The organism is Nocardia sp. NPDC003183 (assembly GCF_053590715.1).
In genome coordinates, this window is the sequence record NZ_JBSFTG010000009.1 from 111,861 (window position 1) to 167,645 (window position 55,785).

58 protein-coding genes (1 of these 58 cut by a window edge) are annotated in these 55,785 nt (G+C 67.3%); 23 read left to right on the top strand and 35 right to left on the bottom strand.

Annotated elements, in window-relative coordinates; translation table 11 throughout:
* Positions 1-115: 115 nt before the first annotated feature.
* Positions 116-544 (bottom strand): hypothetical protein, encoded by a 429-nt coding sequence (locus tag ACWDXS_RS24190; protein WP_449968903.1) that lies wholly within the window; start codon positions 542-544, stop codon positions 116-118.
* A 934-nt stretch (positions 545-1,478) separates the two neighbouring features.
* On the opposite strand from ACWDXS_RS24190, the gene ACWDXS_RS24195 reads away from it, so the two are divergent.
* Positions 1,479-1,718, top strand: coding sequence for a WXG100 family type VII secretion target (locus ACWDXS_RS24195; protein ID WP_449968906.1), 240 nt, complete (start codon positions 1,479-1,481; stop codon positions 1,716-1,718).
* Positions 1,719-1,767: 49 nt separating this feature from the next.
* Here ACWDXS_RS24195 and ACWDXS_RS24200 read toward each other — a convergent pair whose 3' ends face one another.
* The 3 genes from ACWDXS_RS24200 to ACWDXS_RS24210 form a co-directional block, all read right to left on the bottom strand.
* Positions 1,768-2,067, bottom strand: coding sequence for a hypothetical protein (locus ACWDXS_RS24200; RefSeq protein WP_449968909.1), 300 nt, complete (start codon positions 2,065-2,067; stop codon positions 1,768-1,770).
* Between the two features lie 370 nt (positions 2,068-2,437).
* Positions 2,438-3,343, bottom strand: a complete 906-nt coding sequence (locus ACWDXS_RS24205) for an ADP-ribosylglycohydrolase family protein (RefSeq protein WP_449968912.1) — start codon at positions 3,341-3,343, stop codon at positions 2,438-2,440.
* Between the two features lie 442 nt (positions 3,344-3,785).
* Positions 3,786-4,076, bottom strand: coding sequence for a hypothetical protein (locus tag ACWDXS_RS24210; RefSeq protein WP_449968915.1), 291 nt, complete (start codon positions 4,074-4,076; stop codon positions 3,786-3,788).
* A 363-nt stretch (positions 4,077-4,439) separates the two neighbouring features.
* On the opposite strand from ACWDXS_RS24210, the gene ACWDXS_RS24215 reads away from it, so the two are divergent.
* Positions 4,440-4,775, top strand: a complete 336-nt coding sequence (locus ACWDXS_RS24215; RefSeq protein ID WP_449968918.1) for a hypothetical protein — start codon at positions 4,440-4,442, stop codon at positions 4,773-4,775.
* A 117-nt stretch (positions 4,776-4,892) separates the two neighbouring features.
* Positions 4,893-5,291, top strand: coding sequence for a DUF4870 domain-containing protein (locus ACWDXS_RS24220; RefSeq protein WP_378637610.1), 399 nt, complete (start codon positions 4,893-4,895; stop codon positions 5,289-5,291).
* Positions 5,292-5,433: 142 nt separating this feature from the next.
* Here ACWDXS_RS24220 and ACWDXS_RS24225 read toward each other — a convergent pair whose 3' ends face one another.
* Entirely contained in the window at positions 5,434-5,652 is a 219-nt protein-coding gene (locus ACWDXS_RS24225; protein WP_449968922.1) for a hypothetical protein, read from the bottom strand.
* 155 nt (positions 5,653-5,807) lie between these two features.
* The gene (locus tag ACWDXS_RS24230) at positions 5,808-7,070 is read right to left on the bottom strand and encodes a PucR family transcriptional regulator (RefSeq protein WP_449968925.1); all 1,263 of its coding nucleotides are present in this window, start codon (positions 7,068-7,070) and stop codon (positions 5,808-5,810) included.
* Positions 7,071-7,524: 454 nt separating this feature from the next.
* On the opposite strand from ACWDXS_RS24230, the gene ACWDXS_RS24235 reads away from it, so the two are divergent.
* Positions 7,525-8,325, top strand: coding sequence for an adenylate/guanylate cyclase domain-containing protein (locus tag ACWDXS_RS24235; RefSeq protein WP_449968928.1), 801 nt, complete (start codon positions 7,525-7,527; stop codon positions 8,323-8,325).
* Between the two features lie 11 nt (positions 8,326-8,336).
* On the opposite strand, the gene ACWDXS_RS24240 is transcribed toward ACWDXS_RS24235, so the two are convergent.
* A complete protein-coding gene (locus ACWDXS_RS24240; RefSeq protein ID WP_378993922.1) occupies positions 8,337-9,590 on the bottom strand; it encodes a PucR family transcriptional regulator in 1,254 nt (417 codons plus the stop codon).
* A 176-nt stretch (positions 9,591-9,766) separates the two neighbouring features.
* On the opposite strand from ACWDXS_RS24240, the gene ACWDXS_RS24245 reads away from it, so the two are divergent.
* The gene (locus ACWDXS_RS24245; protein WP_449968931.1) at positions 9,767-10,522 is read left to right on the top strand and encodes a class I SAM-dependent methyltransferase; all 756 of its coding nucleotides are present in this window, start codon (positions 9,767-9,769) and stop codon (positions 10,520-10,522) included.
* A gap of 13 nt (positions 10,523-10,535) precedes the next feature.
* Here ACWDXS_RS24245 and dnaG read toward each other — a convergent pair whose 3' ends face one another.
* The 4 genes from dnaG to ACWDXS_RS24265 form a co-directional block, all read right to left on the bottom strand.
* Complete coding sequence (gene dnaG / locus ACWDXS_RS24250) at positions 10,536-12,458, bottom strand: DNA primase (protein WP_378637593.1); 1,923 nt, start codon at positions 12,456-12,458, stop codon at positions 10,536-10,538.
* Between the two features lie 25 nt (positions 12,459-12,483).
* The gene (locus tag ACWDXS_RS24255) at positions 12,484-13,749 is read right to left on the bottom strand and encodes a deoxyguanosinetriphosphate triphosphohydrolase (RefSeq protein WP_449968936.1); all 1,266 of its coding nucleotides are present in this window, start codon (positions 13,747-13,749) and stop codon (positions 12,484-12,486) included.
* A gap of 1 nt (position 13,750) precedes the next feature.
* Complete coding sequence (locus tag ACWDXS_RS24260; RefSeq protein WP_378637756.1) at positions 13,751-14,329, bottom strand: YdcF family protein; 579 nt, start codon at positions 14,327-14,329, stop codon at positions 13,751-13,753.
* 119 nt (positions 14,330-14,448) lie between these two features.
* A complete protein-coding gene (locus tag ACWDXS_RS24265; protein ID WP_378993916.1) occupies positions 14,449-15,381 on the bottom strand; it encodes a LysR family transcriptional regulator in 933 nt (310 codons plus the stop codon).
* A gap of 84 nt (positions 15,382-15,465) precedes the next feature.
* Between ACWDXS_RS24265 and ACWDXS_RS24270 the strand changes: the two genes are divergently transcribed.
* Positions 15,466-15,882 carry a DoxX family protein gene (locus ACWDXS_RS24270; RefSeq protein ID WP_387447801.1) on the top strand — a complete coding sequence of 139 codons (417 nt, stop codon included), beginning with the start codon at positions 15,466-15,468 and terminating at the stop codon, positions 15,880-15,882.
* 12 nt (positions 15,883-15,894) lie between these two features.
* On the opposite strand, the gene ACWDXS_RS24275 is transcribed toward ACWDXS_RS24270, so the two are convergent.
* Positions 15,895-16,572, bottom strand: a complete 678-nt coding sequence (locus ACWDXS_RS24275; protein ID WP_449968940.1) for an MBL fold metallo-hydrolase — start codon at positions 16,570-16,572, stop codon at positions 15,895-15,897.
* 69 nt (positions 16,573-16,641) lie between these two features.
* Here ACWDXS_RS24275 and ACWDXS_RS24280 point away from each other — a divergent pair, with 69 nt between their 5' ends.
* Positions 16,642-18,633 (top strand): TPM domain-containing protein, encoded by a 1,992-nt coding sequence (locus ACWDXS_RS24280; protein ID WP_449968943.1) that lies wholly within the window; start codon positions 16,642-16,644, stop codon positions 18,631-18,633.
* Positions 18,634-18,758: 125 nt separating this feature from the next.
* Positions 18,759-19,577, top strand: coding sequence for a MerR family transcriptional regulator (locus ACWDXS_RS24285; protein WP_449968946.1), 819 nt, complete (start codon positions 18,759-18,761; stop codon positions 19,575-19,577).
* Between the two features lie 135 nt (positions 19,578-19,712).
* On the opposite strand, the gene ACWDXS_RS24290 is transcribed toward ACWDXS_RS24285, so the two are convergent.
* Positions 19,713-21,023: a phthiocerol/phthiodiolone dimycocerosyl transferase family protein gene (locus tag ACWDXS_RS24290; RefSeq protein ID WP_449968949.1), complete on the bottom strand. Its 1,311-nt coding sequence runs from the start codon at positions 21,021-21,023 to the stop codon at positions 19,713-19,715.
* A gap of 129 nt (positions 21,024-21,152) precedes the next feature.
* Complete coding sequence (locus ACWDXS_RS24295) at positions 21,153-22,553, bottom strand: glycine--tRNA ligase (RefSeq protein WP_378637754.1); 1,401 nt, start codon at positions 22,551-22,553, stop codon at positions 21,153-21,155.
* Positions 22,554-22,742: 189 nt separating this feature from the next.
* Here ACWDXS_RS24295 and ACWDXS_RS24300 point away from each other — a divergent pair, with 189 nt between their 5' ends.
* The 10 genes from ACWDXS_RS24300 to ACWDXS_RS24345 all read left to right on the top strand — a co-directional run bounded on the left by ACWDXS_RS24300 (position 22,743) and on the right by ACWDXS_RS24345 (position 30,673).
* Positions 22,743-23,093: an ArsR/SmtB family transcription factor gene (locus tag ACWDXS_RS24300; protein WP_449968952.1), complete on the top strand. Its 351-nt coding sequence runs from the start codon at positions 22,743-22,745 to the stop codon at positions 23,091-23,093.
* Positions 23,077-23,547 (top strand): Fur family transcriptional regulator, encoded by a 471-nt coding sequence (locus ACWDXS_RS24305; RefSeq protein ID WP_449968955.1) that lies wholly within the window; start codon positions 23,077-23,079, stop codon positions 23,545-23,547. Before ACWDXS_RS24300 ends, ACWDXS_RS24305 begins: the two co-directional genes overlap by 17 nt.
* Positions 23,548-23,654: 107 nt before the next feature.
* Positions 23,655-23,948, top strand: coding sequence for a hypothetical protein (locus tag ACWDXS_RS24310; protein WP_378993902.1), 294 nt, complete (start codon positions 23,655-23,657; stop codon positions 23,946-23,948).
* Positions 23,948-25,807, top strand: a complete 1,860-nt coding sequence (locus ACWDXS_RS24315; protein ID WP_449968959.1) for an alpha/beta hydrolase — start codon at positions 23,948-23,950, stop codon at positions 25,805-25,807. Before ACWDXS_RS24310 ends, ACWDXS_RS24315 begins: the two co-directional genes overlap by 1 nt.
* Positions 25,804-26,319: a hypothetical protein gene (locus ACWDXS_RS24320; protein WP_449968962.1), complete on the top strand. Its 516-nt coding sequence runs from the start codon at positions 25,804-25,806 to the stop codon at positions 26,317-26,319. Before ACWDXS_RS24315 ends, ACWDXS_RS24320 begins: the two co-directional genes overlap by 4 nt.
* Positions 26,320-26,321: 2 nt before the next feature.
* Positions 26,322-26,987, top strand: a complete 666-nt coding sequence (locus ACWDXS_RS24325) for a DUF3558 domain-containing protein (protein WP_449968965.1) — start codon at positions 26,322-26,324, stop codon at positions 26,985-26,987.
* A gap of 10 nt (positions 26,988-26,997) precedes the next feature.
* The gene (locus tag ACWDXS_RS24330) at positions 26,998-27,378 is read left to right on the top strand and encodes a hypothetical protein (RefSeq protein WP_449968968.1); all 381 of its coding nucleotides are present in this window, start codon (positions 26,998-27,000) and stop codon (positions 27,376-27,378) included.
* Positions 27,375-28,709: a hypothetical protein gene (locus ACWDXS_RS24335; protein ID WP_449968971.1), complete on the top strand. Its 1,335-nt coding sequence runs from the start codon at positions 27,375-27,377 to the stop codon at positions 28,707-28,709. The genes ACWDXS_RS24330 and ACWDXS_RS24335 overlap by 4 nt, the downstream gene beginning before the upstream one ends.
* Entirely contained in the window at positions 28,696-29,466 is a 771-nt protein-coding gene (locus tag ACWDXS_RS24340; RefSeq protein WP_449968974.1) for an ESX secretion-associated protein EspG, read from the top strand. The genes ACWDXS_RS24335 and ACWDXS_RS24340 overlap by 14 nt, the downstream gene beginning before the upstream one ends.
* Positions 29,467-29,542: 76 nt before the next feature.
* A complete protein-coding gene (locus ACWDXS_RS24345; RefSeq protein WP_449968977.1) occupies positions 29,543-30,673 on the top strand; it encodes a Fic family protein in 1,131 nt (376 codons plus the stop codon).
* 94 nt (positions 30,674-30,767) lie between these two features.
* Here the strand turns inward: ACWDXS_RS24345 and ACWDXS_RS24350 are convergent, their stop codons facing one another.
* Positions 30,768-31,742, bottom strand: coding sequence for a hypothetical protein (locus ACWDXS_RS24350; RefSeq protein ID WP_449968980.1), 975 nt, complete (start codon positions 31,740-31,742; stop codon positions 30,768-30,770).
* 103 nt (positions 31,743-31,845) lie between these two features.
* On the opposite strand from ACWDXS_RS24350, the gene ACWDXS_RS24355 reads away from it, so the two are divergent.
* Positions 31,846-32,454 (top strand): TetR/AcrR family transcriptional regulator, encoded by a 609-nt coding sequence (locus ACWDXS_RS24355; protein WP_387447775.1) that lies wholly within the window; start codon positions 31,846-31,848, stop codon positions 32,452-32,454.
* 109 nt (positions 32,455-32,563) lie between these two features.
* Positions 32,564-33,316, top strand: coding sequence for an LGFP repeat-containing protein (locus tag ACWDXS_RS24360; RefSeq protein WP_387447773.1), 753 nt, complete (start codon positions 32,564-32,566; stop codon positions 33,314-33,316).
* A 1-nt stretch (position 33,317) separates the two neighbouring features.
* Here ACWDXS_RS24360 and ACWDXS_RS24365 read toward each other — a convergent pair whose 3' ends face one another.
* The 9 genes from ACWDXS_RS24365 to ACWDXS_RS24405 form a co-directional block, all read right to left on the bottom strand.
* On the bottom strand, positions 33,318-33,923 hold the full coding sequence (locus tag ACWDXS_RS24365; RefSeq protein WP_378993880.1) for a response regulator: 606 nt from the start codon (positions 33,921-33,923) through the stop codon (positions 33,318-33,320).
* The gene (locus tag ACWDXS_RS24370) at positions 33,920-35,083 is read right to left on the bottom strand and encodes a sensor histidine kinase (RefSeq protein ID WP_449968986.1); all 1,164 of its coding nucleotides are present in this window, start codon (positions 35,081-35,083) and stop codon (positions 33,920-33,922) included. The genes ACWDXS_RS24365 and ACWDXS_RS24370 overlap by 4 nt, the downstream gene beginning before the upstream one ends.
* Before the next feature lie 92 nt (positions 35,084-35,175).
* Entirely contained in the window at positions 35,176-35,961 is a 786-nt protein-coding gene (locus ACWDXS_RS24375; RefSeq protein ID WP_449968989.1) for an ABC transporter permease, read from the bottom strand.
* A 1-nt stretch (position 35,962) separates the two neighbouring features.
* Positions 35,963-36,886 carry an ABC transporter ATP-binding protein gene (locus ACWDXS_RS24380; protein ID WP_387447767.1) on the bottom strand — a complete coding sequence of 308 codons (924 nt, stop codon included), beginning with the start codon at positions 36,884-36,886 and terminating at the stop codon, positions 35,963-35,965.
* Positions 36,887-36,961: 75 nt separating this feature from the next.
* Complete coding sequence (locus ACWDXS_RS24385; protein WP_243655106.1) at positions 36,962-37,315, bottom strand: YbjN domain-containing protein; 354 nt, start codon at positions 37,313-37,315, stop codon at positions 36,962-36,964.
* Between the two features lie 77 nt (positions 37,316-37,392).
* Positions 37,393-38,208, bottom strand: a complete 816-nt coding sequence (locus ACWDXS_RS24390) for an isoprenyl transferase (RefSeq protein WP_378637531.1) — start codon at positions 38,206-38,208, stop codon at positions 37,393-37,395.
* A gap of 53 nt (positions 38,209-38,261) precedes the next feature.
* Positions 38,262-39,044: a DNA repair protein RecO gene (gene recO, locus ACWDXS_RS24395; RefSeq protein ID WP_449968993.1), complete on the bottom strand. Its 783-nt coding sequence runs from the start codon at positions 39,042-39,044 to the stop codon at positions 38,262-38,264.
* Positions 39,045-39,091: 47 nt separating this feature from the next.
* Positions 39,092-39,691, bottom strand: a complete 600-nt coding sequence (locus tag ACWDXS_RS24400; protein WP_378993872.1) for a TetR/AcrR family transcriptional regulator — start codon at positions 39,689-39,691, stop codon at positions 39,092-39,094.
* The gene (locus tag ACWDXS_RS24405) at positions 39,678-40,544 is read right to left on the bottom strand and encodes an alpha/beta fold hydrolase (protein WP_449968996.1); all 867 of its coding nucleotides are present in this window, start codon (positions 40,542-40,544) and stop codon (positions 39,678-39,680) included. Before ACWDXS_RS24405 ends, ACWDXS_RS24400 begins: the two co-directional genes overlap by 14 nt.
* Before the next feature lie 142 nt (positions 40,545-40,686).
* On the opposite strand from ACWDXS_RS24405, the gene ACWDXS_RS24410 reads away from it, so the two are divergent.
* Complete coding sequence (locus ACWDXS_RS24410; RefSeq protein WP_449968999.1) at positions 40,687-42,114, top strand: amidase; 1,428 nt, start codon at positions 40,687-40,689, stop codon at positions 42,112-42,114.
* Positions 42,115-42,120: 6 nt separating this feature from the next.
* On the opposite strand, the gene ACWDXS_RS24415 is transcribed toward ACWDXS_RS24410, so the two are convergent.
* The 9 genes from ACWDXS_RS24415 to hrcA all read right to left on the bottom strand — a co-directional run bounded on the left by ACWDXS_RS24415 (position 42,121) and on the right by hrcA (position 52,592).
* Entirely contained in the window at positions 42,121-44,967 is a 2,847-nt protein-coding gene (locus tag ACWDXS_RS24415) for an ABC transporter substrate-binding protein (RefSeq protein ID WP_449969002.1), read from the bottom strand.
* A gap of 84 nt (positions 44,968-45,051) precedes the next feature.
* On the bottom strand, positions 45,052-45,963 hold the full coding sequence (era, locus tag ACWDXS_RS24420; RefSeq protein WP_358112172.1) for a GTPase Era: 912 nt from the start codon (positions 45,961-45,963) through the stop codon (positions 45,052-45,054).
* Positions 45,956-46,291, bottom strand: coding sequence for a cytidine/deoxycytidylate deaminase family protein (locus ACWDXS_RS24425; protein ID WP_378993864.1), 336 nt, complete (start codon positions 46,289-46,291; stop codon positions 45,956-45,958). The genes era and ACWDXS_RS24425 overlap by 8 nt, the downstream gene beginning before the upstream one ends.
* Positions 46,284-47,654 carry a hemolysin family protein gene (locus ACWDXS_RS24430; protein WP_379313931.1) on the bottom strand — a complete coding sequence of 457 codons (1,371 nt, stop codon included), beginning with the start codon at positions 47,652-47,654 and terminating at the stop codon, positions 46,284-46,286. Before ACWDXS_RS24430 ends, ACWDXS_RS24425 begins: the two co-directional genes overlap by 8 nt.
* The gene (ybeY, locus tag ACWDXS_RS24435; RefSeq protein ID WP_364410399.1) at positions 47,651-48,199 is read right to left on the bottom strand and encodes an rRNA maturation RNase YbeY; all 549 of its coding nucleotides are present in this window, start codon (positions 48,197-48,199) and stop codon (positions 47,651-47,653) included. Before ybeY ends, ACWDXS_RS24430 begins: the two co-directional genes overlap by 4 nt.
* A 63-nt stretch (positions 48,200-48,262) precedes the next feature.
* Positions 48,263-49,327 (bottom strand): PhoH family protein, encoded by a 1,065-nt coding sequence (locus ACWDXS_RS24440; RefSeq protein WP_378637749.1) that lies wholly within the window; start codon positions 49,325-49,327, stop codon positions 48,263-48,265.
* Between the two features lie 200 nt (positions 49,328-49,527).
* Positions 49,528-50,268 (bottom strand): 16S rRNA (uracil(1498)-N(3))-methyltransferase, encoded by a 741-nt coding sequence (locus ACWDXS_RS24445; RefSeq protein WP_379313930.1) that lies wholly within the window; start codon positions 50,266-50,268, stop codon positions 49,528-49,530.
* Positions 50,269-50,272: 4 nt separating this feature from the next.
* Positions 50,273-51,427 carry a molecular chaperone DnaJ gene (gene dnaJ, locus ACWDXS_RS24450; RefSeq protein WP_378993858.1) on the bottom strand — a complete coding sequence of 385 codons (1,155 nt, stop codon included), beginning with the start codon at positions 51,425-51,427 and terminating at the stop codon, positions 50,273-50,275.
* A 130-nt stretch (positions 51,428-51,557) separates the two neighbouring features.
* The gene (gene hrcA, locus ACWDXS_RS24455; RefSeq protein WP_378637503.1) at positions 51,558-52,592 is read right to left on the bottom strand and encodes a heat-inducible transcriptional repressor HrcA; all 1,035 of its coding nucleotides are present in this window, start codon (positions 52,590-52,592) and stop codon (positions 51,558-51,560) included.
* A 356-nt stretch (positions 52,593-52,948) separates the two neighbouring features.
* Here hrcA and ACWDXS_RS24460 point away from each other — a divergent pair, with 356 nt between their 5' ends.
* Positions 52,949-53,362 (top strand): hypothetical protein, encoded by a 414-nt coding sequence (locus ACWDXS_RS24460; RefSeq protein WP_378993856.1) that lies wholly within the window; start codon positions 52,949-52,951, stop codon positions 53,360-53,362.
* Positions 53,359-54,807, top strand: a complete 1,449-nt coding sequence (locus ACWDXS_RS24465) for a hypothetical protein (protein ID WP_449969011.1) — start codon at positions 53,359-53,361, stop codon at positions 54,805-54,807. Before ACWDXS_RS24460 ends, ACWDXS_RS24465 begins: the two co-directional genes overlap by 4 nt.
* A 66-nt stretch (positions 54,808-54,873) precedes the next feature.
* On the opposite strand, the gene ACWDXS_RS24470 is transcribed toward ACWDXS_RS24465, so the two are convergent.
* Together ACWDXS_RS24470 and hemW are read right to left on the bottom strand one after the other, a co-directional pair.
* Entirely contained in the window at positions 54,874-55,116 is a 243-nt protein-coding gene (locus tag ACWDXS_RS24470) for a hypothetical protein (protein ID WP_067456243.1), read from the bottom strand.
* A gap of 277 nt (positions 55,117-55,393) precedes the next feature.
* A protein-coding gene (hemW, locus tag ACWDXS_RS24475) for a radical SAM family heme chaperone HemW (RefSeq protein ID WP_449969160.1) crosses the window boundary here: on the bottom strand, positions 55,394-55,785 show its end. 796 nt of this gene lie beyond the right edge of the window; 392 of the gene's 1,188 nt are visible here — the last part of the coding sequence; its start codon lies off the right edge, out of view — the gene reads right to left on this strand; it ends in the stop codon at positions 55,394-55,396.

Genomic DNA, 55,785 nt, shown 5'->3' on the forward strand with positions numbered 1-55,785 from the left:
GTGTCAAGTAGGCCGTCCATAAGTCTTGGACCGGTTGGGCTGTGATGTCCCGCCAGGAAATCGGTGATCTCACCTCGGTTGGTCGGTCGCGGCTACCGCTGACTTGACCCCGACTTCACGGAGACTTTGGAGCGGCTGAAACGATGAAAGTGTGACGTTTCCGCGCTGTGGTCTTGGTGCGCGGTTGGCGGATCAGACCCTTACCTTTGAGGCGAACGATGGTCCCGGCGAAAGTGATTCGCGGGGGCTGTGATTCAAGGTCGACGTCGGACCAGCGCAGCGCCAGGGTTTCGCCCGAACGTGGACCGGTACCGAGTTCGACGTCGACGACATCGAGGACTCGTTGGTTGCGCTTGGGACCGTACGTATAGGCCGCCGATCCGTCGAGTAAAGCGCCATTGACCCAATCGGTGAGCTGAGCCCGCAATTGGGCAAGAGTCGCCATGCCTGCGGAACAGGGCTTGGAGTGTTTGCGCGGCAGGTCGGCGACCTCACGGACGGGGTTGCGGTCGATCGCATCATGCCTGACGGCCATCCCCAGCATTTCTGACAGGATGACTCGCTGACACCGTGCCTTCTCGCGGTGGCCGTTGAGCCCGATGCGCTTGATATAGGCATCCAGCCGCGAGGTCGAGGCTTCCCAGATACGCAGACCACCTAGCGCTGATTTGATCTTGATGGCGTCGGGGTTGGCGCGTCAGCAACGATCCCGAGTTCGCCACCAAAGATGGCCCGGATCCTCGATCTCTGCCTTCGGCCCTGAGCGGACACCGCGCCGCTCTCGCCTGGTCAGCCGCCGGGAGCGGCGCTCAGGCTGGGAAATCATGAACAACCGACTGGAGCCCTCGCGGGGATCGACTGTGAACGGATCGCTGCAGTTCCTCTCATCGGCCGGGTATCGACGCCGGGTAGTTCGGGGCAGTACTGTCCCAGGACAGCCCCTGGCCTCAACGGCGACTCGTCCACTCTGGCAACTGAGGTGGCCGTGGTAGTTTCGGTCGTCTTCACAACTCCGAAAGTTGATCCGGTCACCGATCCAGCGCAACGGAACATACTGGGGCTCTTCGACTTACGGCCGTAGCACAAGGAGGGGTCCGGATTCCATGACGGCCGATGATGGAGGGCCGGAGCTTTGGGGGTGGTTCCGACGGAGGTTTCCGATGCGGGGAAGTTCGTTCAGACGGTGACAGAGACGTTGGTGACTGGTTTGCACTCGTTGGATACGGATGTGGAACGGGCGTTGGAGTCGTGGCAGGTGGCCGGGCGGATTCGTATCGGGAGGGGTGGGATGAAACAAGGCAGAGGCTATGAAAGTGCTTGCGTCACTAGCGAAGATGGCGGAAATGTGGGGTGTGACAAGCGCTACCTATGTCGCCACTGACACTGACAACGCACAGCAGACCAGTTCATTGGATCTTCCCTGAGCTTCGAAACGCGGTGTATGGGTATGGTCTGTGACCAATCGGGAGGGCGAGCACATGGATGACTATCGGGTTAATCTCGATGAGCTGGAACAGATTACGGCGCGGATGCAGGGGTTTTCGGGCTTCCTCGTTGATACGGTGCAGGGTTTACAGCTGCGAATGACCGCCCTGCATCAGACTTGGTCTGGTGATGCGGCTACCGCGCAGAGTGAAGCGTTCACGCAGTGGATGACGGCTGCGGGTCAGGTCGCCGAGGGGGTAGCGGCGATGCGTGATGCATCCGCGGAGCTCTAAGCGCAAGAGGCGACAGTTCACTCCGGAACAGTTGGCCAGATTCGCGAAGCTAAGCAATGACTCCCGGCAACTTCTCGAGCGGTTCGCGGACCGCCTTCGGCCCGAAACGCTGGCTGATTTCCGATCTTTCAGCGACGTTGGCGAGTGGACCTTGTTGGTCGATAATCTTTGCGCCACTCTTGTAAAGCATAAAATTTTGGTCAGCCCGGCCGAACGTAATTCCTTGGCCGAGCTGCTGGCATTGTTCGGGGACCCAAAAGACAATATGGATATGTTTTATATAGATGACTATCAGCGGGTACTGAGGGAGCTGAACGTATTCCCAAATATTGACGTTGATGGTGAACACCTATGACTCAGTCGGCAAGTTTTTGTGTGACTGATCAGGCATTGCGGTCGGTGCTTCGGTCTTCTCGTTAGGTCGCCCGTTGATGAGGAAGCTCTGTCCGACGGTCCACATCGTGGTGCCTGTACGACGCACGAGGTCACGGTCGATCGACCGGCCGGTCGCAGGCAGCGGACTACGCAGCCGCCCCGGAATCAGCCCGACCGAACCGATTCGCCTCTTTTAGCGCGTTGCTATCGGACTGCTGGCTCGTCCTCGGCAGACCCCCGCCAGCGCGTTGAGGTCGGCCTGCCGTGCAAGCGGACCTGGAGACGACCTATGCGAAGCCTGCGCCACTAGCCTCGGCCAGTCGGCGAGGCTGATGCCGTTGTAATCACGGTCGGCGGCGTGAGCGAGTGATCGTGGTGAGCCAGGAAGGTAACGGTTCGCGGGCCGCGAGCCACGTCTGGGGTACTCCGATTTCGGTAGCGGTGCCGGTGTAGGCCGCGACGATGCCCCCGGTGATCGCGCAGGTGGTGTCGATATCGCCGTCTGCTTCGATGCAGGCAGCGACGGCTGCCGGGTAGTCGTCGAGATATGTTGCGGCGGCCCATAACGCGAATGGCACGGTGTCTTGGGCCTTCACCCTGGATCCGTTGCCCAACTCGTGTGCGGCCTCAGCGACGGTTGTACCGAGCAGGGCGCGAGCGCGACGGACGCCGTGCGTTGTCTCACCGGGTTCGAGATGGCCCAGGACGGAGGTGAGGAATTCCGTTGGCGTGGGCACATTTTGGGTGCCGCGGGCGTTAGCGGCCTGTCCCGCGGCGACCGCTACCGCGACGGTGCCGGTCACTCCTTCGGGGTTCATGTGGGTGACTTGTGCCGACCGGACGGCTTCGGCGACGACCCGTTGCGGATCGTCGGCGTAGTACGCCCCGAGCGGGGCGACCCGCATGGCAGCACCGTTGCCGCAGGAACCCTGGCCCTCGAATGCCGCGCCTGCTACCGCTTTCCAAGGTTTGCCGTCGCGGATTCGCCGAAGCGTCGTGACCGTTGCATGCCCGTAGTCGCGCTCTGGTGAGAACCGGCGCGCGAAACCCGCGGCGAGTCGATCCTGGTCGATCTGCTGGTGCCGGTGGAGTTCGGCGACCACGCTACAGGCCATCTCGGTGTCATCAGTCCAGTCCCACGGTCCCTGCGGAGGATTGCCGGACCGAAGACTGGGGAGCGATCGTCCCATGATGAAGAACTGTGCACCGAGCGCATCGCCGACGGACAGCCCGTCGAGCGAATCGAGCATCAGTCCGACACGGTCAATGGCGGGGGACGAACGCCACTTCCATCTCGTCACGATGTCGAGTGCCTTTCGCGTGCGGTACGGCCCGTACCCCGCCGCTGCAGCAAACCGCACGGTGGTTGGGTGCGCCATGTGTCGTCAGGAGTTGATCGGGTTGCCGATGGGGTCGAGTACCCGACGCCCATCAGGGGCGAGCCAGTAGCCATCGCGGTCGCGGAGGTAGACCAGCGCACCGTTCTCGTCGCGCCATTCACGTCCGTCGGGAGAGATCGTCCAACCCTCCTGGTCGCTGCCGGACAGTCCATCGTCTTTGATGTGGGTGACGTTGCGTGGGCTGTGGGATCCATGGCCCGGAGGCCTACACCAGCGCGCATCTCCTCGAAGGCGGCCAGTTGTCGCGCCGCGCGCTCGTATTCTTCGTCGTGGGGGGTCGTCATGACTACGGCTACCTCTCGACCATCTGGACCACGACGCGGCCCGTCGCGGGGTCATAGAACTTGTTGTGCACCATGAATTGAGTGTTCGACGGGAACAGTACTTCGTCGTCGGTGCCGAACGGCATGCCCGTGTCGGGGTCGGAATAGGTCCGGCGGTTCTTGGACACAATCTGCATGTCGACGTTCCGGTTGTTCGCGAAGACATCGGAGACGCCATAGGGCTTGTTCGACGTCGACATGAACCCGGCGTCGGCCCATGGCTTGTCCGGTTCGAGCTCCGCGAGCTGCTGCGGGGACATATTGACGTGTCGAACGACGGGGCCCTCGTGTTTAGGGAGCTTTTCCAGCGCTTTGTTCAGGGCCCTCTACCAGCGCAAAGCAGGTGAAGGGCTTTTCTGTTGTTCGGGGAAATTTCCCAGATCGACTACTTTCCGACTACAAATGACGAACTACCTCGGGGCAGTGCGGCAGGCAGGCGTTGACGAGGTTCGCACGCTCATCCACCCGCCGCCTCGGTTTCTCGGGACTGACCGGACCCAACAGCGAAACCGTCTCCGCAACGATACACCGCCAGTCACTTTCACAGAGAGGCGGCGGATTTCGCTGGATACAGTCGAGAGCGGTGCCACCCACCGCGAATCCCAGTGAAGGACAGCAAAACAATGCCTGACAGTAACGAACCCGCTGTGCGCTACTTCGCGTTGATCGATGACGAGAGAGGCTGGCCCGAGGGCTGGCGCGCCCGTCGAATCACCGGGCTTGTGCGCCGGACCGACACCCGGCCTCTACCGACCGACGAAGCGCTCGGCAGGGACTTCACCTGGGGTCCTACCGAGTACCTCCAGCGCTATCGGCCGGGAGTGGACGAACCTCACGAGGAGATCTCCGCCGAGTCAGCCGAGCGATTCATCGCGAGTTGGCGTGCCTCGAGGGCGAGCAGCGAGGCCGAACGCACGCGCCCCGCATCGAACCCACCTATCGACGACACCCAAGCCTGATCGGTTCTGCGCGGCAAGCAGGTCGTGGGGTTCCGGTGCTTCGACCGGCTCGCCGACCTCTTGTTTCGTGCTGAAAGTTGGGATCGGTAGGCGGCGAGCGTGGCATGTACTTGCCGCATGACATCTTCTCAGCTTCCCTCGAACCAACCGCAATCCGCCGGCCTGGACAAGAAGACCAGTGCGATCCTGTCCTACGCGCTGGGCTGGCTCACCGGAATCATCTTCCTCTTTGTGGGAAAGAACGATCCCGATGTGAAATTCCATGCTGCGCAATCGATCATCTTCTTCGCCGGGGTCTCGGTGCTCAATATTGTTCTGAGCATCGTAGGCTCGCTCCTCGGCGCCCTGGGGATCATCTTCAGCCTCGCCGGACTCGCCCTCGGGATCTTTGCGGTCGTCGTCTGGATCATGGCCATGGTCCAGGCGAACAACAGCGGCGGTGTCCGTGCGGAGCTTCCCCTGGTCGGAAAGTTCGTTGCCCCGTTCGCCGATCAGCTGGCCGGTTCGGTCAAGTAGCGACGTACCCGAAATCCCCGCACGGCGACCACGCCCAATACTCCGAAGATCAACGGCCCGAGACTGTCTCGGGCCGTTGACGCACGCCCGGACCGTCGCGCCCCGCAGGCTTCCTGACCGATTTTGACGAATGGACTTCGGTTCACGCTGTGAACAGCGCTACTACGGGCAGTGCTGTCAGGACTACCAGAAGTGTCGCCACGATCTTGGCCAGTCGAATCCGGCTCGAGCCGGGTTCGACGACAAACGGCGCGGCGGCTGCGAGGACCGCCGCGGCGGGTAGGGCGAGCACGGTGCCGATGAGGAGTTCGTAGCCATGGGGATCTGTCAGCGGATCGGTTGACAGTCTGGAGTGGAGCACGATGTACACGCACCGTAGCCAGAAAAGTCCTGCTGTACAGGCAACGAGAAAGGCCGACGCGGCGACCGGTACGCGCCATCGGGTGCCGGCCGCCTTGTTCGGTCTCACCACTGCCTCTCCACGACTTCGGTGGCCGACCTGGGGTCCGCCTCCGATCAGCATGCCTGGGCGGTCTGGTCGGGGTCACCGCCGGCGGCTAACTCTTTCTCACCCGCGCCGGTCATGCGGGCTACGAGCGCGGAACGCAGGCGCCAGATACCGTCCGGTTGCGTCGGGTCGAGCCCGGTGATCTCGGCGATCTTGTTCAGTCGGTAGTCGACAGTGTTGGGGTGTACGTGCAGCGCACGCGCGGTGCGCAGACGGGTGGAGTGGGTCGCGAGGTGCGCTGTCAACGTCTCCAGCAGGACTGGATGGTCCTCGAGCGGGTCCAGTAGCGCGGCCAGATGCCTTCCTGCTGTGCCCGGCCGGGACAGCTGATACTCCAGCGACAGGTCGTCGAAGCGCTCGAGCCCGACTCGGCGCAGGCGGCGCATGATGTCGAGCACCGCGTGCGCGCGCTCGACCCCTTCGGAGATGCCGCCTGCCCCTGCCACCACGAACGCGGCGCGAACCTGCGTCTGCGCCGCGCCGGCGATCTGCTCGACGAACCGTTCGGCGGCGCCGGGATCGAAATGGTCTTGCGGAATCAGCAGGGTAGCTGTGTCGGTGCCCATCTGCATCAGCGCGTTGCCATCGCAGTGGTGCAGCACCTCGGCCCTGATTCGCCGAATTGTCCGGTGCGCGAGGATATGACGATCCGGGCGCGGCTCGTCCGCTCCATGGCGTGGCACGAACCCGACCGCGAAGACGAAATAGCTCTCGGCCAACCGGACCCCGCAGGCGCGCGCCAGGGCCGGTGTCGCATTCCCGGCGATCAGCGCGGCGGCCACGGTATCCGCTGCGTCACTACCCGCCACCTGCCTTTCACGCAGGTACGCCTGTGAGATCGCGATGGCGAGCTCGCGGGAGAGGTGGCCGAACATGCGCGCTGTTTCGATCAGTGCCACATGATCCTCGTCGACCCTCGCGCGTGCGGTGAGATGGTCGAACACCGCTTGCGTGCCTACCCACACGGCCTTGTGCATCGTGTCGATCGTGACGCCCTCGCGTGCCCATTCCATGACGTCGGCGCGCACCTCGGCCAGCGGTTCGGCAGTGTCGCCGCCGGTCAACATTCTGGCGGTGAGCTCGAGGCACGCGTTCACCAGTGCGGCGACATCGCGACGTAGGGCCGCCATGGGTACTCGGGCGGGTAGTTCACTGCCGACGATGAACAGACTCATGATCTTGCCCGAAATCGTTGACGCTGCGGGGAGCCGGTCGAGAATCGGCCGACCTACCGTCGTCGCGGTCCGGGCCGACAGGATGCTGTCGGGCATGCGCACATTTCCTACTTTCCGCTGTTTGCGCTTTATCGTGCGGCCTCACCACCCCGCGTTCCAATGGTGCTTCGCACCCCGATAAAACCATCGTTGTGCACTATGCACCACCGGGCATGCGCCGGACGCTTCACCCGTACACCCAAACAGGGTACGGAAGCAGGATTCGCGGCTACAGCCGACACGGTTCCGCCCGGCGAATGCACGGTCTCCGTGCTTGCCAAATGTCGAGTACGGACCTTCTCAGCTGTAGAAATGCTGCCCGTGCCCGCAATGACGGCGAGTGAGCCGGACCCGGTGCGGAGCGCGATGGTCCCAGGATTCACCGTCGGCAGGCATCCGCTACGCCGGTCGAATTCGAGTGAACGCATGTGTACTATTTTGCCGTGAACAGCTCGGGCGCACAGCCGCTACAGGGTTCGACCAGCCACGCTACTCCGCCAGGGTTGCTCCGATGACCACAGTCACGATCACCGTGCTCGCGATCGTCGCCGCCGGTGAAGCCGTCGGCATACTCATCCTGTCGATCTTGCTGGTCCGGAGTCGGCGCAAGCGCCGGGCACCACGTCGGTCGACGGCGGGGCAGCGGTTGGTGGTGAGCGGTCGCGAAGCGGTACGAACCGCCTGGCAGGCCGCTGATCTGGTGCGTGCCAAAGGTTTTCGTGCCGCCGTGCTCACCTCCATCGAAGACCTCGCGGGCTGGGCACGGGTCGAACGTCCCGACCTGGCCAGACTGGCGCCCGACGGCAACGTCGTCATCATGTTCTCCGACATCGAGCAATCGACCGCTCTCAACGAACAGCTGGGCGACCGTGCGTGGGTCAAGCTGCTCGACCGCCACCACCGCCTGGTGGATCGCTGCGTGCACAACCACGGCGGCCATGTGGTCAAGAACCAGGGCGACGGGTACATGATCGCCTTCGCCGCTGCCGACCGGGCGGTCCGATGCGGCCTGGCCATCCAGGCGGCACTGAGCAAGGACGCCGAAGCATCCCGGGGCGAGGCCGATTTCCGGGTCCGGATCGGTATCCACATGGGAAGTTCCGTCCGCCGGGGTGACGATTTGTTCGGACGCAACGTCGCCATGGCCGCGCGGGTCACCGCGCAGGCAGAGGGTGGCGAAGTCCTCCTCAGCGAGCCGGTGCTGGAGGCGATCGGAAGCAGTACCGATCTCACGATCGGAACCGGACGGGAAGCGACCCTCAAGGGCCTGCGGGGCACGCACCGCCTCACTCCGGTCTGCGCGCGGCGGTAATCAGAATTGGCTCAACTGGGCCGGGGGGTGTTCTGCCGCCAGTACAACGCGTCCAATGCGACCGCGACATGTACGCCGTTCTCCGCCAGTGGACGTGGCAGCAACTCGTCCGCGCGGGCGATCCTGCGCAAGATCGTGTTCCGGTGGGTGAACAGGCGCGCCGCAGCGCGCGTGGCATTGCATTGCTCGTTGATGTAGACGAGGACCGATTCGCGTAGTTCGCTGTCGGCGTGTTCCAGATCGCCGAGGGTGTACTTGATGAATCGGTCGGCCTGAGCGCCGTTTTCGGTGATCAGCGAGGTCAGTTGCACCTCGCCGAAGGTGACCAGGCGTCGGGTGCTGTGCGGGCGGGCGAGGATTCGGTGCGCGGCCTGCGCGTCGAGGTGACTGGTCCGGAACCCGGCGAGGTCTCGGCCGGTGGAGCCGATGGCGATCCGCACGCCGGGGATATGGTCCAGCGCTTCGGTCAGTGCCACGGTGTCGGGAGGGGTGGGGCCGGGCACCCACACCCACAGGGTGGCCGCGCTGGCGAGCACGCTCAACGCCGTGGCCGCCCCGGCGGCCTGTGTGAGGGCCCTGGTCACCCGATGCGGTTCGTCGAGTTCGGCACCGGGAATGTCACTCCAGGCGATGGCCGCGGTGTGGGTGGCGTCGAGCCGGTAGCCGAGGCGGGTCGACGCACGCTCGATGTTGGTCGGTTCCCCCTCGAGAATGAGCGAAATGACTTCGCGGCGTTCGGCATACGAGCCGCGGGCGAGTTCGTCGCGCTCCTGACCGATGACCTCGGTGATCGCCTCGATGGTGCCGTCCACGAATGCGGCGATCGAGGCGGCGGTGACCTCCAAGACCTCCTGCAGCTCGAACGGGTCCGGCGTGAGAATGAAGATGATGGTCATCCACCGTCGCCAGACGACATTTTGCCCGACGCGATAGGCCTGCAAAGCGGCCTCGTTCATGCCACGCCGGACCAGGTCGCGAACGGTGGCGATCTGGTCCGCACCGAGGTTGATCGGCACCGGCATTCCCGGATCGGCCACGTTGGCCGAGGCCCAGTGCAGCAGGTTGCCACGGTTGACGCGCCGGACCGCCTCGGCCAGCAGCGGATCCCCCGCGACAGCGCGCAGGCTGGTTGTCAGGAGAGTGGCGTCATAGAGTTCGTCGAGCCATTCCTCCGGCGCGTTCAGCGCGATCTCGGCACCTTGGCGGATTACTTCTCGCGCGCGGTCGGACAGGCGTCGATCGAACAGACCATCACCGGAGTGCACCGTGTCATTATGCAACCTCCGATCCGAATTCATCTGCGCCGAACTGCCCGTCGCCGGCCCGCGTACTTCGTCAACGACACCCGCGACCAGGCCGCGGCGTTCGTCCGCGAACAGCTCAGCCGGTAGCCGCGAAACTGAGAGGTGTCGCCGGGCGGTCGCTGGCATAGTGATTTCGCATGGGACGGACGTTCGAGGATTTGATCGCCGAGGCGGCATCGGCGCCGGTGGAGGGATGGGACTTCTCCTGGCTCGACGGGCGGGCCAGTGAGGCGCGTCCTTCGTGGGGTTATCAGCGGCTGATGAGTGATCGGCTGAAGACCGCTTCCGCTGCTCTGGATATTCAGACCGGTGGTGGCGAAGTTCTGGCCGAGGCGCAGGTGTTCCCGCAGACCATGGTCGCCACCGAGTCGTGGCCGCCGAACGTCGCCAAGGCGACCGCGTTGCTGCATCCTCGCGGCGTCGTTGTCGTCGCCGCGCCCGACGAGCCGCCGTTGCCGTTCGCCGACGCGGCGTTCGATCTGGTCACCAGCCGACATCCGGCGACGATCTGGTGGGCGGAGATCGCGCGCGTTCTGCGTTCGGGGGGAACGTATTTCGCACAGCACGTCGGACCGGCGAGTGTGTTCGAGCTGGTGGAGTATTTCCTCGGTCCGCAACCGGAAGCCCGTCGAGGGCGCCATCCCGACGACGAGGCCGCCGCCGCGCGAGCCGCCGGACTGACGATCACCGACCAGCGGACCGAGCGGCTACGCATCGAGTTCCACGACATCGGTGCCGTCGTGTACTTCCTGCGCAAGGTGATCTGGATGGTGCCCGGGTTCACCGTCGAGGCCTACCTCGACCAGTTGCGTCGGCTCCACGATCGAATCCGGCAGGAGGGGCCGTTCGTGGCGTACTCCAGCCGTACTCTCACCGAAGCCACCAAACCGTGACGCACGGGTGGTGTCAGGCGCCGGCCGCGTAGCCCTCGTTGCCCATCGCCTGAGCCGCGAGGCTCTTGCGGTACTGCTCCAGCGCCACCAGGTCGCCGAACAGCGTCATGTAGGTGTCGGGCTCCTCGCTGGCCGACAGCCGCTGCAGCCTCGACTTGAGCTCGGCGATCTGGCGGCCCACCCAGGCTTCCTGGACTCGCGCGAGGATGCCCGTGATGAAGCGGGGGGTGTCGTTCTGGGTGCGCACCGGGAGCTGCTCATTGGCCAGTTCGGAGACCAGGGCGCGGATCATCAGGTCGTCGGTATGGTCGGCGACGGCGGCGACCCATTCCGCACCGCTGAGCCCGGCAGCCGTGCCGCCGGCCTGGGCGATCATGATGCGCACGGCCACATAGGCGGGGTGGGTGAAGGCGGCGGCGTCGATGGCGTCGAAGGACACGCCCGCGATGCCCGGGTATTGCAGTGCGGCGCTGAGGGTTTGGCGCTGCGCGTACAGCACCGGGTCGTTCGGTGCGGGCCGCACCGAGGAGCTCTCCTCGACGCGAGGCGCGGGGATCGCCGCGGCGCCGGACTTCAGATCGGGCGTGGTGCCGCCCATCCGGTTCTTCTTCGCCTCTTCACCGACCCGGCGCACGACGAGCTGGATGTCGTCCCAGCCCACCCAGCCCGCCAGTTTGGTGGCATACCCCTTGCGGGTGGCGTTGTCCTTGATCTGGGCCACCACGGGCACCGTACGGCGCAGTGCCTCGACACGACCCTCGACATCGTCGAGATTGTGTTCGGCCAGCAGTCCGCGAATCACGAACTCGTACAGCGGGGTCCGCCGCGCCACCAGGTCACGCACGGCGCTGTCGCCGGAGTGCTGACGCAACTCGCACGGATCCTGCCCGTCGGGCGCCACCGCGATGTAGGTCTGTCCCGCCAGCCGCTGATCACCGCTGAACGCCTTCAGCGCCGCGGCCTGCCCGGCCGCGTCACCGTCGAAGGTGTAGATGATCTCGCCGCGCCAGAAGTTGTCGTCCATCAGCAGTCTGCGCAGTACCTGCAGGTGTTCTTCGCCGAACGCGGTGCCGCAGGACGCCACCGCGGTTTTCACCCCGGCCAGATGCATGGCCATGACGTCGGTGTAGCCCTCGACGACCACGGCCTGATGACCCTTGGAGATGTCGCGCTTGGCGTGGTCGAGACCGAACAGCACCTGAGACTTCTTGTACAGCAACGTTTCCGGCGTGTTCACGTACTTGCCGGGCATGGTGTCGTCGTCGAACAGCTTGCGCGCGCCGAAACCGATCACCTCGCCGCCGAGATTGCGGATCGGCCACAGCAGGCGACGATGGAACCGGTCGATCGGACCGCGCTTGCCCTGCTTGGACAATCCGGCAGCTTCCAGTTCCTTGAACTCGAAACCCAAGCGCTGCAGGTGCTTGGTCAGCCCGTCCCAGCCCGCGGGGGCGTAACCGCAGCCGAACTGCGCCCAGGATGCCTTGTCGAAGTTGCGGTCGGTCAGATACTTGCGCGCGGCCTCGGCCTCGGGTTCGTGCAGCAGGCCCATGTAGTACTCGTGCGCGGCGGCATTGGCGGCGACCAGGCGCGAGCGGGTGCCGCGGTCGCGCTGCACCGAGGTGCCGCCACCCTCGTAGTTGATCTGGTAGCCGATGCGATCGGCCATCTGCTCGACGGCCTCGACGAAACCGATGTGTTCCATCTGCTGCAGGAACTTGTAGACATCGCCGCCCTCACCACAGCCGAAGCAGTGGAACAGCCCGTGGTTGGGGCGCACATGGAACGACGGCGACTTCTCGTCGTGGAACGGGCACAGACCTTTGATCGAGTCGGCGCCCGCGCGCTTGAGCGCCACGTACTCACCGACTACATCTTCGATCCGGACACGTTCACGGATCGCCGCGATATCGCGATCTGGGATTCGTCCGGCCACGATGAGCGAGTCTAGTCGGGTCTGCTCAGCGGCAGTCCAGCGAGGCGGCGACGCGTTCGAAGCGGCTCTCGGTGTAGGACGCGATCTGGTCGATCACCACGCGCACGCGGGCGGCCTCGGTGGTGGCGGCGTTGAACCAGGGCAGCATCTGATCGTCGAGGTGGGCGGGCGCGGTGGTGAGCAGGCGATCGGCGACGGCCTGCACGCGGTCGCGCTGGGTCTGCTGACGGGCGAGGTGGCCGGGGTCGGAGCGCACGTACCGCAACGCCACGGTCTTGAGGACGGCCACCTCGGCGGCCACGATCGGGGGCACGATCAGGTCGGCCTCGTAGCGGCTGAGCGGGCCTTCGCCGTAGCGCTCGTGGGTGGCCGAGATCGCGGCGGTGGCGAAGCGGCCGACCAGTTCACTGGTGAGCCGTTTCAGGGCCACCGAGGCGCCGAAGCTGCCGTCGTAGTTCGCGGCGTCGGCCACGATGTCGAGCTCGGAGAGCCGCTGCGCGGCGGCGGCGAGTGCCTCGATCGACTGATCGGGATGCTGGCCGTGGCCCTGCTCGGCCAGCGCCGCCTGTTCGGCCGGGTCGGCGAGGGCGCGCAGGTCGATGCGGCCGACGATCACGCCGTCCTCCACGTCGTGCACCGAGTAGGCGACGTCGTCGGACCAGTCCATGATCTGGCATTCCAGGCTCTGTTTGCGGTCGGGCGCGTCTTTGCGCACCCAGGCCAGGCGCTCGAGGTCGTCGTCGTAGGCGCCGAACTTGGTGCCGGAACCGCTTCTGCCCCACGGGTATTTGAGGGTCGCGTCCAGGGCCGCCCGAGTGAGGTTGAGCCCGAAGCTCTCTGCGTCGGCGTCGGCGTCGGCGTCGAGGACCTTGGGTTCGAGGCGGGTCAGGATGCGCAGGTTCTGCGCGTTGCCTTCGAAACCGCCGTAGCGGTCGGCGAATTCGTCGAGCGCGCGTTCACCGTTGTGACCGTAGGGCGGGTGGCCGATGTCGTGGGCCAGGCCGGCCAGGTCGACGAGGTCGGGGTCGGCGCCGACACCGTCGGCGATGCTGCGCCCGATCTGGGCCACTTCGAGCGAGTGGGTCAGCCGGGTGCGCGGGGTGTCGCCCTCGCGCGGGCCCATGACCTGGGTCTTGTCGGCGAGGCGCCGCAGCGCGGCGGAGTGCAGCACGCGGGCACGATCGCGGGAGAACTCACTGCGATGCCCCTTGCCCGCGGCGCCGGGCCACGCGGTCTTACCGGGCTCGTGGACCATGCGTTCCTGGTCGTGCGGAGTATAGGTCCCTGTCATCTCACTGTCCCGCCTCGTAAGGAAAATCTGCCGAGAAATGAGTGAGCTGGTACCAGAGCAGCGCGCCGGTTTCGCGGGCGATGCCGTGGAATTGCGACTCCCTCGTGTAGACGGCGGGCCCGGTACGGGTGGGTGCGGTCCACGCTTCCAGGCCTGCGTCGCGAGCCATCGTCCTGGTTCGCAGTGAATGCCACGGATCGCTCACGAGTACGGCCGATGACATATCGCGCTCCCCCATCGCCGACGCCACCGCCTCGATGCTGCGCAGTGTGTCGGAACCGGTTTCGACGGCCACGATGTTCTCGCTGGGGACGCCCTTGTCCTCCAGATACCGTTTGCCCGAGGCGGCTTCGGTATACAGGTCGCCCTCCTGTTTGCCGCCGACAGTGATCACGGTGGGCGCCACCCCGGCCTCGTAGAGTCGCCACGCCTGATACAGCCGCGCCTCGAAAACCGACGACGGCGTTCCCGAATACTGGGCCGCGCCGAGCACCACGATCGCGTTCGCGGGGGTGTAGTCGTCGATCCGCGCGACCTGCCAGACCCGGACCGCTGTCCCGGCGACCAGCACCAACCCCATCAGCACCGCGCCGGCGATCAACCGGACGAACCACACCGAGACCGTCGACACCAGCCCGCGCGGATGCCTGACATCCGGGGCGGGCGTGACCGTTCGCGAGAAACCCGATTTCACCTTCGTCAGTCTGCCAGGTCGCTCCGACGCCCCGCGGGGTCAGCGGTCACCACCGGATTCCGTTCCGGTGAACGGCCGACCGCCGAGCCCGCAGACACCCAGGGGATCGTCGCGGCGATGTCGACGAACGAGCGGATCAGCGGGCTGTGTGCCGCGCTGGTCCAGGCCAGCACGAGGCTGCTCGGCGGCTTGTCGGCGAGCGGGACCACCACGAGACCCTCCGGGACCGGGTGGCCGAGCGGCGTGAGGCCGACGGTGCCGTTCCACAGGACGGTTTGCTGACATTCGTGGACGGTGCGCACCACCGGGCCGGTGTCCGGATCGGTCGGGTGCGACCAGTAGCTCCGCCAGATCGGATCGGTGTCGGCGGGCAGCTGGAACCACTGTCGATCGGCCAGTTCGCGCAGGTGCAGACTCGCGCGATCGGCCAGGGGATCGTCGACGCGAAGGACGACACCCACCGGGTCGGTGCGCAAAACCTGTGTGGTGATGCCGGTTTCGTCGAAGGGCGTGCGGGTGAGGGCGATGTCGACGCGTCCGGCGCGCAACCCGGCTGTCGGGTCGGCGAAGTCGCCTTCTCTGATGTGCACCTGGACGTCGGGATGCGCGGCCCGGTACGCCGCGGCCAGTCGGCTCCCTGCCGCTTCGGCGAAGGTGCCGATCGTGACGGCGGACGCCCCGGCGGCGACCGCGACCCTGGTGCGCACCCGATCGGCCTGGGCCAGCAGCGCGAGGGCCTCGTCGTAGAGGGCGGACCCGGCAGGGGTGAGAGTCACACCCGTCGGTGACCGACGCAGGAGTTCGTAGCCGAGGTCGTCTTCGAGCTGTTTGATCGCCCTGCTCAGGGGCGGCTGGGTCATGTACAGCCGGGCGGCGGCGCGACCGAAGTGGAGTTCCTCGGCCACCGCCGTGAAGTATCGCAGCAGACGGAGGTCCATGAGCTGCGACGATACCCGCTCGGTATCGGGTCCGCAGAGATCGGTCTTGGACGCGACCGGTCTCGCGATGATCAGGTGGAAGTCATGAGCGTCATGGTCCTGATCGGACGAATCCTGTTCTCCGCGTTGTTCATCGGCGCGGCTATCGGCCATCTGAGCGCGGCGAAGGACACCGCGCGCTACGCCGCGAGCCGTGGGGTGCCGTCGCCGTTGTTCGCGGTGTACGCCTCGGGCGCCGCCGTGCTCGTCGCGGGAACGAGCGTGCTGCTCGGCGCCTGGGGCGACCTCGGATCGCTTGTCCTGGTGACGTTCCTGGTGCCGACGGCCTTCCTGATGCATGCCTTCTGGAAGGAGACCGACGCCGAGACCAAGCAACACGAGATGGTCCACTTCAACAAGGATCTCGCCCTGGCCGGTGCGGCACTGGTGTTCTTCGCGGTCTTCGCCTACACCGCCGACCTGGGGCTCACCCTCACCGCACCAGCCTTCACGCTGCGCTGACCGGACCGGAGATCACCAACCCCGCGCCCGCCATTCGGGCAGATTCGCGCGGTCGGCGCCGAGGGTGGTGTCGTCGCCGTGACCCGGGTAGACGACGGTGTCGTCGGGGTAGCGGTCGAAGAGTTTGGTGGTGACGTCGGTGAGGAGGGTGTCGAAGTCGGCGGGACTATGAGTTTTCCCCACTCCACCTGGGAAGAGGGAGTCGCCGGTGAAGAGGTGGGTGTGGCCCGCGTTGTCGGTGAGGGCGAGGGCGACCGAGCCGGGGGTGTGGCCGCGCAGGTGGATGACGTGGAGGATGAGGTCGCCCACTTCGATGGTGTCGCCGTCTTCGAGCAGGCGGTCGGGGCGGACCGGGAGGTGGTCGGCGTCGAGGGTGTGGGCGGCGGTGGGGACGTCGAGGGACTTGGTGACCTCGGTCAGTGCCTGCCAGTGATCGGGGTGGCGGTGGGTGGTGACGAGCAGTTCGATCTGGCCGGGTGTCTCGAGCGCGGTCAGTTCGATGATGCGCTCGGCGTCGTTGGCGGCGTCGATCAGCACCGCGGCGCCGGTGGTGGCGCTCTGGATCAGGTAGGTGTTGTTGTCCATCGGACCGACGGACATCTTCACGATGCGGGCGCCGGGGACGTCGCGCTGCTGGGCGTCCCCGCCCGCGGTGACGTGACCTGTGTACTGGCGAGCGACTGTGACCATGCACCCGATCGTAGAAGCCACGCGCCGCGCTGTCGTGCCGGTGTCGGTGTCGACCGTTAGATTCGACACATGCCGCTGTCGAGTTCGGCCCCACGATCGGTTTCCGCACTCTGCGCGGTGTTCGCCGTGTTGAGTCTGCTGTGCGCGCCGAGCGCGGTCGGCGAACCGCCCGCGCGCATGGGTCCGCAGGTGGTCGATACCGCGAATGTGCTCAGTGCGGGCGACGAAGCACGCGTGCTCGACGCGGTCGACGCCCTCTACCGCGATCACCAGGTGAAGCTGTGGGTGAACTATGTGCGCACCTTCGGGTCGATGGCGCCCCGCGACTGGGCTGCCCGCACGTCCGACCTCTCCGGTTTCAGCGATCATGATCTGCTGCTGGCGGTGGCCGTCGACGACCGCGGCTACTGGCTCGACGGCACCCTTCCCGAGAGTGTGAGCGACTCCGAACTGGACTCGCTGCTCGCGGGCTCGGTGGAACCCGATCTGCGCGACCAGAAGTGGGCACAGGCCGCGGTCGACACCGCCGAGGGAATCGGTTCGGCGATGCGGGGCGGCGGGGTGCCGTGGGGTGTGCTGATCCTCATCGGGCTGGCCGTGATCGTGGTGGCCGGCGGTTTGATGTTGTTCTCGCGAAAGCGCCGTGGCGACCGGGATCGTGCCGAGCTGACCACCGCGCGCGAGGTGGATCCGACCGATTCCGCGGCGCTGGCGCGATTGTCGCTGCCGACCTTGCACGCGCTCTCCCGCGAGCGACTGGTCGAGATCGACGATGCCGTGCGGACCAGCGCCGAGGAATTGACCTTGGCCACCAGCGAATTCGGTGACACCGCGGTGACGCCGTTTCGCTCCGCGCTCGATGCCGCCCGCGCCGCCACCGCGAAGGCGTTCACGATTCGTCAGCAACTCGACGACGCGATTCCGGAGACGCCGGACCAGCAGCGCGCCATGCTCATCGAGCTGATCGCCACGGCGGGCACGGCCGATCGCGAACTCGACTCGCAGGTCGCCGATTTCGACGCCATGCGCGATCTGCTCATCGACGCGCCCGCTCGGCTGGACACGCTCACCCGCGACATCGTCGAGCTGACCGCGCGCATGCCGGGCTCCGAAGCCGAACTCACCCGCTTGGGCTCGACCTATCCACCCTCGGTCATCGCACCGATCCACGACAACGTGCGGATGGCGCAGGAGCGAATCACCTTCGCCGAGAACAACATCGACTCCTCTCGAACCGCTCTCACCCAGCCCGTCGGGCAGCAGGGTGGTGCGGTCGCGGCGATCCGCGCGGCCGAAGGCGCGATCGGGCAGGCAAGGACGCTGCTCGATGCCGTAGACCAGGCCGCGACGAATATCCAGCAAGCGCGCGACGGTCTTGCGGCCGCCCTCGACGAACTGCGCGCCGACCTGAGCTCGGCCACGAGCCTCACCGAGTTCGGCGGCGCCGATCTGGCCGCCGCGGTCTCGTCCGCCACCGCGGCCCTGAATGCCCCGAACGCCGACAGCGATCCCCTCGGTACCTTCCACACCGCGGTCACCGCTGATGCCGAACTGGACCGTGCGATCGCGGCGGCCTCGGATCGCAAACTGGCCGTGGAGGATCTGCGACGCCGGCTCGATCGCACCCTCACCGACGCATCCGCCCGCATCGATGCGGCGTCGTCGTTCATCACCACCCGGCGTGGCGGCGTCGATGCGCAGGCCCGCACCCGGCTCTCCGAAGCGCAACGCCACCTCGCTGAGGCACACGGACTCGCGGGCACTGACCCCGAACGCGCACTCGTCAGCGCACAGACCGCCGCCGACCTCGGCGGCCGGGCCATGCAGCAGGCGCAGGCCAGCGTGCAGGCGTGGGAGACGCGTCAGCCGATGTCGGGCGGCGGCGGCTCCCAGACCGGCGCGGTGCTGGGCGGAATCCTGCTCAACGAGCTGCTGCGGGGCGCGATGAGTGGCGGTTCGCGACGCGGAGGCGGCGGCTATGGCGGAGGCGGCGGCTACCGTCCGGGCTCGTACGGCGGCTCGTCGGGATCGCGTCGAGTCAGCCGGGGCGGCAGATTCTGATCCCGGCCAGCGCGAGGGTCGACCGCGCCGGGCGCAGTGCCGGACGCGCCTGATCGCGGCGCGGCGAGGTCGACAGGTTCGCCCTTGACTCTCTCACCGTGTGAGGCCGTACACCGGAAGGCGTCATGTTCAGTATCGGAGATTTCGCCAGGCACGGTCAGGTGTCGGTGCGCATGCTGCGCCACTACGACGCGGTGGGTTTGTTGGCGCCCGCCAGAGTCGACGCGGCCACCGGGTACCGCTTCTATACGGCGGCGCAGCTGGCCCGGCTCAATCGGCTCATCGCATTGAAAGAGCTCGGGTTCACGCTGGAACAGGTGGGCAGAATGCTCGAGCCGGGGCCCGACGCGGCAGAACTGCGCGGCATGCTCACCTTGCGCCGAGCCGAGTTGGAACAGCGGATCGCGGCCGACCGTTCGCGGTTGACCGAAGTCGAAGCGAGACTCCGAATCATCGAAAAGGAGGGCGTCATGCCCGATCAGGATGTGGTGATCAAATCGGTGCCCGCAGTCAGAGTGGCCGAATCGTCCAGCTGGGCTTCGGGATTCGAACCCCAGGCGATCAGCCCGGTGATCGGGCCGCTGTTCAGCGAACTGTCCGACCGGCTGGCCGCGGCCGGGATCACGATCGCCGGTCCCGCGATCGCCTACTACGACGCGCGTGACGACGGGACGGTCGGCGTGCACGCGTGTGTGCCGGTGAATGTGGAACCCGCTGCGGCACCGGACTTCTCGATCGTCGATCTGCCCGCGCTCGAACGCGCCGCGACCACCGTCCATCGCGGGAACGTGAGCGGGATCGGCGCGGCGTGGCAGGCGCTCGGTCGCTGGGTGGAGGACAACGGGCACCGCACCGGCGCGCCCGTCCGCGAAGTCACCCTGGAGTGGACGCCCGATCCCGATGGCTGGGTCACCGAGCTGCAGGAGCCTCTCGCACCGCGCTGAGGCGAGGCCGGCCCGTGCGATCCGCAGGCGAGATCCGTGCACCCAGCCTCCAGCGGTCGTGGCCGGCTGAATTCCCATCGACTGCGCCACTTGCGGCGGGGTGCCGCTCTGCGGAGCCGGGCCGTGCCGTCGGATTCAGGCGGTCGCGGCTTTCTGATCCGCGGATGACCAGGACAATTCCGCGGCGACGGCATCCAGCAGATGGGCGGCGAGCGGGCCGCCACCCAATCGGCCGATGGTCAGTCGACCGAGATAGGTGTAGACGAGGAAGGTGACCGCCGCGGACGCCCCCGTCGACGGGCGGGGGTGTGCGGAGAGGTAGACGATCTCGTAGTCGTCGAGAATCAGCCCGGCGGGGGCGCGGAACGGGGGCACCGTCCCGGTGTTGGTGAGCGCGATGTGCCCTGCGGTGGAGTGGATTCGATCGGGACCGAAGAAGTCGGGGAAGTGCAGAACGGACTGTTCGATCACCCCGTCGGCCAGGTCGTTGTGCAGGCTGGTGCCGATCCGGCGAGCGAGCACGACGAGGTCCGCGGTGTCGGCGGCATCGGTGGCGAACGCGGCCAGGCCGGACAGGTTGGTGCCGGCTTCCGCGGCGACCGCAGGGTCGAGGCGCCTGCGCAGGTCGACCGGATACATACACGAGACGTGGTCCGCGCCCGAGAGATCGCCGTACGCCCGCAACACCGCGGCGGTGACCAACCCGTTGACGCTCACCGCGTGCGCGCGAGCGAGCTCGAGCACCCGTGCGGTCGCGACGGTATCCAGCTGAATCCGCGCGGGCCGGGCCAACGTGGCCGGTGCGGCCTCCGCCCGCTCGATCCCACTCACCGAATCTGTGACGACGAGCGGACGCGCTACCGTCTCGAGTCCCGACCGCCGTCCACGCCGGATCCCCCGCTGCGCCAGCAGCACCTCGAGCGACGCCGGATACTCCCGCGTCGCACCGGCCGCGGTCTCCGACTCGGCGACCACGGTCGCCGTGTCCGCGATCTTCCCGGTCTCCACATAGTCGGTGTAGAAGCCCCACAGCCGCGCGAACAGTTCGACACAATGCCCCGCGTCGGCCACGCTGTGGTGCACGAACAACGTGACCCGAGCCCGATCCTCTTCGGCGAGAACCACATCCAGATAGGCCAATTGGGCCCCGGGATCCATGGACTCGGCCGGAATCCGCACCTCGTCGGGATCGCCGAAACTCACCCACGCGCCGACGGCCTCGATATCCCCCGGACGCAACAGGATTCCGTTCTCGTCGGCATCCTCGACGATCCGGCACACCAGAATCGGGAACCGCCGCTGCAACGCCGCGAAGGCCGCGCCGAGCCCGGCCGCGTCCAGTTCCCCGAGCACCGTGACCGACCGTCCGGTGAAGGTCGCGTGCCGCACGAATCGTTGTTCCGACGGGTCGAGCGCCCGCACCACGTCTTCCGGTTCCCACAGCACAACGAAGATCGTGAGGCAAGCGCCCACCCAACGCAAACCGTCAGCTACGCAGTGTGATCAACCGCCCAGTGCGCGGACGTGAAAGAGCCCGCACCGAGCTAGCGGTGCGGGCTCCGTCGACCTGACGGATCAGGCGCCGATCAGTCGTGCTGCCAGGTAGGACTCGACCTTGTCCAGGGCGATGCGCTCCTGGGCCATCGAGTCGCGCTCGCGGATCGTCACCGCGTGGTCGTCGATGGTGTCGAAGTCGACCGTGATGCAGAACGGGGTACCGATCTCGTCCTGACGACGGTAACGACGGCCGATGGCACCCGCGTCGTCGAAGTCGACGTTCCAGTTGCGGCGCAGCTGGGCGGCGAGGTCCTTGGCCTTCGGGGTCAGGTCGGCGTTGCGCGAGAGCGGCAGCACCGCGGCCTTGACCGGCGCGAGGCGAGGATCCAGACGCAGGCTGATCCGCTCTTCGGTCGTGCCCTTCGCGGTGGGCACCTGGTCGACGGTGTAGGCGTCGACCAGGAAGGCCATCAGCGAACGGGTCAGACCGGCGGCCGGCTCGATGACGTACGGCGTGTAGCGCTCACCGCTGGCCTGATCGCGGTAGCTCAGGTCGACGTTCGAGTGCTCCGAGTGCGTCTTGAGGTCGTAGTCGGTGCGGTTGGCGATGCCCTCGAGCTCGCCCCATTCGCTGCCCTGGAAGCGGAAGCGGTACTCGATGTCGGTGGTGCCCGCCGAGTAGTGCGACAGCTTTTCCTTCGGGTGCTCGAACAGGCGCAGGTTCTCCGGGTCGATGCCGAGGTCGGTGTACCAGGACAGACGGGTGTCGATCCAGTACTTGTGCCACTCCACGTCCTCGCCCGGCTTGACGAAGAACTCCATCTCCATCTGCTCGAACTCACGCGTGCGGAAGATGAAGTTGCCCGGCGTGATCTCGTTGCGGAAGCTCTTGCCGATCTGGGCGATGCCGAACGGCGGCTTCTTGCGCGCGGTCTCCTGGACGTTCTTGAAGTTGACGAAGATGCCCTGCGCCGTCTCGGGACGCAGATAGTGCATGCCCTCTTCGTCGTCGACCGGGCCGAGGAAGGTCTTGAGCAGGCCGGAGAAGTTACGCGGCTCGGTCCACTTGCCGGGCTGGCCGGTGTCGGGATCGTTGATGTCGGCCAGGCCGTTGGCGGGCGGGTGGCCGTGCTTGGCCTCGTAGGCCTCGATGAGATGGTCGGCGCGGTAACGCTTGTGCGTGTGCAGCGACTCGACCAGCGGATCGGAGAAGGTGGCCACGTGGCCCGAGGCCTCCCAGACCTGGCGCGGCAGGATCACCGAGGAGTCGAGACCGACGACATCGTCGCGGCTGGTGACCATGGTCCGCCACCACTGCCGCTTGATGTTGTCCTTCAGTTCGACGCCGAGCGGACCGTAGTCCCACGCCGACTTGGTGCCTCCGTAGATCTCACCGCACGGGTAGACCAGACCCCGGCGCTTGGCGAGGTTGGCAACGGTGTCCACCTTCGACTTGGGTGCCACGCGAGATTTCTCCATCCACTGCGAGTCGGAATTGTTCGGCATGCCGTACCGGTGTTCGATGCGGCCTACCGTACGTAAGTGGGTCCAGCGTATCGGGACGCGTCCAGTGGGTTTGCAGCAGCCGAGGTGTCCGCGCGGCGCGTCATTTGACATGCGCAATTGTGCATATCAAAATGGAATCTGTTTCCATTAAGGAGTTGGTTGATGACCACCGAGGCCGTGCCCGCGCACCCGCACAACCCGTACCACTCCCCCGCCCCCGCCGCCGTGCCGTCGCGCACGGTCCTGGAGGACGCGGGCGAGCTGCTGCGGGCACTGGCCGCGCCGGTACGCATCGCCATCGTGCTCCAGCTGCGTGAGTCGCCGCGCTGCGTGCACGAGCTGGTCGACGCGCTCGGCGTCACCCAGCCGCTGGTCAGCCAGCATCTGCGCATTCTCAAATCGGCGGGCGTGGTGCACGGCGAACGCTCGGGCCGCGAGGTGCTCTACGAACTCGTCGACGACCATCTGGCGCATATCGTGGTCGATGCCGTCGCCCATGCCGAGGAAGGGTAATCCGTTGGCAGACAACACCTCCGCGAAGCAGGTCGGGGTCCGCAGCACCCGCCAGCGCAGTGCCATCTCGGCCCTGCTCGACAATATCGACGAGTTCCGCTCGGCGCAGGAATTGCACGACGAGCTGCGCAAACGCGGCGAGGGCATCGGCCTGACCACCGTCTACCGGACTCTCCAGTCCCTGGCCGACGCGGGCATGGTCGACGTGCTGCGCACCGACACCGGCGAATCCGTCTACCGCCAGTGTTCGAGCGGCCACCATCACCACCTGGTGTGCCGCCAGTGCGGGCGCACCGTCGAGGTCGAGGGCCCGACGGTCGAGGCATGGGCCGAGACCATCGCGAGCGAACACGGCTTCACCGAGGTGAGCCACACACTCGAGATCTTCGGCACCTGCCGCGAGTGCGTGCGCAGCCGAACCGATGCGGCGAGAGACGAACCCGCATCCGTGTGACTCACATCACATGATGGAACCTTCGCTTCGCGAGCCCCGTCCAACCTTCACGAAGGGACCGGCCCGCACGGGCGCGCAGTCCTCTCGGCAGCGAAGGAGGGGGCATCGTGAGCGGGACCCTGGGCGTCGAGCCCGATCAGTTGACGACGATGGCGACGACCTGGCGTCGGGAGGCGGCCGAAGTCGACGCGCTGAGCTGGACGGCCGCGAGCGAGGCGACCGGCGACGGCAATGACGTGCTCGCCGCCGTACGCGGACTGTCCGACCCGGCTTCGCAGGCCATGGACTCGATCGCGACCCGGTACACGACGCTGGCCGACCTCGTCGACAAGTTCTCCGCCGATATCCAGGCAAGAGACGCCGAGACCGCGGGCGAAATCGGAAAGCTCGGTACCCGCTGATGCGGCCGACCATCCCCCAACTCGACACCTGGAATCTCGAGGGCCTGCACCGCGCCGGGGAAGCCGCCCGCGCCAACGCCGACATCCTCTCGACCTCGGTCGACGACTGCTCGCGCGCGATCTCGGCCGCGGGTAGCTGGTACGGACAGACCAAAGACGCGGCCTCGCGGCGCATCGATGAGGAAGTCGATCACGGCTACGAGGTGCGCACCGTGCTGCTCCGTGTGGCCGACGACGCCGAAGACGCCTATCAGGGCCTGAAACACGCCAAAACCTATGTGCTGGAACAGAAGAACCTCGCCGTCGGGCAAGGTTTCGTGGTCGCGCCCGACGGCCGGGTGACCCATTCCGATCCGAAAGAGGAGGGCGCCGCAGGAGTTTTCCAGCTCAACCTGCTCAGTGGGCTGGACGAGCTCGAACGCCTCGACAACCTGTTCGGCGCCAGGCTGCGGGAATCGATGGGCGACCTCGGGGCGATGCGCGACGGGCAGCCCGACATCACCCTCGCCGACGGTTCGATGCGGGATCCGGACGCGGTCGCGATCCAGCTGGCGTCGATGTCGCCGGACGATCGGGCGACCTTCCTGGCCGGGTTGAGTCCCGAAGCGCAACGTCAGCTGGTGATCGCGGCGCCGGAGAAGCTGGGCAATCTGAACGGCGTGCCGTTCGTGATGCGGATCGAGGCCAACGAGATCAATGTCCGCAACGCGCTGACGTCGGAGAAGGCCAAGCCGAATCGAGACGAATCGCGGGTGAAGCAGCTGGAAGCAATGCTCGCGCCCATCCCGAATCCCGAAGGTGCGGGCACGCTCGACACCACCGCCGCCGCGACCGGCGAAACAGCGACACCGCAGCTGGGCATGGTCGACCGCAAGTTCGTCATGTTCAGCACCGAGGGCAACGGGCGGATGATCGAGATGGTCGGCGAGATGAAGTCGGGCGCGCCCGGTGTGGGGGTGTATGTGCCCGGCACCAGTACGAATCTCAACGGCTCCGGGTCGAATCACGTGGCCGCATGGAATCTCGCCGATCAGACGGGCAGCCCGATTTTCCTGTACATGGAGGGCGACTTCCCGCAGAGTCTGACCAGCCTTTCCGACGGGGCGCCGAGCCCGAAATTCGCCGCGGACATGGCGCCTCGGCTTGTCGACTTCGGCCGCGAAATCGACCGGGAAGTCGGTGCGACCGCGCCGGGAACGCCGGTTTCCTATGTGGGACATTCCTACGGCGGTTCGATCGTCGGCTCGGCCGAGCAGTTGGGTCTGCGCGCTGACCGCATCCTGCACGCTTCTTCGGCGGGCACCGGCGTTTTCGACACGGGCTGGAACAACCCGAACCCGAGTGTCCAGCGGTATTCGATGACGGCGCCCGGCGACCTGATCGGGGTGGTGCAGTCCTATCCCGAAGGCGGACTCAGCATTCCGGGCGCATTCACGATTCCCGGAAACCCCCACGCGTCCGCCGAATTGGGCGGTGATCCCGACGAGGTACCCGGCGTAACACGACTCGATACCGGCTTCTACAGCGACACCTCCCGAAACCACCCCACCGAGGTCGTCTTCGGTACCGACGGGCACGGGAAGTACTGGGACGACCCGAGATCGACAGCGTTTCAGAACATCGTCGGCGTTATCGAAGGATCGACCGCGACCGCGTATGTCGAACGAGGAATCGAAACACCGTACGTCGACATCGGTTTGGGAGACAACGGCGACGGCGGCAAGGAGGGGTTCGACGCAGCGAAGGCAGCTGCTGCCGCTCGCCTCGCAGCAGCCCTCGGCAATCCCGACCTCGACCCGTACGCCGACCCCCGCATCACCGACAATGCCGATCCCGGCCGAACGATCGACATCAAATGACGAAAACAACGATCGTGGCCTGCATCCTGATGATCACTGCGGGCGTCACGGGATGCAGTGGTTTCATCCACGAAGGTCCGACCAACCAGCGGATCAAAGACACCACGGGGCTGACCGTCGCCGAGGCAGGCGCGATTGTCGAGCGCAATTTCGAGCTCATCTGGCCGCAGAAGGGCCCCGTCGAGATCGCGAATCTGACCTTGCCGGGCACGGGCTGCCGAACGAACCCGAACTCTCTGATGTCCGAGGGTCCGCCGTGGCGGCCCCGGTACACGATGGAGGAAGTGAACCCGCCCCAGGAGTTCATCGACCGAGCGATGGCGAATCTCGAAGCGATGACCACACGCGGCTTCACCCTCGTACCGAGCCAGCGGCCCGACAACGACCCGGTGAACCGGCTCTACCGCGACTCGACCGGCTACACCGTCGCATCGTTCCGGGATACCTCCGTTGGGCCGAGGAACGAGGTGCGGTTCTCGATGACCGCGTCCTCACCTTGCGCGGCGGAGTAGGCGTGACCTTTCGCGATGCGTATCAGCGTGACTACGATCTTCGGAGCGGGGACGTCATGAACGGGCACCGGTTCTGCGGGAGGGACGAAGACATGGCAGTTCGAGGTGCGGCGGCGAGGGTGTTCGGCGTTGTCGCGGTGGCGGGGTTGGCTGTCGTGGGGTGCGGTGAGGGGGAGCAGGGAACGGCTACTCCGCAGACGAGCGGTGTGAGTGTGGCGGCGAGTCCTACTTCGGTGGATGCCGAGGCGAAGGTGTGGGATCCGTGTTCGTTGCCGGATTCGGCTGTCGGCGGAGCCGGCCTGAACGTCGGCAGCCGGAAGAACGAGGTTGCCGGGGTCGACTTCACAGGATGGAAGACATGCAGCTGGCAGGACTCCGCGAAGCAGTACACGTTCTCGGTCCTGTCGTCGGAGCACGCACTCGCCGAATCCCGAGCACGAACAGACTTCACGGACTTCACCGAGACAACCGTGGGATCGCACAAGGCAATTCAGCTTCGAACGACAGGGTCGACACATGACCTGGGTTGTACTGTCGCCGTGGAGATCCCGAACGGGTCGGTCCTTTTCAGGCTCCTGAACCGCGTCAGCGCGTCTTCGCCGCCTGCGCCATGCCCGGAGGTACACAGACTCACCGACAGCTTCGCGCAGTACCTTCCCGAGAGCTAGTGGGTGACCAATGCTTTTGAGCATCGACCCCGGCGAGTGGAGCCAACTCTTGGTCCAGGCAGAAGCCGGTCAACTCTCACTCGACCCCGAAGTCGGCAAGGATCTGGACAAGGTGTGCGACGACCACTTGGATCGGCTGGAAGAGGTTTACGCCCAGGTCGACCAGGTCCGCAATATCTCCGGCTTCGGATCGTTCAACTCGAGCCAGACGCTGGAGCGGAAATTCTCATTGACCGCGTCCGGAGGTGACCGCCCACTGGACGAAGTCCTCAAGAAGCACATCGAGGCGGTGCAAACGGCCAAAGAGGTTGTGGCCAAAGCGATTGCGAACTTCGTTGCCCAAGACGAAGCGACCGGTGCCGAGATCTCCGCGACAGGAGAACACCTGTGACCTACGAGGACTACAAGAGCAAGGTGATCGCAGCTCAGGAGCAGTGGAATACCGAGCGGGCCAAGATCTACGACCGCCAGCTCGCCGGCAACTACGCCACGATCTTCGGCGGTGACATCCAACCCCCGCACATCACCACCCCTGACAACTACGACAGCATGACGCTAGAGCAGATGCAGGCGGCGGTCGCGGCGATGAAACCACAGCTGGTCGATGACGCGGTCACCGCGTGGGCGAATATCGGTGGCGCGCTGATGGGCACCTTCACCGGGTTCAACCAGCAGTTCGCCCGCACCGTCACCGGCGCGGGCGGCCACGGCGGATGGACGGGCGCGGCAGCTTCCGCCGCCGTCGCGGCCGTGAACAACTATGCGCAGCAATCGATTCCACTCTCTCAGGCCGCGACTGCGATCAGCCTCAAACTGACCGAGATGCGCACCGGGATCGAGCAGACCCAAGCGTTGATGCCCGGCCTCACCGAGCGCACCAACGTCACCGGCAAGTCGTTGCCCGCCGACGGTGTGATGAAGGTCGACGATCACAACCGTGACGAAGCCACCCAGGAGGGCAGGCGGATCTTGCGCTCCGTGTACAGCCAGGTCGCCGGCCAAACCGACAACGGCGTTCCCTTCTTGCCGACCGCGCCGACCATCGCCGACGACGGTGGACCGGGCAGCAACAGCGAGACGAATGCCGTGGACAGTCAAGGTGGTTCGACCGCAGCTGGCAACGAAACCGAAGACCCGGCAGCGGGAACGAACGGTGACAGCGCGACACCCGAGGGTGCCGCTACCGAACCGCCTTCCACCACAACCTCTTCGACAGACGCGGGCTCGACCACACCCCAGAGCGCCACCACCACACCGCAATCCACCACCCCCACCACAACAGCTCCGAACACCACCGCGCCGATCAACGCTGGTGCAACTACGCCAGGCGTCGGCACACCCGGTGTCGGCGCCCCGAGCACCGGCGCCCCCGGTTCCGGCAGACCCACCGGCAGCGGGCCCGGCGGATCTGGCACCCCGCTGGGCAGCGGCACCCCGACCAGCGCCACTCCCGGCCGAAGCACCCCCGGCACCCCGTCCCCCGCTGCCGCGGCAGCAACCGGAACCCGCGCGGGAACCACCTCCGCCACCGGTCGCAGCGCAGCGGGCGTGGGCGGCATGGGCGCACCGGGCACAGGTCGCGGCACCTCCGACGACGAACGAACCAAGGACATCCCCGACTACCTGATCACCCAGGAGAACGGTGACCTCCTGCTCGGCGCGGACCAGATCAGGACCGTGCCCCCGGTGATCGGCGGAGACGACGACAGTGCACCGCGCTGAATTCACCGGCATCGAATTCGAGATCCTGTGGTCCGGCTACGGCCGTGACCGCCTCCCCTATCCTCTCCAATACCGCACCGACATCGCCGAATTCGACGAGCTGAAGCAGCACCGGGAAGCCGCGGTGGACGCCCTCCTCCGCAAATACGACCCGGCGGTGGAACGCGCCCTCGCCGTCCTGCTCGACCCCGATGCCAGGGTCGAATCCAAAGGCTATGTGGGACAGGACAACACGAACATCATCCGCTTCCACGGCGCGATCCGCGGCGCGGTCGGCGCCACCCTGCAACAGGCGCCGGGCGCCGCGGAGGACACCGGCGCCGACGTCACCCTCACCTACTGCACCCCCAGCCAGGTGGCAGCACTGACGGTCGCTGCTCTCCCCCGCACGAAGCCGGGTAAGAAGGCGCCGGTCGAGGTCCGCCGAGACCAGCTGTCCGTCGAAGAAGACCACTTCGAATACCGCGCGGGCCGCCTCAGCTCGGCCGACCAACTCAACCGCATGTTCCACCGCCCCCGCCGAGCCTTCGGCGAGATCTCGGCCCTGTCCGGCCCCGCCCTCGACTCGCGCCCCACCCCCGCCCGCACCTTCTGGTGGATGGACTACCCCGACGGCCGCTACTACGTGAAAACCGGCGACCCCATCGTCGCCGAACCCCTCCCCACCGACCGCATGATCGCCGGCATCTACCGCATGCTCACCCGAGCCCAGCGCTACCACCAAGAATTCGGCACCGACGACTACCGCACCGGGTAACCGCACAGCGCACGATGCAGCGATTACCCGTCTATTCGCTTCAAATTATGCAGCGAATAGACGGTAATATCGCTGCATGACGAACCGTGGGTACATCTGGGAGGCGACGAACTGGCCTCGCTTCACCTACGACGCCGTTCTGCTCGCCAAACCGACGGCAGAGGTCGCGCTCGCCCAGGGGCGCCTGCACGGTCGACTCACCCACGCCGACGACGCCACACAGGAACGCGCGGGGCTGGAAGCGCTGACCACTGACGTCGTGCAGTCGAGCGCCATCGAAGGCGAGTTACTCGATGCGGCGTCGGTCCGGTCGTCCATCGCTCGCAGGCTCGGTGTCGATATCGGCGCGACAACGCCCACCGACCGCCGGGTCGACGGTGTCGTCGATATGGTCCTCGACGCCACCCGCCATCACGACCAACCGGTGACGGCGGAGCGCCTGTTCGGCTGGCACGCAGGACTCTTTCCCACGGGCTACTCCGGCATCTCACGAATCCGGGTGGGCGGCTGGCGAACCGATGAGACCGGACCGATGGAGGTGATCTCCGGACCATACGGTCGGCAGCGAGTCCACTTCGAAGCCCCACCCGCCTCCCGCCTCGACGACGACATGCACCGCTTCCTGATGTGGCTCGACGCGGAAACCCCCGAACCCGCGGTGCTGAAAGCCGGCCTGGCACACCTATGGTTCGTGACGATTCATCCCTTCGATGACGGAAACGGCAGAATCGCACGCGCGATAGGCGATCTCGCCTTGGCCCGTTCCGAACACAGCCCTCGCCGGTTCTACAGCCTGTCCGCCCAGATCCAGCGCGATCGCAAAAACTACTACGCCATCCTCGAAAGCACCCAACGCGGCGACCTCGATGTCACCGCCTGGCTGCTCTGGTTCCTCGATGCGCTACTCCAGTCCATCAACAACGCCGACCGAACCATCGACGCAGCGCTCGCGAAAGCCCGCTTCTGGCGCACGTGGCACACCACGGCGATGAACCCCCGTCAGACCGAAATGCTCAACCGAATCCTGGACGGTTTCAACGGAAACCTGACAACCCGCAAATGGGCGATCATCACCAAAACGTCCCAGGCCTCCGCCCTCCGCGACATCAACGAACTCATCGAGCTCGGCGCCTTGCGACGCTCCGACTCGAGCGGCCGAAGCACATCCTACGAACTGACGGAAATCGCCGAGCCGAACACGGAGTAGCTGCCGAATCTCCGCAGCCACAGGCTCCGTTCGACGTCAGAGCCAAAACGCTCCGCACGAGAGTTGGTCGTGCGGAGCGTTTTCGCGGGGCGGGTCAGGCGGGTACTGCCACCGGTTCGGGAGATGCGGTCGGCGTGGCCAGCTGGCGGGAGCGGAGGGCGCCGAGGCCGAGGAGGGCGACTCCGCCCGCGGCCCAGGCGAGTAGGACGGTGAGGGGGGCGAGGGCGCCGGCACCGTCGAAGTAGGCGACCGAGCGGAGCAGGGCGGCGGCGGCGCCCGGGGGGAGCAACTGGCCGATGGTGCCCCAGGGCTGGGGCAGGAGTTCGGGGGCCGAGGTAGCGGCGGAGAACGGGTTGCCCACCAGCAGCATGGTGAGGGCGCCCAGGCCGATGCCGGGGCGGCCGATCGCGGCGGCCAGGCCGACGATGACGGCGGCGACGGTAAAGGAGGCCAGGCCCGCGATGGCGGCCAGTTCGAGGTAGGAGCCGGGCAGGATCGAGAGCCAGGTGTGAAAGATCAGGGTGCTCAGGAGCCCGCCCGCGATACCGAAGGCGGCCAGGCCGGCGAGCCGGGACCCGTAGGCGGGGACCAGCAGGGTGAGCAGGATGCCCGCTGCCATACCGGACATGACCAGCGGCAGGACCATCGAGCCGAAGCCCGCGCCGCGCTGGTCGTCGGGATCGACGGCGATCACGTCCTCGACCGGAGCGACGGGGATACCGCTGAGTTGTTGTGCCACGGCGGTGAGCTGCTGGGCGACGGCGGGCGAGGCGGCGGAGGCGACCAGGACCTGCGGCGCGCCGTTGCCGGTGACGACAGCGCCGTAGATCTCGTTGTCGGCCATCGCGTTTCGCGCCTGCTGCGCGTCGGCGACGGTGATGATCTCGAAGGCCTCGGGATCGCGCTGCCGCAGTTGCTGGGCGACCTGGACGGAGCCAGGACCCGCGACGGCGATCGGCAGATCACGCGGGCCGATATTGACGGCGGGCCAGGCGAAAGCGATGAGCATCAGGGCCTGGATCGCGGTGGCCGCGAGGCCGAGAGCTACTGCTCGGCGGGTGATCGTCATGCGATTTCTCCCATTAAAGCGAATGTTCGTTCTTTTTGATGTTCCTACCGTGACACCGCCCACCTCGCTTGTCAAGAACGGACATTCGTTTTACTTTTGACCCATGCCCCGAGTCAGCGAAGAACACCTGGAACGCCGCAGGCAGCAGATCCTCGACGCCGCGCAGCTGTGCTTCGCCAGGAAGGGCTTCCACGAGACCTCGATGCAGGACGTATTCGCCGAATCGCAGATGTCGGCGGGCGCGGTCTACCGGTACTTCGCCAGCAAGAACGAGATCATCGCCGCGCTCGTGCAACGCACGATGGGGCCGCTGCGCGAGCGGCTCGCCGAGATCATCCGCACCGAGACCGCGCCTCCCCCGGCGGAGGTCATCCGACTGCTGACCACCGAGATCGTCAAACGCAGTGGGCCAGAGGGACCGCTGCGGCTCGCCCCACAGGCGTGGGCGCTCGCGCTGGTCTCGGACGAGGCGGCCGTCCCGGTACGCGCGGCCATCGCGTCGATGCGCGCGTTGTGGTTCGAGTACGCGGACCGATTGTGCGAGTCCGGCTGGCTGCCACCGGGCACCGATTCCGACGCGATCGCCAAAACGCTCATCGGGCTGCTGCCCGGCTTCATCCTGCAGCACCTCCTGCTCGCCGACGTCGACCCGGAGGATTTCGCCCGCGGTCTCGAGGTCATGCTGCCGGGACCTCCGCACCATCCCCGGTGAGCAAGGCCACTGTTGCCACCGCCGCCGAACGGGTAGGTTCGGGTGCGGCACCGGAGGGGGTCCCGAGCGCCGGACATCGTTGAATACCGATCCGACCAGGGAGTTTCCTGTGACTTTGCACCGTCGAACCCTTCGATCACGCGGCCTGACCGCGCTGGCAGCCGTGACCGTCGTGGCCGCGCTGCCCGCGGCGATGGCCGGCACCGCGCAGGCCAGGATGATCGGCGGATTCGAGGTGGGCGGCGCGATCGAGACCGAATACGACCAGGCGGGCGGCCCGGCGCTGGGCGAGCCCACCTCCCCGGAAGCCGACGCGGCGGCCGGCGGCAAGTACCAGACCTTCGCCAACAACGCGGCCATCTACTGGCATCCCGACACCAACGCCAACACCGTCTCGGGTCAGATCCGGGACAAGTTCGCCGAGACGGGCAACGAGTCGGGCAAGCTCGGCTACCCGACCACCCGCGAGGAGTCCACCCCGTCGGGCGGCGGTCGCTTCAACCACTTCCAGAAGGGCTCGATCTACTGGTCCGTCGGCACCGGCGCACACCAGATCAGCGGCCCGATCCGCGACAAGTGGGCGGCGCTGGGCTGGGAGTCGAGCCCGCTGGGCTTCCCGCTCACCGACGTGTCCGCGGCGGGCAAGGGCGACGGCCAGTTCACCATGTTCCCGACCGGCGCCATCTACTGGACGTCGAAGACCGGCGCGCACGCGGTGTGGGGCAGCATCCAGGCCGACTGGATCCGCGCGGGCGGCGAAAACGGCCGCTACGGCTATCCCACCAGCGACGAGTACGACTACCAGGGCGGCAAGGCCCAGGATTTCACGGGCGGCAAGATCACCTGGAAGCCCGAGCGCTGAGCTACAACCAGCCCTGACGCTGCGCCGCCAGAATCGCCTCCGCGCGGTTGCGGGTGCCGGTCTTGCCGATGGCGGCCGAAAGATGGTTGCGCACAGTCCCTTCCGAGAGGTGTAAGCGCTCGGCGATGGCCCCGGCCGCTGAACCGTCGGCGGCCGCGGCGAGCACTTGACGTTCCCTGGCCGTGAGCGGAGACGTTCCGGCAGTGAGGGTCTCGGTCGCCAGCGCCGGGTCGACGACGCGTAGTCCCAGGTGTACCCGGCGGACCGCGTCGGCCAATTCCCGTGCGGGAGTGTCCTTCACGACGAACCCGCTCGCGCCCGCATCGATGGCGCGGCGTAGGTAGCCGGGGCGCCCGAACGTGGTGACCATGAGGATTCGCACGCGCGGGTGTTCGGCGTGCACGCGGGCGGCGACCTCGATGCCGTCCAGGCCGGGCATGTCGATGTCGAGCAGTGCCACGTCGGGGCTGGTGCGGGTCACCGCGGCCAGGACTTCGTCGCCGCGGCCGACTTCGGCGACCACCTCGAGGTCGGATTCCAGACCGAGCAGGGCGGCGAGCGCGCCGCGCACCAGTGCCTGGTCGTCGGCGAGCAGCAGCCGGATCATCGGACACTCCCTTCCGCGGGCACCGTCGCCAGCAGGCCGACGCCGCCGCCTGATGGCGTCGACATGGTCAGCGTGCCACCGGCCGCGCGCAGTCGCTCGGCCAGCCCACGCAAACCCGAACCGGACGGTGCGGTGACGTCGCAGCCACGGCCGTCGTCGGTGATCTCGATGCTGTTCTCGGTAACGACCACGGTGCAGTGCTGGGCCGCACTGTGGCGCACGACGTTGGTCACCGCCTCGCGCAGTACCCAGCCGAACAGCTCACTGTGCCGAGTGTCCACCATCGTCGAATCGGGCAGTACAGCAACGATCTCGGCTGCGGTCAGCGCGGTGTGCGCGGTGGCGAGTTCTCGGCGCAAGCTCACCTCACGCAGACCACCTACGGTGTCGCGCACCCCGGCGAGCGCCTCGCGGGCCAAGCGTTCCACATCGGCGAGCTCGGTCTTGGCGCGCGCCACGTCGACATCGATAAGACGTTGCGCGAGTTCGGTTTTGATGGTGATCACCGTGAGGGAATGGCCGAGGATGTCGTGCACATCGCGGGCGACCCGATTGCGCTCGGCCTCGATCGCCAGGTCGGCGCGCTGACGGCGGGTGATCGCCTGTAGTCGCCTGCCGCGCAAGCCGATCTCTCTGGCGAGCCAGATCACCGGTGGAATCACCGCCAGCACCAGCGCCGTGCCACCGAGCCACCGACCCGGCGCGAACACGGGCATCGCCACCATCGTCGCCGATACCGCCACCACCACGACCAACGAGAGCCGGGTGGGCAGCGAGAAGATCGCGACCGCGGCGATGTAGAGCACGGTCGGGAGCGCGGCCGCGCCGAGCAGCGCCATCATCACCACCGACAACGCGGCCATGCCTGCGAGCAACGGCCAGATCCGCGGATCGACAGACCGCGGATCGTCCTGCTCGTCCCAGTCGAGTCGGCGGAAGACGACGAACGCCGTCACGATCAGCCCGCCGAACGCCAGCACGGCTGCCGTCGCACCGACCGACCGCACCGTGCCGTGCTCGACCCAGCTGTCGTAGATCTGCGGTACCAGGTACAGCAACCATCCCGCCGCGAGCGCGGCACCGAACCACCCGCGGCGCATGCCGCTGGTATCGGTCGCCCCGGTGCCGAACACCCGGTCGACGAAGTCACCCGAACTCACGAGCAATCCCTTCTCACAGCACTTGCGCAACCACGCGGGCCGACCCGGCGAGTACCGACGGTACCCACGAATCGGCCCGGGTGATCGTTCGTTCAACGAGCGGTGTCCCGGCGGAACAGCGCGGCCGCGCCCACCACGAACACCGCGGTCCACGCGACGACATTCACCACGGCCAGCGCGACGGTGCCCGCACCGGTGTCACCGAACGGGGTACGCACCAGGGTGGCGACCCCGTAGGTCGGCAGCACCTTCGACACCGCGGCGAACCACCCGTGGATCGGGAAGAACAGCCCGCCCGCGAACGACAGCATCGCCAGTCCGGGGCCCAGCAGTTGCATGACGTTCTCGGAGGGCAACAGGTAGCCCATGAGCAGACCGAAGGCCGCGAACACCAGCGAGCACACCCAGGCGAGCAGGAAGCAGGCCACCCAGGCCACCGGCGTCAGGCTCGCACCGCAGAACGCGCCGACGACGAACACCGTCGCCACCGCCACCAGCCCCAGCGACATCGCGACCGCGATCTTCGTCGCCACGTAGGCCACCGGCCGCAGCGGTGTCAGCCGCAGCTGGCGGGTCCAGCCGTGGGCACGTTCGACCGCCACCATCGCGCCGCCGCTGGTAGTCGCGAGCAGGGCGCCGTAGAGCGCCATCGACACCATGATGTAGCCGGTGACGTTGCCCGAACCGAAGGACTCGTCCCGGTTTCCACCCTGGAGACCGAAGATCACGAAGAACACCGGCGGCATGATCAGGGTGAAGATCAGGGTGCGCCGGTTGCGGAGCATGCGGCGAAGTTCGAGCGAGAGAAAAGCCGGGCTGAAGCCGCCGAGGCGAGGTGTGCGCATCGGTTTCGTCGCGGTGCGGGTTGTCTCGATCATGTCAGCGCTCGCCTTCGGGTGCGGAGGTCAGCGCGAGGAACGCCGATTCCAGGTTGTGGGTGGTGATTTCGATGTCGTGGGCCGCGGTGTGGGTGAGCAGGAAACGGGCGATGTCATCGGAGTCTCTGGCCTGCACCAGGATTCGATCACCGCGCAGCTCCACCTGCTCGACACCCGGCAGCGCGGACAGGTGGGCCGGGTCGGCACCGGGCAGGGTGGCCGCCACGGTCCGGCCGACGGTCAGGTTCTTGATCTGGGCGGCGCTGCCGTCGGCGACGATACGACCGGCACGCACCAGCACGATCCGGTCGGCGTAGGCGTCGGCTTCGTCGAGATAGTGGGTGGCGAACAGCACGGTGCGGCCACTCACGGCGTCTTCGCGCATGGCCGCCCAGAAATCGCGTCTGCCCGACACGTCCATGCCGGTGGTGGGTTCGTCCAGCACGATCAGGTCCGGGTCGGGCAGCAGTGCCAGCGCGAACCGCAGCCGCTGCTGCTGGCCACCCGAGCACTTTCCGACGAGGCGGTCGGCGATATCGGCGATGCCCGCCCGCTCGAGGACTTCCGGCGCCGGCCGCGGCCGGGCGTGCAGGGCGGCGACCAAGCGAACGGTTTCGCCGACGGTGAGGTCGGGCAGCAGCCCACCCGACTGCAGCACCGCGGCCACCCGCCCGGCCCGCACGGCATCCTCCGGCGCTTGGCCGAAGACCGCGACCGTGCCCGAATCGGGAGCGGTCAGGCCGAGGAGCAGGTCGATCGTGGTCGACTTACCCGCGCCGTTGGGGCCGAGGAAGGCGACGATCTCGCCCGGCGCCACGGTCAGGTCGAGACCGTCGACGGCGCGGACCGGACCCGTGGTTCCGGGAAAGGATTTGCGCAGGTCGCGCAGCTCGATGGCCGCGCTGGTTGTTCGTGGTGAAGGCATGGTTCAAGATTCGCGCGGACGAGGCCGCGAAACCTGAGCCGACTGTCACCATTCGCCCATGACAGGTGTCACGGGTTACGGCGCGAGCAACCCCTGCCGGGCTCGGCTCGCACCGGACAGCGCGAGCAGCAGCATGGTGGTGAGTGCCCCGTCGTCCAGGCCTTCGGCGGGGAAGGTGTAGCGCAGAATGACGTCGCCCAGCTGGCCACGAGCGATCAGCGTGACCGACCCGAACTGGATCTCGTTGTTGCGTTCGGCGACGCGCTTGTGCAGGGCCGCCTTGAGCGGACGATCCCAGGCCAGCACGCTGGTCAGCGACAGCACAGTGAGGCCGGGCGCGAGGGTGACGGCGCGGATCGAGCACAGGGCGCCGTCGTATTCGAAGCCCAGCGACCCGTCCGCGTCCACCCGGACATCGACGTCCTGCATCTGCAGGCACGCGCCGGTGCGCGCCTGCAGGTCGATTTCGGGTGAGACCGTGGTATCCATCTCGGCTCCGTCGTCACTCATTTGGCGCCACCGAAGCGGCGATCGCGCTTGGCGTATTCCAGGCACGCGTCCCACAGGTTACGCCGGTCGAAGTCGGGGAAAAGCGTGTCCTGGTACACGAATTCGGCGTAGGCCGCCTGCCAGATCAGGAAGTTCGAGCTGCGGAACTCGCCGGAGGGGCGAAGGAACAGATCGACATCGGGCATATCGGGTTCGTCGAGGTACTTCGCGACGGTGGCCTCGTCGACCTTCTCCGGGTCGATCTCGCCCGCAGCCACCCGGCGCGCGATTTCCCTTGCGGCGTCAGCGATTTCGGCACGACCACCGTAGTTGACGCACATGGTCAGCGTCATCACGTCGTTGTCCTTGGTGAGCTCTTCGGCCACCTCGAGTTCCTTGATCACGCTGCGCCACAGGCGGGGCCGGCGCCCGGCCCAGCGCACCCGCACACCCATCTCGTGCATCTCGTCGCGGCGGCGGCGGATCACGTCGCGGTTGAAGCCCATCAAAAAACGCACCTCGTCGGGGCTGCGTCGCCAGTTCTCGGTGGAGAAGGCGTAGGCCGAGAGCCACTTCACGCCGATCTCGATGCACCCTTCGACGGAGTCCATCAGCACGGCCTCGCCGCGTTCGTGTCCGGCGGTGCGCGGCAGGCCACGCTCCTGGGCCCAGCGGCCGTTGCCGTCCATCACCAGCGCGACGTGGTTGGGGACGAGCTCGGGCGGGATCGCGGGCGGACGCGCGCCGGAGGGATGCTGGGACGGCGGCCGCACGGTGCGGGTGCCGTCCTTGCTCGCGGGAGAGGAGTCACGACGCAGGATCACGGCATCCATCCTGCCTGATCGCCGGGTACGGGCTGCACGGGCTCCGGCTTCGCGCCGTTTGCTCAGCCGACCCGGCCCACGACTGCGGCGTCGGGCCGGTCCGCGGGTTCGATGCGGGATCGCTCGATCAGCGGCAACGTGCGCAACTGGCGCTCCAGATGCCACTGCAGGTGGGCGGCGACGAGACCGCTGGCCTGGCGGCGGACATTGTCGGGAACGCTGTCGATGTAGGCCCACTCCCCCTTCAACAGGGCGACGAGCAGATCGAGCACCCCGGTGATGGGCGTGCTCGCGCCCGGCGGACGACAGTGCACACAGACCGCGCCGCCCGCTGCCACATGGAAGGCGCGGTGCGGGCCGGGGGTCGCGCAGCGGGCGCATTCGTCGAGCGCGGGCGCCCACCCGGCGAAACCCATGGCGCGCAACAGGTACGCGTCCAGGATCAGTTCGTGGGGTCGCTGTTTGGCGGCGATCGCGCGCAGGGCACCCGCGGTGAGTACGTGCAGTTTCGGGGCGGGTGCGCGTTCTTCACCCGCGAGACGCTCGGCGGTTTCGAGGATCGCGCACGCGGTGGTGTAGCGGCCGTAGTCGTCGATGATGTCGGCGGCGAACGCCTCCACGGTGATGACCTGGGTGACGATGTCGAGCGTGTGCCCGGGGTGCAACTGCACATCGATGTAGGAGAACGGCTCGAGCCGCGCCCCGAACTTCGATTTGGTGCGCCGCACCCCCTTCGCCACCGCCCGGACGAGCCCGTGTTGCCTGGTCAGGAGCGTGACGATGCGATCGGCCTCGCCCAGCTTGTGCTGGCGAACCACTACCGCCTCATCCCGATACAACCGCACGCGCCCAGTCTTCCATGTGCGCCCGACACCGCGGTCACGGACACGGATCAGGACTGGAGCAGACCGGCGATGAGGAGCAGCAGCGATTGCTGGGTTTCGATGCGAGCACGGTCGGGGTCATCGGCGTGGGCGACGATGAGCGAGGCTTCGGTGATGGCGCTGAGCAGGAGTTGCGCGAGTACCGGAACGGGGGCGACCGGGATCAGGCCCGCGTCGGTGGCACGTTGCAGTTCGTCGGTGATGAGGCCGAGTCCGTGGCGAGCTTCGAATTCGCGGAAAGCGGGCCAGCCGAGGACGGTCGGGGCGTCCATCAACACGATGCGCAGCATTTCCGGGCGGGCGCAGATGTCGAGAAAACGCGCCAGCCCCGCGGTCATGCCACCGATGATGTCGGCGCGGTCGACAGCGGCGACAGCGCTCGCGATCTCCTCGGTGGCCTCGGTCTCGACCTGTTCGAGGACCGCGAGGAACAGTCCGCGCTTGTCGCCGTAGTGGTGGTGCAGGGCGCCGCGGGTGACACCGGCGGCGGCCACCAACTGCTCGGCCGACGTACCGGCGAAGCCGCGCTCGGCGAACAGGCGACGGCCTGCCTGCTCGAGCGCGGCTCGGGTGACCCGGGAGCGATCCTCCTGACTACGGCGCTGCATGCAGCCGAGTGAACTCCACGATCAGTTCGGTGAGCAACTCCGGCCGGTCCTCGGGGATGAAAGTGTAGGAATTGTCGAGGGTGCGCAGGCTCGCCCGCGGGAGATCGGCGACCAGCCGTTCGGCCAGCGCCATCGGGAACAGTTTGTCCTCGGTCGACCAGACCACCAGCACCGGCACATCGACCGTGCCGAAGCGTTCGGCGGCGGCCACGGTGCATCGATTGTCGACACCGGCGGCGAAGCGGCGCAGATCATCGCGGATGGCGGCGTTGCGCCGGGCAGACCCTAAGTAGGACTGCGCGATCTCTTGCGGCAGGGCATGTTTGGTGACCAGCCCGAATCCGAGTGGCAGGCGCTGCATGAACCCGAAGCGCATCGGCGCCAGCAGCGGCCGGATCACGCCGGGAATCTTCGCCACCTTCAGCAAGCCCGCGAAAGGCTGCGGCGGGAACACTTCGTAGCAGTCGACGGCGGCCAGGACGACGCGGCCGATCCGTTCCGGTCGGCGGGTCATCAGGATCTGGGTGAGCGCACCACCGGTGTCGTTGGCGACGATCGTGACATCGGTGAGGTCGAGCGCGTCGAGGAACTCGGCGATCAGGTCCGCGATGCCGGTGGGACTGAGATCGGCGTCGGGCATCGGGATGGTGTGGGATCCGAGCGGCCAGTCGGGCGTCAGGCAGCGGTGGCCTGCGGTGGCCAGACCGGGCACGACCCCGCGCCAGATATCGGCGTTGACGAGCAGTCCGTGGACGAAGACGACCGGCGATCCGGAGCCGGTGTCGTGATAGCGGATGCGGCCGGATGACAGGGCGATCTCGCGTGCCGGGCCGAGTGCTGAGCTGATTCCCATGGGGTCCTCCCCTGGTCGAATACTGGGCACGTCCACTGTTACATACATACCGTATGTATGTCTATACCCACCCTAGGGGATGTGGACGGGTGACCAGGTTCGCGTTACGGTCGAGCCACGCACCTGCAGAGACGGAGCTCACATGTCCGCGCCCGACCACATCGCGCCGAATTCCTCGGCCGATCTCGGCCTCACCGAGCTGTCCTCGGCCGTGGCCGACGGCAGTATTTCCTCGGTCGTCGCCGTCGCCGACGCGCTCGACCGGATCGAGGCGTCGCAGCCGTCGCTCAACGCGTTCCGGGTCGTCCGTCGCGACGCCGCGCTGAAGGAGGCGGCCGAGGCGGACGCGCGGTTGGCGGCGGGTGTGCGGCTGCCGCTGCTGGGTGTGCCGATCGCGGTCAAGGACGACACCGACATCAGCGGCGAAGTCACCGCCTTCGGGTGTGGTGGGGAGTTCACGCCGAAATCCGCCGACGCCGAATCGGTCCGCCGGTTGCGCGCGGCGGGTGCGGTGATCGTCGGCAAGGCCAATACCTGCGAGCTGGGACAGCTGCCCTTCACCAGCGGTGACGCGTTCGGCCACACCCGCAATCCGTGGGATCGCACGCGCACGCCGGGTGGGTCATCGGGCGGGTCCGCGGCGGCGGTCGCGGCCGGATTGGTCCCCGCCGCGCTGGGTTCCGACGGCGCGGGGTCGGTGCGTATCCCGGCCTCGTGGACCAACCTGATCGGGATCAAGCCGCAGCGAGGGCGCATCTCCACCTGGCCGCTGGCGGAGGCGTTCAACGGGCTCACCGTCAACGGACCGCTCGCGCGCACTGTGCGGGACGCGGCGCTGCTGCTCGACATCGCCGCCGGACCGCACGAGGGCGACCGGCACAAGCCCGCGCCCATCGAGGCGAGCGCGGCCGTCGGGCGCGATCCCGGCAAGCTCAGAATCGCGCTCTCCCTGAGCATTCCGTACACCGCGACCACCACCGCGCTCGATCCGCAGATCGCGGCCGCCGTGCACGCGCTGGCCGCCACCCTGCGCACGCTCGGCCATACCGTCACCGTGACAGACCTGCACTACGGGTTGATGATCGGCGCGTCCTTCCTGCCACGATCACTGGCGGGGATCAGCCGGGTGCACCGGGATATGCCGGGCGCGGTCGTCGACCCGAGGACCACCACCAATGCGCGCATCGGACGCGTGCTCAGCGGACCCGCACTCACCGCCGCGCGTCTCGCGGAACCCCTGCTGCACAAGCGCATCGGCTCGTTCTTCGACGACTACGACCTGGTGCTGGCGCCGACCACCGCGACCCCTCCCCCGCAGGTGGAGGAGATCGATGGCATCGGCTTCGGTGCGACGAACAATCTGATCACCGCCGCGTGCCCGTACACCTGGCCGTGGAACGTGCTCGGCTGGCCGAGCGTGAACGTGCCCGCCGGCTTCGCCGACGCCGGACTGCCGATCGGTGCGCAACTGATGGGCACCGCCGACAGCGAACCACTGCTGATCTCGCTGGCGGCCCAGCTGGAATCGGAACTGCACTGGGAACGTCACCGCCCCGCGCAGTGGTGGTGACCGTTCCTATCGGCCCGGTTCCGTCCACCCTTCGAGGTCGCTCTTGGTACCCGACGGACAACCGTCCTGGCCGGTCTGCCGGGGAAACATCATCAGGCAGCGCTGTGGTCCCGCGCCGCCGACCGCGGTGGTGACCAGCACCGCGATCGACGAGCCGTCGGCGACACGGCTGGTCGAGAAACCGAGAGTGCCGGTGACGCCGCGATAGTCGGACTCGCGCAGCTGGACCGCGATGGCGGTTCGGTTCGGCGGGAGGTCGGCCAGCACGCCACGGCTGTTGCGCACCGCTTGAACGAACAGGCCGCTCACGTCGAAGGCCAGACCGGTACGGTCACCCGCCCAGGTGGGCCGGTAGTCGGTGAGGTCGGGATAGCCACGGAGGTCCCCGATCAACCCCGCCAGTTCGGTACACAGCTGCTCGTGTTCGAACGGCACCGGCTGGTCGCCGAGCTTGCCGATGCCGCCGACACAATCGGCGCCGCCGAGCATGACCGGCGAGGCCTTGGACACATAGCGCACGGTGAGGTTGGCGGGAAGCGCGGCGGTGGCCTTCGGATCGGTGATCAGCCTGGTCACCGCGTCGTTGCCGAGGATCGCCGGGCCCGCGCCGCTGAGGCAGCCGCGACTCACCGATTTGGCGAAGGTCGGGAAGTCGTCGTTGCGGCCCGCGAAGAACAGCAGGGTGCGACGGTCGAATCCGGCGGTCTCGCACGGTGCGGGGAAACGGTAGAGCTGCTGCTGTTCGCGCCAGCTCATACTCTGTTGGGCCACACCGCGTTTGGTGAGCTCCTTCTGCAGATCTTCCACCAGGGTGGTCACGTACAGATCACCGGCGGCCTCGGGGTGATAGATCGCCACCTTGTCGTAGCGCGATGCGCCGTTGAGGTCACGCGCACCCTGCACATAGTCGGCGACCAGACGGGCCTGCACGGTATTGCTCGGTGCCGCTTGGAAATACAGCGGCGATGCCTGCTCCAGACCATCGGCGGACAGGGTCGTGGCCACCGCGGGCACCCCGAGTTCACCGAGACGCGTGATGGCCTTGCGGGTTTCGTCGTTGCTGCGATCGATTCCCACCACCCCGAGCACGCTGGGATCATCGGCCACGAGCTCGCGCAGCGGATTGTCGACCACCCACCCGGCCTGGCGCATATCGGAGCCGCCGTTGGCGATGATGATGCGCAGCAACGGTTCCGATTCATCGGAGGCCAGCAATGCGCGACGCTGCTGCACCGCCAGTCCGGCCAGCTCCTCGACCTGGGCGTGCGGGTAGCGCACATTGGTGTCGACGTAGCTGAGGCCGGCGAAGTACACCAGCGAGATCAAGGGTCTGTTCGGGTTGTTCGCGCGCGCGTCGGCCGCGGCGACATTGAGCCGGAACACTTCTCGCTGCATCGCCGACAGCTCGGGGTCATCGGCGAAGGTCTGGCGGGGGTTGTCGCTGTAGCCGACGCATTCACCGTCGCGCAAACTCACCGAGACACCGTCGGTCCACGGCCAGTGCGAGCATTCGGCGCCACGCAGCGGTGGGAAGTAGACCAGGGTCGCGGCCACGGCCAGCACGATCGGGATCAGCACACACAGACCGACGAACCAGCTGCGCGCGGCGAGCGGCGGCGCCGGCGGCAGTGCGAGACCGCGAAATCGGCCATCGCTGACGCGCGGGGTCGTGTCGGGCGGCAGGATCGCGCGCAACGGGAGGAACCAGGCGTCGGCCTGACGATGGGTGCGCCGGTTGTCGATCTCGCGCACCCACTCCTGCAGTGGATCGGGCGGTTGCGGGGTCGGCGCGTCGGCGAGACTTTCCAGGGTGCGCAGCGGGCGGAGGTCGCTGATGTGCGAGAGCTCGCCGACCTCACGGCTGGGCCCTTCGTCGCGCAGCGCCACCACGACCAGCGGATCGAAAAGGCCGGTCTCGTTCCTGATTTCGTTGATCCAGGTGAGGATGCGCGCACCGTCGCTGCCCTCGGCCAGACCACCGAGCAACGCCACCGGATACGCGGTGCGCCGCCAGCTCGACGGTCGCCAGATCCGGCGCCGGTAAGCGTCGCGCAGGTCCTCGAGAAACGCGTGCACGAGGAGCTTGGCAACCTGCTCCTCGTTCTCGTCGACCCGATGTGACGCGGTGAGCCGGGACGCGAAACCGAGGAAGCTGCCCGACAATTCAGGCGCCAGGTAGCGCTGATGCAGGAACCACCGCGTCACCTTCGACATGCCGGGAATGCGCCCCGACACCCACAGCCACAACCGCAGCACCGGCCACAGCGCCAGCACACCGAAGACCACTCGCGAAATCGTGTCGCCCGCAACACCTTCGGCGGTGTCGGAACGGCTCGTCGGTGAGCCGCTACGCAGCAGTTTGGGCAGTCTGCGACGCAGCTCGTCGGGTGCCTCGGATTCGTCGGAAGTCACCCGCTGGCGGGTCAGCCAGTCGGCGGTGCGGTAGCGCGGGAACTTGATCGCGCCCATCGCGGTGTCGTCGGCGGCGAAACCCGCCACCAGCTGCTGGACGATCGGCAGGCAGTGGCCGGGGATCTCCTGGTCATTGGCGTGCGGACCCGCGTCGATCGCGTTGAGGTCGGGGGTGAGCAGCGTGCGCGGCAGGTCGGGCGCGTGCAGGTCGATCTTGACGCGCGGCGTCGCCCGCCTGCCCCCGGATTCGCTGAGCCAACTGTAGATTTCGCCGACCAGCGCGGTGTGCCCGGCAACGCCGACGACTTCGATGATCGGCCGCGGCAGCGCGCGCCGCCCGTGAACCAATGTGCGCAGCACGCGCGGGCGGGCGTCGGGAATCTCGAGCGCCCGCAGCAGCTCCAGCAGCTTGCCGACATCATTGGCATCGGGCACTTCCACGGCCTCCCCGGACGATCAGCGACACACGCCGAACGAACCGGCGTGTTCGCCGAACGATACCCCGAACCGCCGACAGTCAAACGGTCAAAAGCCCAGCTTCCCCAGCTGTTTCGGATCGCGCTGCCAATCCTTGGCGACCTTCACGTGCAGGTTCAGGTAGATGCGGGTGCCCAGAATGTGCTCGATCTGCTTGCGGGCATTGGTGCCGACCTCCTTGAGGCGGGCACCGTTCTTACCGATGATGATCGCCTTCTGACTCGGCCGTTCGACGTACAGCAGGGCATGCACTTCGAGCATGTCCTCGTTCGCCTCGTACGGCTCGATGTCCTCGATCACCACGGCCAGCGAGTGCGGTAGTTCGTCGCGCACGCCTTCCAGAGCGGCCTCGCGGATCAGCTCGGCCATGAGGGTTTCCTCCGGCTCGTCGGTGATCTCCCCGTCGGGATAGAACGCCGGACCCTCTTGCATCTGCGAGGCGATCACGTCGACGAGCACCTCGACCTGTTCGCCCTTCACGGCCGAGACCGGAACGACCTCGGCTTCGGGGCCGAGCAGCTTCGACAGCGCCATCAGCTGGTGCGCGATCTCGTCGCGACCCACCTTGTCGATCTTGGTGACCACGCCGAGGATCTTGGTCTTGGGCGCCATCATCCTGATCTGCTCGACGATCCAGCGGTCACCGGGGCCGATCTTCTCGTCGGCCGGGATGCACAACGCGATCAGGTCGACCTCGGAATAGGTGTCGCGGACCAGGTCGTTGAGACGCTGGCCGAGCAGGGTGCGCGGACGGTGCAGGCCGGGGGTGTCGACCAGGATCAGCTGGGCGTTCTCGCGGTGCACGATGCCGCGGATGGTGTGGCGGGTGGTCTGCGGGCGCGAGGAGGTGATCGCGATCTTGGTGCCGACCAGGGCGTTGGTGAGCGTCGACTTACCGGTGTTGGGGCGGCCGACGAAACAGACGAAGCCGGAACGGAATTCCTTGCCGGAGTCAGCCACCGTGCACCTCGCTCAGCACGGCGCCGGTGCGGTCGGTGCGGATCACCGAAGCCGACGGCGAGACCTCGCGCACGGCGTCGATGCCCGCGTCCTCGGCGTCACCCCCGACGACGACCGCCGCCTCGAACCCCTCGGCGCCGCTCGAGATCGCGGCGGCCACGGCGGCCTGCAACGCGGTCAGGCGCAGTGCGGTCAGCCCGACCTCGCCCGCGGCGTAGGTGCGGCCATCGGTATCGCGCACCGCGGCGCCGCTCGCACCCCCGGTGCGGCCCAGCGCGCCACGCGCCAGTACCAGCAGTTTGTTGTCCTCTGCGTTCAGTTCACTCATGGTGCTCTCCGTTGTCGTCGGGCACGCGCACCGTGTCGGTGTCGGCGGTTGCCTCGTCGGTCGTGCCCTTGCGGGGCTTGTCGGTCTTCTTCTCCGCCTTGTCGGCCTTGTCCGCGGCCCGGCGCACCAGCACGGTGTTGACTCGCATGCGCCCGCGCGCGTCGGCGCCACCCTCGCCGCGCAGCACCAGCCCGTAGACGGTCACCTTGGAGCCGGGCAGCGGCACGCGGCCCAGCTCGTGAGCGAGCAGCCCGCCCACCGTGTCCACGTCGTCGTCCTCGATGTCGAGGCCGTACAGCTCCCCCAGGTCTTCCACCGACAGCCGCGACGAGACGCGGTAGCGCCCGTCGCCGAGGTCCTCCACAGGCGGGGTTTCGTCGGTGTCGTATTCGTCGGCGATCTCACCGACGATCTCCTCGAGCACGTCCTCGATGGTCACCAGGCCCGCGATACCGCCGTACTCGTCGACCAGCAGCGCCATGTGATTGCGGCGGCGCTGCATCTCGTCGAGCAGTTCGTCGAGCGGCTTGGAATCGGGGACGAAGTTCGCGGGCCGCATGACATCGCCCACCGACACCTTGCGAGCGCGATCGGCGTAGGGCACAAGGTCTTTCAGGTAGACCACGCCGCGGATGTCGTCGACGTTCTCGCCGATCACCGGAATCCGGGAATGGCCCGATCGCACCGCCAGCGACATCGCCTGGGCGGCGGTCTTGTCGTCCTCGATCCACACCATCTCGGTGCGCGGCACCATCACCGCGCGAGCCGGAGTGTCGCCGAGCTCGAAGACCGACTGGATCATCCGGCGTTCATCGTCGGCCACCACGCCGCGCTCGCGGGCCATGTCGACCACCTCGCGCAGCTCGATCTCGGAAGCGAAGGGGCCGTTGCGAAAGCCCTTACCGGGGGTGATCGCGTTGCCGAGCAGAATCAGCAGGCGGCTGACCGGGCTGAGCACCGCGCCGATGATCTGCAGCGGCACGGCGGCGGCCAACGCGATCGAGTAGGCGTGCTGACGGCCGAGGGTACGCGGACCGACGCCGATCACGACATAGGAGACAACAACCATCAGCGCGGCGGTGACCAGCAGCGCCGTGCTCTCGTTCCACAGGTCCAGCGTCGCCGCCGCCAGCAGCACCGTGGCAGTGATCTCGCACAGGATACGCAGCAGTACAACGAGATTCACATAGCGCGGACGGTCGTCGACGATCTTGCGCAGTCGCGCGGCGCCGGGGCGCTCCTCGCGGACCATGTCGTCGAGCCTGGCCCGTGACACCGTGTTCAGTGCCGAGTCCACGCCCGCGAACACCCCGCCGATACCGATCAACACGATTGCCAGCGGGATCAGGGTCAGTGCTGTCACGCGGGGCCTTCACCGGGTGCGGTGAAACCTGCCTTGCCGAGTAGACGGTCGTCACGCTCGGCCAGCTCGGCGCGGCGCTGCTCCTCGCGCAAGCTCACGTACCACTCCTCGAGCAGCTGGGCCTGCAGCGCGAACATCTCCTTCTCCTCCTCCGGCTCGGCATGGTCGTAGCCGAGCAGGTGGAGCACGCCGTGCACGGTGAGCAGGGCCAGCTCGTGATCGAGCGAATGGTCTGCCTTCTGCGCCTGACCCATCGCGAACTCCGGGCACAGCACGATGTCACCGAGCATCGACGGGCCGGGCTCCGGGCTGTCGGGACGACCGCCGGGCTCGAGTTCGTCCATCGGGAACGACATCACGTCGGTGGGGCCTGGCAGGTCCATCCAGCGCACGTGCAGGTCGGCCATGGTGTCGAGATCGACGAGCACCATCGACAGTTCGGCGGCAGGATGGACGTCCATCCGGCCGATCACGAAACGCGCGACGCTGACCAGGTCTTCTTCGGGAACGTCCATGCCCGATTCGTTGGCGATCTCGATGCTCACCTGTTCAGGGTACGGTGCTGGCCCGACGCCGCCGGGAGCGGCATCGGGCCAGCGTGGCGCACCTCAGCGCCGGTCGCTGCGACCCGCGGCCCTGCGCTGGGCGCGATTGCCCGGGTAGTGCGGGCCCGGCACCGCGCGGGTCTCGGATTCGAAGCGGTCGTAGGCGTCGACGATGTCGGAGACCAGCCGGTGACGGACCACGTCGGCGCTGGTGAGCTCCGAGAAGTGGATGTCGTCGATATCGGTGAGGATCTCCGCGGCCGCACGCAGGCCCGAGCGCTGACCGTTGGGCAGGTCGACCTGCGAGATGTCGCCGGTGACCACCATCCGCGAACCGAAGCCGAGGCGGGTGAGGAACATCTTCATCTGCTCGGCCGTGGTGTTCTGCGCCTCGTCGAGAATGATGAACGAATCGTTGAGGCTGCGACCACGCATGTACGCCAGCGGCGCGACCTCGATGACACCGGAGGCCATCAGCTTCGGAATGGCTTCGGGGTCCATCATGTCGTGCAGGGCGTCGTAGAGCGGGCGCAGGTACGGGTCGATCTTGTCGTTGAGGGTGCCGGGCAGGAAGCCGAGCCGTTCACCCGCCTCGACCGCGGGCCTGGTCAGGATGATGCGGGTGACCTGCTTGGACTGCAGGGCCTGCACCGCCTTGGCCATGGCCAGGTAGGTCTTACCGGTGCCCGCGGGGCCGATGCCGAACACGATCGTGTTGTCATCGATCGCGTCGACATAGCGCTTCTGGTTCAGCGTCTTGGGGCGGATGATCTTGCCGCGCCGCGACAGGATATCCAGGCTCAGCACCTCGGCGGGCGATTCGGACACGCCCTCGTCGGTGAGCATCGAGATGGTGTGGCGAACCGCCTCGGGCGTGATCACCCGGTTGCGGCCGGTCAGTGCCACGAGCTGCTCGATGACCCGCTCGGCCAGCGCCACATCGCCTGCCTTACCGGTGATGGTGACGGTGTTGCCGCGGACATGGATGTCGGCCGGGAGAAGTTTCTCCAGCTGCCGCAGGTTCTGGTCGGCCGAGCCGAGGAAACCGAAAACCGACTCCGGGGCGAGCTCGATGCTGGAACGCACGGTCCGCGCGGCGGGACCAGCATTGTTACCGCCTGCGCCGATGTCTGATACGGGGTTGGTGGGGTTGCCGATCTCGCCTGAGTTCTTCAAAAGTGGCTACAGCCTGCTTCCGGTTTCGACCTGGTGTTCGATGAGATCAGTTTACCGCCGAGCACTGACACCGCACAGTGGATAAAAATGCGCCCGTGGTATGCCGTTCGCATCCCTTTGAAATACCCGGTTCCGGACGGTCCACTCCTGCCTCACCAGCGCGAGGTCAACGCCCCCAGCGCGCCGAGCGCGACGGCCGCCGCGGTGGAGGTACGCAGCACGGTCGGGCCGAGGAGCACGATGTCGGCTCCCGCCTCCGCGAGCGCGGCCAGCTCGGCGTCGTCGAGGCCGCCTTCGGGGCCGACGATCAGCACCACTTCGCTCGCCTGGGCCAACGGCAGTTCGGTGAATCTACCCGCGCCGGATTCGTGCAGGGCCGCGACGATCGCGCCGTCCGCCTTGGCTTTTCGCACCAGTTCCACCAGGTCGCGGGTGCGGTGCAGGGCGGCGATCTCGGGAATGTAGGCGCGACGGGATTGGCGGGCCGCGGACTTCGCCGCCGCACGCCACTTCTCGATGCCCTTGGCGGCCTTGGCTTCCCAGTTCGCGACGCAGCGCGCGGCCTGCCACGGGACGATCAGGTCCGCGCCGGCCTCGGTCATCAATTCCACGGCCAGCTCGGAGCGATCCGACTTGGGCAGTGCCTGCACCACGGTCACCGCCGGAGTGGGCGGCGCGGCGATCCGACGGTCACGGACCGCCAGTTCGAGCCGGTCCTTCTGGGCCGCAACGACTTCCGAGTCGGCCAGCACACCGTGCCCATCGGACAGGGTGATCGGTTCGCCGACCTTGATCCGGCGCACGGTCGCGGCATGGCGGCCTTCGGGGCCGTCCAGCACCGCGACAGCGCCCGGCTCGGGGACCTCGTCGAGGTAGAAGACCGTTGCGGCCACGGGCTCAGCGCCCGCTGAACGACGCGCGCAGCCGGGCGAACAGACCGCTGTTGTGCTCGGACTGGGTCGACATCACCTCGGCGCGATCCTTGTCCCGCATGCCCTTGAACTTGCGCAACAGATCGGTCTGCCTGCCGTCGAGCTTGTTCGGCACGACGATGTCGAGGTGGGCGAGCAGGTCGCCGCGCGCACCCGAACGCAGGCGCGGCATGCCGTGCGCCCGCAGCTGGATGACCTCGCCGGGCTGAGTGCCCGCCGCGATGGTGAGTTCGGTGGGGCCGTCGAGGATGGTGTCGACGACCACGGTGGTCCCGAGGATCGCGTCGACCATCGGCACCCGGACGGTGCAGTGCAGGTCGTCGCCGTCGCGCACGAAGGTGTCGTGCGGCTGCTCGACCACCTCGACGTAGAGGTCACCGGCATGGCCGCCGCCGGGGCCCACCTCGCCCTGCGCCGCGAGGCGAACCCGCATGCCGCTGGCGACACCGGCCGGGATGGGCGCCGCGATCTCGCGACGGGCGCGCACACGACCGTCGCCACCGCACTTGTTGCAGGGGTCGGGGATGGTCTCGCCCGCGCCACGACAGGTGGGGCAGGGCCGCGAGGTGAGCACCTGGCCGAGGAACGAGCGCTGCACCGACTGCACCTCGCCCGCGCCGTCGCAGGTCTCACAGCGCACCGGCTTGGAGTTGCCGTTGGTGCCAGAGCCCACGCAGACATCGCAGAGGATCGCGGTGTCGACGGTCAGATGCTTGGTGACGCCGACCGCGCATTCGGCCAGGCTCAGCCGAGTGCGGATCAGCGAGTCGGCGCCGGGCTGCACGCGGCCGCGCGGCTTACGCTGGCCACCGCCCTGGCCGCTCATCCCGCCGAAGAACGCCTCGAAGACGTCGCCGAGGCCGCCGAAGCCCGCACCGTTGAATCCTGCTCCGCCGCCGCCGTTTTCGAGCGGGTCACCGCCGAGGTCGACGATCCGGCGCTTCTCGGGGTCGGTCAGCACCTCGTAGGCGGTGGAGACGTCCTTGAAGCGGGCCTGCGCGCCCTCGTCCGGGTTCACATCGGGGTGCAGTTCGCGGGCCAGCTTGCGGTAAGCGCGCTTGAGCTCCTGGTCGGTGGCGTTCTTGCCGACGCCGAGCAGTCCGTAGTAATCCCGTGCCACGTGAGTTCTCTAGTCCTTGGTCGGTGTGGGCCGGCCGAGCGCCGGGCGCATCCTTTAGTCGAATCCACTCAACTTTACCGGCCGAAGTATCGACCTTAACAGTCCGGTTGTCGTGGATCCCGAGCTGGCTTCACCTTTCGGCGAGCACCTCGCCGATGTAGCGGGCGACCGTCGCGACGGATGCCATGGTGCCGGGGTAGTCCATGCGGGTCGGGCCGAGCACACCCATACCGCCCAGCACGGCGCCCGCCGCACCGTAACCGGTGGAGACGACGGAGGTGCCGCGCATCTGCTCGACCTGGGTCTCCTCGCCGATCTGCACCATCACCTGGCCCGGCTGCTGGGCGGCGGCGAGCAATTTGAGCACGATGACCTGTTCTTCCAGGGCTTCCAGCACGGTGCGCAGGGAGCCGGGGAAGCCGAAATCGGCGACATTGCGGGTGAGATTGGCCGTGCCGCCGAGGACCAGGCGTTCTTCGGGGTGCTCGACCAGCGTCTCCACCAGGACGGTCGAGACCCGGACCAGCACGTCGCGGATCTTGGCCGGTGCGCGTTCGGGCACACCGGCTACCGACGCACTCGCCACCGACAGCAGCTTGCCGTCCATAGCCCCGCCGAGCAGGCCGCGCACGGCGGCCAGGTCCTCGTCGGAGATCACCGCGCCCAGGTCGACGATGCGCTGGTCGACGCGGCCGGTGTCGGTGATCACCACGAGTAACAGCCGGGCCGGGTTGAGCGCGACGACCTCGATGTGGCGCACGATCGAGGCCGAGACGGTGGGGTACTGCACCACAGCGACCTGGCGGGTGAGCTGGGCCAGCAGGCGCACGCCGCGGCGCAGAACGTCGTCGAGGTCGACCCCGGATTCGAGGAATTCCATGATCGCCCGGCGTTCGGCGCCCGAGAGGGGTTTCACCTCGGCGATCCGGTCGACGAACTCGCGATAGCCCTTGTCGGTGGGGATGCGGCCCGAGCTCGTGTGCGGCTGCGTGATGTAGCCCTCGGCCTCCAGCACCGCCATGTCGTTGCGGATGGTGGCGCTGGAAACGCCGAGGTGATGCCGTTCCACGAGGGACTTGGAGCCGATCGGTTCCTTGGTGGCGACGTAGTCCGCGACGATCGCTCGCAGGACCTCGAAACGTCGATCCTCGGTACTCGACGCCATCGACCCCACCTTCCTCGCTCGTGCCTGGTACGTCACGCCTACCCGTGCTGCGTTCGCACAGGGTCGCACGCCGACGCTCGCAGCGTCTTGTTGTCCAGTCTAATTGTCTTGTTGCCGATCCCTGGATCGCACGGCGGTCCGGCATCGAACCGTCATGCGGGGATATCCGGCGTCGGGGGCGGTGTTCGGTTTGTCGGCTCGGTCGAGCCCCACGCCAGGGTTATCCACAGACCCGAGTTATCCACAGTTGCGGTTTCGCGGGTTGCCGGGCTCGGGCAGCGGGCGTAGATTTCGGACTGAATCAGGGGGCCTACCAGCTGTTTTCAGCTGACTACAGAGTGCACGGGGAGGGAACTGTGGTGTATCCGGGTGGGGTCGGCGAAGCGGGGCAAGTCGGTTCGAGCGCGGTCGCGGTGCGGCCGGCGGAGTTCGCCCGGATCGACGGTGCGTGCGTGGAATTTCTCCGCGCGATCGCGCGGATACGGGCACTTGCCGTGGAAATCGGCGATCAGGAGCGCTGGGGGCTCGGCGAGGGAGAAGCGCGGTTGGTATCCGGTCGCACATTGGTCGCGCGATTGCGTTCCCTCGCGGCGGCGAACGAGAACAGCGTCACTGCCGTATTGGACGCGCATTCACAGATCGTGGCCGATATTCGGCAATCTTTCCGGGCTGCGCGCGATCTGATGGTGGTTGCTGACGAAGCGTGGGCTGATCGACTTCGGATGCCGGAACCCTCTGCGGGACAACATATTTCTTCGGTGTCAGCGTGACAGGCCCCGAGCCGAGCGGTATTCGCGGCGAGAACACATATCCGGACTATTCGAGCGACGTCACGAAATCGGGTGTTCCCGGCGGCGGGGAGAACACGCATTGTTGGCGACATCGGGAGATCGTCGCGGCATTCGGGGCACTCGAGGTGACCGACGCGTTGGCGCAAGCGGACAGGTTCGAGCAGATCGCGCGGTGGTGGGACGAGGGTCTACGCGCATTCCGGCACGCAGTGGATGGGTCGCTGGCGTCGGCTTGGTCGGGCGTGGGTGCCGCCGCGGCCGGATCCGCGGTCGACGACTATGTCGCCCGAGCGCACGATCTGACTGTCGCGCTGGAGGATTTGCCGGACGTGGTTCGAGCGGCTGCCGAGGCGATCGTGGCGACCAAGTACGCGGTCGGGTCACCCGTTGCCGAGGAGATCGGCAACGCGGCGTGGTCGGCAAGTGGGGCGGTACACGTCATGGGCTCAGCATCGGCGCACGGTGCGGCTTCGGCCGCGGAGGAGGATGCGCGGGCGGCGATGCGGCAGCGATACGTGTTGCCGATCGCGGAGTTGGTCGCTCGCATTCCGGTGCTGCCCATGCCACTTCGGTCGTTCGACTCCGGCGAGCTGAGCGATCGGCAATTACTGATCGGCACCGTGGGGCAATCGCGAGGCGAGCGGCACAAGCTGTCGCCGGTCGAGGTTTCCGCAGTTGGCGGGCAGAACTTGTCCGCCGCGTCCGGGGAGAGTTCGGCCCAGCAGGTGGCGATCGGCCACTCGGAGAAGGTGAGGAGTGATGGGCGCGGCACAGGAATGCCGATCGACGGTCACGAACTGGTCGACGGCAGATCGGTGGAATCCGATGACCGATCGGCACGCCCAGGCAACGCTACGACGGTGACCTCGGCGTCGTCGGGTGTCACTGGCGCGGCACCGCCGAGCGGTGCGGCTACGTTGACGGCACCTGTCGGCGCAGGGTTGCTCACAGCGCCCGCGGGGACTTCCGCGGCGGCTGTCGACCCCGGGGTGGTTTCGGCGGGCCGTGTTCCCGCTGCAGGCTCAGCGGCTGGGCGTATGGGTCCGAGCGTCAGCACGAGCGGAGGCGATGACCGGACATGGGGTAGGGCACCGCGGTATCGACCGCCCGGCCAGCACGATGTGTCGAGGCCGGGTATCGGGCACAGCGTTCCCGGATCGACAGGCCCGGCTATCGGCGTCAACCCGCCGTCGGGGCACGCCACAACCAGGTCGGTCGATCGCTACTTCCATTGCGGAGGAGGACCGCCGACGGCGCCCGCGCCGGGCGTCGACGCCGTGCGCGGACTGCCGGAGTACTTGATCACGCTCGCGAACACCGCGGAACTACTCGGTGCGCCACGACCGGCGATAGCCGGTGGGGTGATCGGTGGTGGCGATGACTTCTCGCCGGTCGAGCAACGCTCAACGGCGACTCGGGGCTGACGGCGATGTCAGCGCGTCGGCGAAAGCGTCGGCAGTGGCCGCCCGATTCGGGCGGCCGGTGCCGGATCAGACTCGGGCAGCAGCGCCGCAGCGAGCGGCGGAGTCGGGGGCGCCGACCTGCTTGCCCGCGAGGGCGTCGAGACCCAACATCGCCAGCAGCGACGTGCAATCTTCGGCGTCGTTCGAGTGCGAAGCGACCGTCCGCGCGGCGACCGCGCATTGACGAGCGTTCTCCGCCTTCTCCGCGGAGCGCGCTTCAGCGAATTCGCTCTGCTCGTGGACGAGGGTGATGTGCCGTTCGGTGGACATATAACTCCCTAGGATCGAGCCGAAGCCTACGCCCCTAATCGTTATCTTCCACCCCGAACCCACCGAACATACCCTTAGAGCACCCCGCTGTTCGAGGCCTCTCGCCAGGTGTGCATTGGTGGATTACACCAGGATGACCGGGCAATCTTTGGATGCGATCCCAAGCCTGAGAAATCTCGAAATTCAGATCACGATGACATCACCACTCGCGCGATTCTTCGACTGGTTCAGCAGCCCGTCGATCAGCCGAGAACGGCTCCCGCGCCCCCTCGCGCGGTCAGATGAGGAGGTCGCGGACGATGCCGTCGGCGAGGAGGCGGCCACGGTCGGTGAGGACCAGATTGTCGCCGGTGACGTGGGCCAGGCCGTCGGCCAGAATGCGGTCGAGAGCCGTGCTTGCCGAGGGGGCTAGATCCGCGAGAGGCAAGCCGGTCCGGAGGCGGACGGTGAGCATGAGGTGTTCGGTGTAGCGCTCGTCGTCGGTGAGGGCCTCCCAGCCCGCGGCGGGGAGACCGCCCAGGGCGACACGGTCGGCGTAGCGGGCGGGGTGCTTGACGTTCCACCAGCGAACGCCGCCGACATGGCTGTGCGCGCCCGGGCCGGCGCCGAGCCAGTCGCCACCGTCCCAGTAGCCCAGGTTGTGCTGACAGCGGGCGGCATCGCTCGCGG

What these genes read in the sequence shown, in the direction of transcription:
- ACWDXS_RS24190 (WP_449968903.1), bottom strand. Translation starts at nt 544, where the DNA reads ATGCTGGGGATGGCCGTCAGGCATGATGCGATCGACCGCAACCCCGTC.
- ACWDXS_RS24195 (WP_449968906.1), top strand. Translation starts at nt 1,479, where the DNA reads ATGGATGACTATCGGGTTAATCTCGATGAGCTGGAACAGATTACGGCG.
- ACWDXS_RS24205 (WP_449968912.1), bottom strand. Translation starts at nt 3,343, where the DNA reads ATGCTCGATTCGCTCGACGGGCTGTCCGTCGGCGATGCGCTCGGTGCA.
- ACWDXS_RS24210 (WP_449968915.1), bottom strand. Translation starts at nt 4,076, where the DNA reads ATGTCCCCGCAGCAGCTCGCGGAGCTCGAACCGGACAAGCCATGGGCC.
- ACWDXS_RS24215 (WP_449968918.1), top strand. Translation starts at nt 4,440, where the DNA reads ATGCCTGACAGTAACGAACCCGCTGTGCGCTACTTCGCGTTGATCGAT.
- ACWDXS_RS24220 (WP_378637610.1), top strand. Translation starts at nt 4,893, where the DNA reads ATGACATCTTCTCAGCTTCCCTCGAACCAACCGCAATCCGCCGGCCTG.
- ACWDXS_RS24230 (WP_449968925.1), bottom strand. Translation starts at nt 7,070, where the DNA reads ATGCCCGACAGCATCCTGTCGGCCCGGACCGCGACGACGGTAGGTCGG.
- ACWDXS_RS24235 (WP_449968928.1), top strand. Translation starts at nt 7,525, where the DNA reads ATGACCACAGTCACGATCACCGTGCTCGCGATCGTCGCCGCCGGTGAA.
- ACWDXS_RS24245 (WP_449968931.1), top strand. Translation starts at nt 9,767, where the DNA reads ATGGGACGGACGTTCGAGGATTTGATCGCCGAGGCGGCATCGGCGCCG.
- ACWDXS_RS24255 (WP_449968936.1), bottom strand. Translation starts at nt 13,749, where the DNA reads ATGACAGGGACCTATACTCCGCACGACCAGGAACGCATGGTCCACGAG.
- ACWDXS_RS24260 (WP_378637756.1), bottom strand. Translation starts at nt 14,329, where the DNA reads ATGGGGTTGGTGCTGGTCGCCGGGACAGCGGTCCGGGTCTGGCAGGTC.
- ACWDXS_RS24265 (WP_378993916.1), bottom strand. Translation starts at nt 15,381, where the DNA reads ATGGACCTCCGTCTGCTGCGATACTTCACGGCGGTGGCCGAGGAACTC.
- ACWDXS_RS24270 (WP_387447801.1), top strand. Translation starts at nt 15,466, where the DNA reads ATGAGCGTCATGGTCCTGATCGGACGAATCCTGTTCTCCGCGTTGTTC.
- ACWDXS_RS24275 (WP_449968940.1), bottom strand. Translation starts at nt 16,572, where the DNA reads ATGGTCACAGTCGCTCGCCAGTACACAGGTCACGTCACCGCGGGCGGG.
- ACWDXS_RS24280 (WP_449968943.1), top strand. Translation starts at nt 16,642, where the DNA reads ATGCCGCTGTCGAGTTCGGCCCCACGATCGGTTTCCGCACTCTGCGCG.
- ACWDXS_RS24285 (WP_449968946.1), top strand. Translation starts at nt 18,759, where the DNA reads ATGTTCAGTATCGGAGATTTCGCCAGGCACGGTCAGGTGTCGGTGCGC.
- ACWDXS_RS24295 (WP_378637754.1), bottom strand. Translation starts at nt 22,553, where the DNA reads ATGGAGAAATCTCGCGTGGCACCCAAGTCGAAGGTGGACACCGTTGCC.
- ACWDXS_RS24300 (WP_449968952.1), top strand. Translation starts at nt 22,743, where the DNA reads ATGACCACCGAGGCCGTGCCCGCGCACCCGCACAACCCGTACCACTCC.
- ACWDXS_RS24305 (WP_449968955.1), top strand. Translation starts at nt 23,077, where the DNA reads ATGCCGAGGAAGGGTAATCCGTTGGCAGACAACACCTCCGCGAAGCAG.
- ACWDXS_RS24315 (WP_449968959.1), top strand. Translation starts at nt 23,948, where the DNA reads ATGCGGCCGACCATCCCCCAACTCGACACCTGGAATCTCGAGGGCCTG.
- ACWDXS_RS24320 (WP_449968962.1), top strand. Translation starts at nt 25,804, where the DNA reads ATGACGAAAACAACGATCGTGGCCTGCATCCTGATGATCACTGCGGGC.
- ACWDXS_RS24330 (WP_449968968.1), top strand. Translation starts at nt 26,998, where the DNA reads ATGCTTTTGAGCATCGACCCCGGCGAGTGGAGCCAACTCTTGGTCCAG.
- ACWDXS_RS24345 (WP_449968977.1), top strand. Translation starts at nt 29,543, where the DNA reads ATGACGAACCGTGGGTACATCTGGGAGGCGACGAACTGGCCTCGCTTC.
- ACWDXS_RS24350 (WP_449968980.1), bottom strand. Translation starts at nt 31,742, where the DNA reads ATGACGATCACCCGCCGAGCAGTAGCTCTCGGCCTCGCGGCCACCGCG.
- ACWDXS_RS24355 (WP_387447775.1), top strand. Translation starts at nt 31,846, where the DNA reads ATGCCCCGAGTCAGCGAAGAACACCTGGAACGCCGCAGGCAGCAGATC.
- ACWDXS_RS24365 (WP_378993880.1), bottom strand. Translation starts at nt 33,923, where the DNA reads ATGATCCGGCTGCTGCTCGCCGACGACCAGGCACTGGTGCGCGGCGCG.
- ACWDXS_RS24375 (WP_449968989.1), bottom strand. Translation starts at nt 35,961, where the DNA reads ATGATCGAGACAACCCGCACCGCGACGAAACCGATGCGCACACCTCGC.
- ACWDXS_RS24380 (WP_387447767.1), bottom strand. Translation starts at nt 36,886, where the DNA reads ATGCCTTCACCACGAACAACCAGCGCGGCCATCGAGCTGCGCGACCTG.
- ACWDXS_RS24385 (WP_243655106.1), bottom strand. Translation starts at nt 37,315, where the DNA reads ATGCAGGACGTCGATGTCCGGGTGGACGCGGACGGGTCGCTGGGCTTC.
- ACWDXS_RS24390 (WP_378637531.1), bottom strand. Translation starts at nt 38,208, where the DNA reads ATGGATGCCGTGATCCTGCGTCGTGACTCCTCTCCCGCGAGCAAGGAC.
- ACWDXS_RS24400 (WP_378993872.1), bottom strand. Translation starts at nt 39,691, where the DNA reads ATGCAGCGCCGTAGTCAGGAGGATCGCTCCCGGGTCACCCGAGCCGCG.
- ACWDXS_RS24405 (WP_449968996.1), bottom strand. Translation starts at nt 40,544, where the DNA reads ATGGGAATCAGCTCAGCACTCGGCCCGGCACGCGAGATCGCCCTGTCA.
- ACWDXS_RS24410 (WP_449968999.1), top strand. Translation starts at nt 40,687, where the DNA reads ATGTCCGCGCCCGACCACATCGCGCCGAATTCCTCGGCCGATCTCGGC.
- ACWDXS_RS24425 (WP_378993864.1), bottom strand. Translation starts at nt 46,291, where the DNA reads ATGAGTGAACTGAACGCAGAGGACAACAAACTGCTGGTACTGGCGCGT.
- hrcA (WP_378637503.1), bottom strand. Translation starts at nt 52,592, where the DNA reads ATGGCGTCGAGTACCGAGGATCGACGTTTCGAGGTCCTGCGAGCGATC.
- ACWDXS_RS24470 (WP_067456243.1), bottom strand. Translation starts at nt 55,116, where the DNA reads ATGTCCACCGAACGGCACATCACCCTCGTCCACGAGCAGAGCGAATTC.